General features: G+C 64.7%; 55 protein-coding genes and 1 tRNA gene (1 of these 56 cut by a window edge). 29 read left to right on the top strand and 27 right to left on the bottom strand.

From position 1 onward, the window contains the following. A protein-coding gene (locus KIT25_20660) for an MgtC/SapB family protein (protein ID UYN94419.1) crosses the window boundary here: on the top strand, positions 1 to 909 show its 3' portion. The gene continues 327 nt to the left of window position 1, outside the view; the window shows 909 of its 1,236 coding nt (coding positions 328-1,236); its start codon lies beyond the left edge, outside the window; its stop codon occupies positions 907 to 909. Positions 910 to 911: 2 nt separating this feature from the next. Here the strand turns inward: KIT25_20660 and KIT25_20655 are convergent, their stop codons facing one another. Both KIT25_20655 and KIT25_20650 read right to left on the bottom strand, forming a co-directional pair. After that, the gene (locus KIT25_20655) at positions 912 to 1,457 is read right to left on the bottom strand and encodes a DUF488 domain-containing protein (GenBank protein ID UYN94418.1); all 546 of its coding nucleotides are present in this window, start codon (positions 1,455 to 1,457) and stop codon (positions 912 to 914) included. Beyond that, on the bottom strand, positions 1,454 to 2,344 hold the full coding sequence (locus KIT25_20650) for a LysR family transcriptional regulator (protein ID UYN94417.1): 891 nt from the start codon (positions 2,342 to 2,344) through the stop codon (positions 1,454 to 1,456). Before KIT25_20650 ends, KIT25_20655 begins: the two co-directional genes overlap by 4 nt. A gap of 76 nt (positions 2,345 to 2,420) precedes the next feature. On the opposite strand from KIT25_20650, the gene KIT25_20645 reads away from it, so the two are divergent. Beyond that, positions 2,421 to 3,167 (top strand): TSUP family transporter, encoded by a 747-nt coding sequence (locus tag KIT25_20645; GenBank protein ID UYN94416.1) that lies wholly within the window; start codon positions 2,421 to 2,423, stop codon positions 3,165 to 3,167. On the opposite strand, the gene KIT25_20640 is transcribed toward KIT25_20645, so the two are convergent. The 7 genes from KIT25_20640 to KIT25_20610 form a co-directional block, all read right to left on the bottom strand. Further along, a complete protein-coding gene (locus KIT25_20640; protein UYN94415.1) occupies positions 3,168 to 5,927 on the bottom strand; it encodes an NHLP bacteriocin export ABC transporter permease/ATPase subunit in 2,760 nt (919 codons plus the stop codon). Continuing rightward, positions 5,924 to 8,119: an NHLP family bacteriocin export ABC transporter peptidase/permease/ATPase subunit gene (locus KIT25_20635; GenBank protein UYN94414.1), complete on the bottom strand. Its 2,196-nt coding sequence runs from the start codon at positions 8,117 to 8,119 to the stop codon at positions 5,924 to 5,926. The genes KIT25_20640 and KIT25_20635 overlap by 4 nt, the downstream gene beginning before the upstream one ends. Continuing rightward, on the bottom strand, positions 8,104 to 9,366 hold the full coding sequence (locus KIT25_20630) for an NHLP bacteriocin system secretion protein (protein UYN94413.1): 1,263 nt from the start codon (positions 9,364 to 9,366) through the stop codon (positions 8,104 to 8,106). Before KIT25_20630 ends, KIT25_20635 begins: the two co-directional genes overlap by 16 nt. A gap of 67 nt (positions 9,367 to 9,433) precedes the next feature. Continuing rightward, positions 9,434 to 11,404, bottom strand: coding sequence for a RiPP maturation radical SAM C-methyltransferase (locus KIT25_20625; GenBank protein ID UYN94412.1), 1,971 nt, complete (start codon positions 11,402 to 11,404; stop codon positions 9,434 to 9,436). 40 nt (positions 11,405 to 11,444) lie between these two features. After that, positions 11,445 to 12,977: a radical SAM family RiPP maturation amino acid epimerase gene (locus KIT25_20620; GenBank protein UYN94411.1), complete on the bottom strand. Its 1,533-nt coding sequence runs from the start codon at positions 12,975 to 12,977 to the stop codon at positions 11,445 to 11,447. Between the two features lie 228 nt (positions 12,978 to 13,205). Next, the gene (locus tag KIT25_20615) at positions 13,206 to 13,580 is read right to left on the bottom strand and encodes a Nif11-like leader peptide family natural product precursor (protein ID UYN94410.1); all 375 of its coding nucleotides are present in this window, start codon (positions 13,578 to 13,580) and stop codon (positions 13,206 to 13,208) included. Positions 13,581 to 13,826: 246 nt separating this feature from the next. Continuing rightward, positions 13,827 to 14,189 carry a Nif11-like leader peptide family natural product precursor gene (locus KIT25_20610; GenBank protein ID UYN94409.1) on the bottom strand — a complete coding sequence of 121 codons (363 nt, stop codon included), beginning with the start codon at positions 14,187 to 14,189 and terminating at the stop codon, positions 13,827 to 13,829. Between the two features lie 333 nt (positions 14,190 to 14,522). Between KIT25_20610 and KIT25_20605 the strand changes: the two genes are divergently transcribed. After that, positions 14,523 to 14,936, top strand: a complete 414-nt coding sequence (locus tag KIT25_20605; protein UYN94408.1) for a PaaI family thioesterase — start codon at positions 14,523 to 14,525, stop codon at positions 14,934 to 14,936. Positions 14,937 to 15,069: 133 nt separating this feature from the next. Further along, entirely contained in the window at positions 15,070 to 15,579 is a 510-nt protein-coding gene (locus tag KIT25_20600) for a PaaI family thioesterase (protein UYN94407.1), read from the top strand. Here KIT25_20600 and KIT25_20595 read toward each other — a convergent pair. The 3 genes from KIT25_20595 to KIT25_20585 all read right to left on the bottom strand — a co-directional run bounded on the left by KIT25_20595 (position 15,535) and on the right by KIT25_20585 (position 17,684). Beyond that, positions 15,535 to 16,233: a helix-turn-helix transcriptional regulator gene (locus KIT25_20595; GenBank protein UYN94406.1), complete on the bottom strand. Its 699-nt coding sequence runs from the start codon at positions 16,231 to 16,233 to the stop codon at positions 15,535 to 15,537. The two genes, KIT25_20600 and KIT25_20595, sit on opposite strands and share 45 nt — an antisense overlap. 64 nt (positions 16,234 to 16,297) lie before the next feature. Continuing rightward, positions 16,298 to 16,657, bottom strand: coding sequence for a hypothetical protein (locus tag KIT25_20590; GenBank protein ID UYN94405.1), 360 nt, complete (start codon positions 16,655 to 16,657; stop codon positions 16,298 to 16,300). A 1-nt stretch (position 16,658) separates the two neighbouring features. Beyond that, positions 16,659 to 17,684 (bottom strand): phosphotransferase family protein, encoded by a 1,026-nt coding sequence (locus KIT25_20585; GenBank protein ID UYN94404.1) that lies wholly within the window; start codon positions 17,682 to 17,684, stop codon positions 16,659 to 16,661. Between the two features lie 87 nt (positions 17,685 to 17,771). Between KIT25_20585 and KIT25_20580 the strand changes: the two genes are divergently transcribed. The 3 genes from KIT25_20580 to KIT25_20570 are packed head-to-tail and all read left to right on the top strand — an operon-like array spanning position 17,772 to position 19,576. Continuing rightward, a complete protein-coding gene (locus KIT25_20580; GenBank protein UYN98005.1) occupies positions 17,772 to 18,197 on the top strand; it encodes a MaoC family dehydratase in 426 nt (141 codons plus the stop codon). Further along, positions 18,194 to 19,120, top strand: coding sequence for a bifunctional riboflavin kinase/FAD synthetase (locus tag KIT25_20575; protein UYN94403.1), 927 nt, complete (start codon positions 18,194 to 18,196; stop codon positions 19,118 to 19,120). The genes KIT25_20580 and KIT25_20575 overlap by 4 nt, the downstream gene beginning before the upstream one ends. 3 nt (positions 19,121 to 19,123) lie before the next feature. Then, positions 19,124 to 19,576: an SRPBCC domain-containing protein gene (locus KIT25_20570; protein UYN94402.1), complete on the top strand. Its 453-nt coding sequence runs from the start codon at positions 19,124 to 19,126 to the stop codon at positions 19,574 to 19,576. On the opposite strand, the gene KIT25_20565 is transcribed toward KIT25_20570, so the two are convergent. Further along, positions 19,555 to 20,565: an alginate lyase family protein gene (locus KIT25_20565; GenBank protein ID UYN94401.1), complete on the bottom strand. Its 1,011-nt coding sequence runs from the start codon at positions 20,563 to 20,565 to the stop codon at positions 19,555 to 19,557. The two genes, KIT25_20570 and KIT25_20565, sit on opposite strands and share 22 nt — an antisense overlap. 175 nt (positions 20,566 to 20,740) lie before the next feature. On the opposite strand from KIT25_20565, the gene ileS reads away from it, so the two are divergent. The 8 genes from ileS (at position 20,741) to KIT25_20525 (ending at position 30,883) form a co-directional block, all read left to right on the top strand. Continuing rightward, positions 20,741 to 23,590, top strand: coding sequence for an isoleucine--tRNA ligase (gene ileS, locus KIT25_20560; GenBank protein ID UYN94400.1), 2,850 nt, complete (start codon positions 20,741 to 20,743; stop codon positions 23,588 to 23,590). 20 nt (positions 23,591 to 23,610) lie between these two features. Then, complete coding sequence (gene lspA / locus KIT25_20555; GenBank protein ID UYN94399.1) at positions 23,611 to 24,069, top strand: signal peptidase II; 459 nt, start codon at positions 23,611 to 23,613, stop codon at positions 24,067 to 24,069. 82 nt (positions 24,070 to 24,151) lie between these two features. After that, positions 24,152 to 24,688, top strand: a complete 537-nt coding sequence (locus tag KIT25_20550; GenBank protein UYN94398.1) for a DUF3035 domain-containing protein — start codon at positions 24,152 to 24,154, stop codon at positions 24,686 to 24,688. A gap of 80 nt (positions 24,689 to 24,768) precedes the next feature. Further along, entirely contained in the window at positions 24,769 to 26,064 is a 1,296-nt protein-coding gene (locus tag KIT25_20545; protein ID UYN94397.1) for an insulinase family protein, read from the top strand. Next, positions 26,061 to 27,389: an insulinase family protein gene (locus KIT25_20540; GenBank protein ID UYN94396.1), complete on the top strand. Its 1,329-nt coding sequence runs from the start codon at positions 26,061 to 26,063 to the stop codon at positions 27,387 to 27,389. The genes KIT25_20545 and KIT25_20540 overlap by 4 nt, the downstream gene beginning before the upstream one ends. A gap of 9 nt (positions 27,390 to 27,398) precedes the next feature. Beyond that, positions 27,399 to 28,697 (top strand): glucose-6-phosphate isomerase, encoded by a 1,299-nt coding sequence (locus KIT25_20535; protein UYN94395.1) that lies wholly within the window; start codon positions 27,399 to 27,401, stop codon positions 28,695 to 28,697. 12 nt (positions 28,698 to 28,709) lie between these two features. Then, the gene (gene mutL, locus KIT25_20530; GenBank protein ID UYN94394.1) at positions 28,710 to 30,479 is read left to right on the top strand and encodes a DNA mismatch repair endonuclease MutL; all 1,770 of its coding nucleotides are present in this window, start codon (positions 28,710 to 28,712) and stop codon (positions 30,477 to 30,479) included. After that, positions 30,476 to 30,883, top strand: a complete 408-nt coding sequence (locus tag KIT25_20525) for a hypothetical protein (GenBank protein UYN94393.1) — start codon at positions 30,476 to 30,478, stop codon at positions 30,881 to 30,883. The genes mutL and KIT25_20525 overlap by 4 nt, the downstream gene beginning before the upstream one ends. Positions 30,884 to 31,048: 165 nt before the next feature. Here the strand turns inward: KIT25_20525 and KIT25_20520 are convergent, their stop codons facing one another. The 5 genes from KIT25_20520 to KIT25_20500 form a co-directional block, all read right to left on the bottom strand. Beyond that, the gene (locus tag KIT25_20520; protein ID UYN94392.1) at positions 31,049 to 31,660 is read right to left on the bottom strand and encodes a histidine phosphatase family protein; all 612 of its coding nucleotides are present in this window, start codon (positions 31,658 to 31,660) and stop codon (positions 31,049 to 31,051) included. Then, complete coding sequence (gene rsmD / locus KIT25_20515) at positions 31,657 to 32,223, bottom strand: 16S rRNA (guanine(966)-N(2))-methyltransferase RsmD (GenBank protein ID UYN98004.1); 567 nt, start codon at positions 32,221 to 32,223, stop codon at positions 31,657 to 31,659. The genes KIT25_20520 and rsmD overlap by 4 nt, the downstream gene beginning before the upstream one ends. Next, the gene (locus KIT25_20510; protein ID UYN94391.1) at positions 32,223 to 32,984 is read right to left on the bottom strand and encodes an rRNA pseudouridine synthase; all 762 of its coding nucleotides are present in this window, start codon (positions 32,982 to 32,984) and stop codon (positions 32,223 to 32,225) included. The genes rsmD and KIT25_20510 overlap by 1 nt, the downstream gene beginning before the upstream one ends. After that, on the bottom strand, positions 32,981 to 33,697 hold the full coding sequence (locus KIT25_20505; protein ID UYN94390.1) for a gamma-glutamyl-gamma-aminobutyrate hydrolase family protein: 717 nt from the start codon (positions 33,695 to 33,697) through the stop codon (positions 32,981 to 32,983). Before KIT25_20505 ends, KIT25_20510 begins: the two co-directional genes overlap by 4 nt. Positions 33,698 to 33,844: 147 nt before the next feature. After that, positions 33,845 to 34,354: a DNA starvation/stationary phase protection protein gene (locus KIT25_20500; protein UYN94389.1), complete on the bottom strand. Its 510-nt coding sequence runs from the start codon at positions 34,352 to 34,354 to the stop codon at positions 33,845 to 33,847. A gap of 66 nt (positions 34,355 to 34,420) precedes the next feature. Here KIT25_20500 and KIT25_20495 point away from each other — a divergent pair, with 66 nt between their 5' ends. Continuing rightward, positions 34,421 to 34,852 carry a nucleoside deaminase gene (locus tag KIT25_20495; protein ID UYN98003.1) on the top strand — a complete coding sequence of 144 codons (432 nt, stop codon included), beginning with the start codon at positions 34,421 to 34,423 and terminating at the stop codon, positions 34,850 to 34,852. Here the strand turns inward: KIT25_20495 and queG are convergent. Beyond that, positions 34,836 to 35,915, bottom strand: coding sequence for a tRNA epoxyqueuosine(34) reductase QueG (gene queG / locus KIT25_20490; protein UYN94388.1), 1,080 nt, complete (start codon positions 35,913 to 35,915; stop codon positions 34,836 to 34,838). The genes KIT25_20495 and queG overlap by 17 nt on opposite strands. Beyond that, complete coding sequence (queF, locus tag KIT25_20485; GenBank protein ID UYN94387.1) at positions 35,912 to 36,373, bottom strand: preQ(1) synthase; 462 nt, start codon at positions 36,371 to 36,373, stop codon at positions 35,912 to 35,914. The genes queG and queF overlap by 4 nt, the downstream gene beginning before the upstream one ends. A 46-nt stretch (positions 36,374 to 36,419) precedes the next feature. On the opposite strand from queF, the gene KIT25_20480 reads away from it, so the two are divergent. Further along, on the top strand, positions 36,420 to 37,604 hold the full coding sequence (locus tag KIT25_20480; GenBank protein ID UYN94386.1) for an FAD-dependent oxidoreductase: 1,185 nt from the start codon (positions 36,420 to 36,422) through the stop codon (positions 37,602 to 37,604). A gap of 52 nt (positions 37,605 to 37,656) precedes the next feature. After that, positions 37,657 to 39,228 (top strand): ABC transporter substrate-binding protein, encoded by a 1,572-nt coding sequence (locus KIT25_20475; GenBank protein ID UYN94385.1) that lies wholly within the window; start codon positions 37,657 to 37,659, stop codon positions 39,226 to 39,228. A gap of 1,227 nt (positions 39,229 to 40,455) precedes the next feature. Here the strand turns inward: KIT25_20475 and KIT25_20470 are convergent. Further along, positions 40,456 to 41,271, bottom strand: coding sequence for an N-acyl homoserine lactonase family protein (locus tag KIT25_20470; protein ID UYN94384.1), 816 nt, complete (start codon positions 41,269 to 41,271; stop codon positions 40,456 to 40,458). A gap of 182 nt (positions 41,272 to 41,453) precedes the next feature. Between KIT25_20470 and KIT25_20465 the strand changes: the two genes are divergently transcribed. Then, on the top strand, positions 41,454 to 41,723 hold the full coding sequence (locus tag KIT25_20465) for a hypothetical protein (protein ID UYN94383.1): 270 nt from the start codon (positions 41,454 to 41,456) through the stop codon (positions 41,721 to 41,723). A gap of 29 nt (positions 41,724 to 41,752) precedes the next feature. Here the strand turns inward: KIT25_20465 and KIT25_20460 are convergent, their stop codons facing one another. The 3 genes from KIT25_20460 to KIT25_20450 all read right to left on the bottom strand — a co-directional run bounded on the left by KIT25_20460 (position 41,753) and on the right by KIT25_20450 (position 44,812). Further along, the gene (locus KIT25_20460) at positions 41,753 to 42,382 is read right to left on the bottom strand and encodes a glutathione S-transferase family protein (protein ID UYN94382.1); all 630 of its coding nucleotides are present in this window, start codon (positions 42,380 to 42,382) and stop codon (positions 41,753 to 41,755) included. 102 nt (positions 42,383 to 42,484) lie between these two features. Next, complete coding sequence (locus tag KIT25_20455; GenBank protein ID UYN94381.1) at positions 42,485 to 43,354, bottom strand: NAD(P)-dependent oxidoreductase; 870 nt, start codon at positions 43,352 to 43,354, stop codon at positions 42,485 to 42,487. Positions 43,355 to 43,372: 18 nt separating this feature from the next. Then, entirely contained in the window at positions 43,373 to 44,812 is a 1,440-nt protein-coding gene (locus KIT25_20450; GenBank protein UYN94380.1) for an L-lactate permease, read from the bottom strand. Between the two features lie 57 nt (positions 44,813 to 44,869). Here KIT25_20450 and KIT25_20445 point away from each other — a divergent pair. Next, positions 44,870 to 44,945: transfer RNA gene (locus tag KIT25_20445), tRNA-Thr, on the top strand. A 24-nt stretch (positions 44,946 to 44,969) separates the two neighbouring features. Here the strand turns inward: KIT25_20445 and KIT25_20440 are convergent. Next, entirely contained in the window at positions 44,970 to 46,142 is a 1,173-nt protein-coding gene (locus tag KIT25_20440) for a tyrosine-type recombinase/integrase (GenBank protein UYN94379.1), read from the bottom strand. Positions 46,143 to 46,266: 124 nt separating this feature from the next. Here KIT25_20440 and KIT25_20435 point away from each other — a divergent pair, with 124 nt between their 5' ends. The 6 genes from KIT25_20435 to KIT25_20410 all read left to right on the top strand — a co-directional run bounded on the left by KIT25_20435 (position 46,267) and on the right by KIT25_20410 (position 50,140). Beyond that, a complete protein-coding gene (locus tag KIT25_20435; GenBank protein UYN94378.1) occupies positions 46,267 to 46,803 on the top strand; it encodes a hypothetical protein in 537 nt (178 codons plus the stop codon). Then, the gene (locus KIT25_20430; GenBank protein UYN94377.1) at positions 46,770 to 47,003 is read left to right on the top strand and encodes a helix-turn-helix transcriptional regulator; all 234 of its coding nucleotides are present in this window, start codon (positions 46,770 to 46,772) and stop codon (positions 47,001 to 47,003) included. The genes KIT25_20435 and KIT25_20430 overlap by 34 nt, the downstream gene beginning before the upstream one ends. 157 nt (positions 47,004 to 47,160) lie before the next feature. After that, positions 47,161 to 48,207, top strand: a complete 1,047-nt coding sequence (locus KIT25_20425; protein UYN94376.1) for a DUF3883 domain-containing protein — start codon at positions 47,161 to 47,163, stop codon at positions 48,205 to 48,207. 12 nt (positions 48,208 to 48,219) lie between these two features. After that, positions 48,220 to 49,167: a GIY-YIG nuclease family protein gene (locus KIT25_20420; GenBank protein ID UYN94375.1), complete on the top strand. Its 948-nt coding sequence runs from the start codon at positions 48,220 to 48,222 to the stop codon at positions 49,165 to 49,167. 65 nt (positions 49,168 to 49,232) lie between these two features. Next, positions 49,233 to 49,532, top strand: a complete 300-nt coding sequence (locus tag KIT25_20415; GenBank protein UYN94374.1) for a hypothetical protein — start codon at positions 49,233 to 49,235, stop codon at positions 49,530 to 49,532. A 14-nt stretch (positions 49,533 to 49,546) separates the two neighbouring features. After that, on the top strand, positions 49,547 to 50,140 hold the full coding sequence (locus KIT25_20410) for a hypothetical protein (GenBank protein UYN94373.1): 594 nt from the start codon (positions 49,547 to 49,549) through the stop codon (positions 50,138 to 50,140). A 35-nt stretch (positions 50,141 to 50,175) separates the two neighbouring features. Here KIT25_20410 and KIT25_20405 read toward each other — a convergent pair whose 3' ends face one another. Continuing rightward, a complete protein-coding gene (locus KIT25_20405) occupies positions 50,176 to 51,021 on the bottom strand; it encodes a hypothetical protein (GenBank protein ID UYN94372.1) in 846 nt (281 codons plus the stop codon). 475 nt (positions 51,022 to 51,496) lie between these two features. Then, positions 51,497 to 52,351 (bottom strand): hypothetical protein, encoded by an 855-nt coding sequence (locus KIT25_20400; protein UYN94371.1) that lies wholly within the window; start codon positions 52,349 to 52,351, stop codon positions 51,497 to 51,499. 198 nt (positions 52,352 to 52,549) lie between these two features. Between KIT25_20400 and KIT25_20395 the strand changes: the two genes are divergently transcribed. From KIT25_20395 to KIT25_20385, 3 genes are all read left to right on the top strand, one after another. Continuing rightward, positions 52,550 to 53,323: a DUF4145 domain-containing protein gene (locus KIT25_20395; GenBank protein ID UYN94370.1), complete on the top strand. Its 774-nt coding sequence runs from the start codon at positions 52,550 to 52,552 to the stop codon at positions 53,321 to 53,323. 313 nt (positions 53,324 to 53,636) lie between these two features. Next, positions 53,637 to 54,446 (top strand): hypothetical protein, encoded by an 810-nt coding sequence (locus KIT25_20390; GenBank protein ID UYN94369.1) that lies wholly within the window; start codon positions 53,637 to 53,639, stop codon positions 54,444 to 54,446. Between the two features lie 213 nt (positions 54,447 to 54,659). Then, positions 54,660 to 55,862 carry a DUF4268 domain-containing protein gene (locus KIT25_20385; GenBank protein UYN94368.1) on the top strand — a complete coding sequence of 401 codons (1,203 nt, stop codon included), beginning with the start codon at positions 54,660 to 54,662 and terminating at the stop codon, positions 55,860 to 55,862. The last annotated feature ends 172 nt before the right edge of the window (positions 55,863 to 56,034 follow it).

Below are 56,034 nucleotides of genomic sequence, written 5' to 3'. Positions count from 1 at the left end.
GCCGCCGGGGTCGGCGTGCTCGTGGCGGGCCTGCTCCATGCGCGCGGGCCGCTGCACGGCTTCGTGCGCTCCGTGCTGTCGGAGGCCGACCTGCGCGATGCGCTGATCTTCGCCGGCGCGACGCTGATCGTGCTGCCGTTGCTGCCCGACCGCCAGATGGGACCGTTCGAGGCGATCAACCCGCATCGGCTCTGGCTGATCGTGATCCTGGTGATGACGGTCAGCACCGTGGGTTACGTCATGACCCGCATCGTCGGTGCACGCTACGGCCTGCCGCTGGCCGGCCTCGCGTCGGGTTTCGTCTCCTCGGTCGCCACCATCGCGGCGATGGGTGCGCGGGCCGAGAAGGCGCCGGAGCTGTTGCGGCCGGCGGCGGCCGGCGCCGTGCTGTCGACGGTCGCGACCATCCTGCAGATGGTCGTGGTGCTGGCGGCGACCAGCATCGCCGCTCTCGAGGCGCTGGCCCTGCCGCTGGCCTGCGCCGGCGCGGCGGCGGTGCTGTACGGCGCCGGCTTCACGCTGTGGGCACTGCGCGCGCCGCCGGCGGCGGACGAGCGGACGGGTCGCGCCTTCAGCCTGCACAGCGCGCTCGCCTTCGGCGCGCTGCTGGGCGCCATCGTGCTGGCCTCGGCCGCGTTCGGGGAATGGTTCGGCTCGGCCGGCCTGCTCGTCGCCGCGGCGGTCGGCGGGTTGGCCGACGCCCATGCCACCGCCGTGTCGGTCGCCAGCCTGGTGGCCGCCGACCGGTTGGCGCCGGAGGCCGGCGTCGTGCCGATCCTGGTGGCGCTCACCGCCAATACGCTGGCCAAGCTGCTGGTCGCGGTGCGCGGTGGCCGCCGCTTCGCGCTCGCCGTCGTGCCCGGCATCGTGCTGGTCGTCGCGATGGCGTGGCTGGGCGCGCTGCCGTGAGTTCAGCCGCGCCTCATGGCGATCTCGCGCGTGCGCCAGGCCTGTGCGAGGCGCGTCGCGCGATCGTCGAACAGATCGGCACCGCCGTTTCCCGCCAGCACCTTCTCTTCCAGCGCGGCGTGCGGCTCTATACGGCCATCGGCGAGCAGATGCTCGACGTCAATGCCGCGCTCGGCGAGCCGGCGCGCCACCAGCACCGTGCGATGGCAGGCGAGCGGCTCCTTCTCGGCACACATCAGGCAGACCGTGCGTTCCTGCGCCTGCGCGGCCAGCCGGTCGAGCGCGTCGCGGAAGTCCGGGCGCGCGGCCAGCGCGTCGTAGTCGCCGCCGTCCGTCGGCTTGCCGCCGAGTGCGGCGCCTTCGTGGACATAGTCGATGCCGGCCCCGCGCAGCGACATCGCCAGCCGCTCGCGGCCGAATTGCGGGAAGCGCCGTGAATACGGCGTCGAACGCACGTCGACCAGCAGCTCGACGCCGGCGGCCTCCAGGAGCCCGACGAAGCGATCGATCGGGTGGTTGGAATGGCCGACGGTGCGGATCGTCCTCATGGCACGAGCCCCTTGACCTGATCGATGAAGGCGAGCGTGGCGGCCGAGCGCTCGTCTGCGCGGCAGGCGAGGTTGAGCGGCACCTCGATCGCCGGGCTGCCGCGCAATGGACGGTAGACGACACCCTCGAGCGGCAGGCGGCTGAGCGAGGCCGGCACGATGGTGATGCCGAGACCGGCGGCGACCAGGTTGAGGGTCGACACGATGCGCGGCGCCTCCTGGCCGACATGCGGGCTGAAGCCCGCCTCTGCGCAGGCCGCGACGATGACGTCGTAGAGGCCGCGCCCGTCCGGCCGTCTATAGAGGATCAGGGTCTCCTCGGCGAGGTCGCGCAGGGTGAGGCGAGGGCGCCGGGCGAGGCGGTGCCGCGCCGGCAGGGCCGCCACCATCACCTCGCGCAACAGCGCGTGAACGGCGATGCCCTGGGGATCGACGAGGCCGGAGCGGATGAAGGCGATGTCGAGCCGCTCGGCGCCGAGCCCGCTCACCAGCTCCCCCGAGCTGCTCTCCTCCAGCACGAACGATACGTCCGGTCGGCGCGTGCGAAATTCCCGGATCGCGCGCGCGACGAGCGGGTGGAAGGGCGCCGACGTGGTGAAACCCACGGCGATGCGGCCAGTCTCGCCGCGCGCGGTGCGGCGCGCCCGTACCTTGGCCTGCTCGGCCTGCGCCAGCACCGCCTCGGCGTCGGCGAAGAAGGCGCGGCCGGCATCGGTCAGGCCGACGCCGCGCGCATGGCGCACCAGCAACGCGGCGCCGATCTCCTGTTCGAGCGCCTTGATCTGCTGGGAAAGCGGCGGCTGCTGGATGCGCAGCTTCTCCGCCGCGCGCGTGACATGGCCTTCGCGGGCGACGGCGACGAAGTAGCGGAGATGGCGGAGTTCCATTAGATATTTATAGAGTATTGAAATGACATTAATCATATATTTGAAGACTGGGTAAGCCACGGCCTACCGTTTCCCCATGACGGCGTTGATGGCGGCTTCCCTTTCCGTGCTGATGGTGGGCACGGCCTTCCTCTCGGGAATCTTCGGCATGGCGGGCGGCATGGTGCTGATCGGCGTGCTGCTGGTCGTGCTGCCGGTGCCGGTCGCCATGGTGCTGCACGCCGTCACCCAGATGGCGTCGAACGGCTGGCGCGCGATCCTGTGGTATCGCCACATCCAGTGGCACTGCACGCTCTTCTACTTTGCCGGCTGTGCGCTGGCGGTCGGGCTGTGGTCGCTCACGCTCTACGTGCCCGACAAGGCGGTCGCGCTCCTCATGCTCGGCCTCTCGCCCTTCGTGCTGCGTGCCGTGCCCGAGCGGCTGTTGCCGGCGACGCTGGGGCCGGCCCAGCTCGTGGGCGGCGGCTTCGCCTGCATGATGCTGATGCTGCTGACCGGCGTGACCGGACCGCTGATCGACCAGATCTTCCTGCGCTCGAAGATGGGACGGCGCGAGATCGTCGCCACCAAGGCGTCGTGCCAGGTGTTCGGTCACGGCTTCAAGCTTCTCTACTTCGGCGCGCTGATCGATCAGGCGGGAACGGTCGAGGGATGGATGCTGTTGCTGGCCGTCGCCTCGTCGATGCTGGGCGCGACGCTCGGCAAGACCATCCTCGAGAGGCTGTCCGACCAGCAGTTCCGCACCTGGGCGAACCGGCTGATCACCGTTCTGGCGACCTACTACGTCGGTTACGGCCTGGTTCTGCTTGCCGGGGTCGCCTGATCAGAGCAGCTGGCGTGCGGCGAGCTGCTTGAACAGGCCGCCCTTGGCAAGCAGTTCGGCGTACGAGCCGTGCTCGACAACGCGGCCTTCGTCGACGACGTAGATGATGTCGGCGGAGACCACCGTCGACAGGCGCTGGGCGATCACGAACTGCGTGCACTTTAGTTCGCGCAGGTTCTCCACCACCTTGCGCTGCGCCACGTTGTCCAGCGCACTGGTGGCTTCGTCGAGAATGAGCACATGCGGGTTGCGCATCACGGCGCGGGCGATCAGCAGGCGCTGACGCTGGCCGCCGGAGAACGTGACCCCGCCGTCGCCGATGTTGGTGTGCAGCCCCATGGGCAGGGCCTTCACGACGTCGTCGAGGGCGGCGATGCGCAGGGCCTCCATCACCTCGTCCTGGCTGTACGGCAGGCCGGCCGACACGTTGTCGTAGATCGATCCGGCGAGCAGGCGTCCGTTCTGCAGCACCACGCCGAGATGACGGCGCAGGTCCTGTGGGTCGATCAGGCGGATGTCGGTACCGTCAATGTAGATATCGCCCGACTCCGGCACTTCGAAGCCCAGCAGCAGCCGGACCAGCGAACTCTTGCCGGCTCCCGAGGGGCCGACGACTGCGACGAAGGAACCTGCCGGCACCCGCAGGGACAGGCCGCGCAAGACGAGCGGCATCATCGGCCCGTAGCGGAAGCGCACGTCGCGCAGCTCGATCTCGCCCGCCAGCCTGACGATGCGTCCACTGCGACCGGTCGGCTCCTCCTCGGCCTCGAGGATAGGCTGCACGCGCTTGTAGTAGGGCTGCAACATGACCAGCATCAGCGCGGCCCGTGTCATGCTCATGACGGCGGCGACGAACTGGCCGAGCGCCACGTTGAAGCTCACAAAGTCGGCCGTCGACATGAGCCGGACATGCGCCTCGGGTTTGCTGACCTGATGGAAGAAGGAGAAGAGCTCGCCGCTGTGGACGCCGAGCAGCACGAGCACGGCGCCCGTCAGCAACGGACCGAAGGCAGAGCGTAGGACGGTCAGCCGATTATTGAGCTGGCGCTGGTGCAGGCTGACTGCGACGCTGTCACGGTAGACGCCGAGCCACTGCAGAAAGGCCTGCCGTTCGGCGCCGGCGACGCGCAGCTTGGCGATCGACGCCAGGAGCTGCAGCACCGTGCCCTGCAGCTTGCCGGTGAACTCGAGCGACTGGAGATTGTAGTGCAGTACGCGCCGCCCGACGAGATAGGCGACCGCGACGAACAGGACGGAGAAGACCGACACCAGCAGCGCCAGGCGCCATTCGTAGTAGATCATCAGCGCCAGGCTGAAGAGCATGCTCATGCCGGCCGAAGCGAAGGTCGTCGACGACTGGCTGATCAGCTTGCGCATGGCGTTGATGCCGTCGGCCCGGTTGGCGAGATCGCCGGCGGTGAAGTTGCGGAAGAACGGGGCCTTGAGATTGAGCAGCTTGATCCAGACCGCCGCCTGGACGCGATTGTCGGCCAGCGTCTCCAGCCTCAGCGTGGCCAGCGACTGCACGATGAAGGACGAAGTCATGCCGATGGCGAGCAGGAACAACAGACTCATGATGACCACGGCTTGGCCGCGTTCCGCGTCGGGGACGATCGGATCCATCAGCCAACCGGTGGCGATCGGCGTCACCAGCGAGAACAGGCCGGCAAGGAACAATGTGAGGCCGACCGTGACGACATCGCCCTTTCCGCGCTGCAGGCCAAACCGGAGGATGCGCCAGGCGGTGAGCTTCTCGTCGTGAAACGGCGCATAGAAGGAAAACGCCGTCGAGTTGACCTCCGCGGCGATCGCCTTGGACAGCCGGCGCGCCCGGCCGCCGGCATGCAGGACGTAGCGCTTGCCGGCCGGCACGATGGCGCAAGGGGCGCCGTTGCTTCGCAAGGTCACGAGCAAGGGGCCTGCGTCATGCTCCCACCAGTCGCCCACCAGTTCGACAACGCGGAATTGAAGGCGGTTGTCCTGGGCGACCTGCTCCACGGCGGCAGTCAGGGTGCCGCCATACTCGCTGTCGGCGCGTAGCGAGAGCTCGCCGACACCCAGCGCGCGCATGACCCGCTCCGCCGCCGCCGCCACCGTGTCGACCTGGTCCTCGCGCTCGCTTCCGGCCTGGACGCCGATCAGGTCGATCATGCTCTCGAGGCCGTGGTCGAAGTCGCGCTCCGCGCGGCGCTCGGCGGCTGCCAGGTCGAGCGCGCGATCCGCGAGGGCCTGTCGACGCCGGGCGATGGCTGCTGCGAGCGCGGCGGCGGCCTCGCGATCGCAGGTCTCCTCGAAACTCTGCCAGCCATCGAGGCCCTTCGGCTCGACACCCCGCATCTGCGCGAGAATCTGCCGCCAGCCGAGCCACGCCTGGCCGAGCGCATCGGAGGCGTCGTCTCGCGACACAAGCCCGAGAACGGCCGACCGCGTCGTCTCCACGATCTCGGCTTCGCCGGTGGGCACGCCCAGCAAGCGTGCCGCTTCCGGCATGACGAAGGAATCGACCAGACCGCCGGCAGACACCGAGAGGATCGCCGTCCGCCCGTGCTCGTCGACGAGGAAAATGTCCACCGAACCGGACAAGACGAGCCACACGCGACCGCGGGTAGTCACGTCGAGCACGTCGTTTCCGTTGACGAGCCGTCGCGCCGCGATGAGGTCGAGCGCCTTCGCCAAGGGCAAGGCGGGTGCGGACCACCCTTTCTCGAGCACGGCATCGACCGCCTTCTCGTCGCCGGCCAGGGTTTCGATCAGACTCATGCCGCGCTCACCAGCTTGGCGTAGGCACCGTTGATCGCCATCAGCTCCTCGTGGCGGCCGCGCTCGACGATGACGCCGTTCTGCAGGACGAGGATCTGGTCGCAGTCGCGGATCGTGCTGAGACGCTGAGCCACGATCAGGCACGTCAGGCCGCGACGGCGGATGTTCTGGTCGATCTGCACTTCCGTCAAGGGATCGAGCGCCGCCGTGGCTTCGTCGAGCACCAGGATCGCTGGGTTCTGGGCGAGCGCGCGCGCGATCTCCAGACGCTGGCGCTGGCCGCCGCTGAAGTTCGCGCCGGCCTCGATCACCGGCCCGGCGTAGCCGCCCGGCCGGGCGAGAATGGTGTCGTGGATGCAGGCATCCTTGGCGGCGTTGGCAACAGCGGCCGGTCCGATCGAGCGGTTGAAAAGCGTGATGTTGTCGTGGATCGAACCCTCGAACAGGCGGATGTCCTGGTCGACCCAGGCGATCGTGGAGGTGAAGGCGCGTCGCGGCACTTCGGCGAGCGGCCGGCCATCGTACAGGACCTGGCCGGAGGTCGGCGGAAAAAGGCCGAGCATCAGGCGCACCAACGTCGATTTGCCGCTGCCGCTGCCGCCGACCAACGCGACGCGCTGGCCGGGTTCGATCCGGACATTGATATCGCGTAGCACTGGAGGATCGAACGGCGCGTAGGTGAATCTGACATCCTTGAGTTCGATGGCGCCCGTGAGTTCGGGAGAAGAATCCGGCGCCGCCGGCTGGCCATCGAGCAAGGGGTCGGTCTTGGCAGCAAGCACGTCCTGGAGTCGCGTCAGATGACCCTTGGCCTCCTGGAGCTGCGGATTGAGGCCGACAATCTGCTGCAGCGGCTCCGTGAAGTTGCCGAGCAGCATTTGGAATGCGACCAGGCCGCCGATCGTGAGCTCGCCATCCATGATGAGCAGGGCGCCATAGCCCAGTACGACAGCGCTGGTCAGATGGCCGAGGAAGGTCGGTGTCGCGCTCAGCCACTGAGAGGCACGGCCCAGCGTCTGGAACTGGTTGACATTGCGCGCCTGATAGCCCGACCAGATCCGGAAGAAGTCGGACTCCGTTCCCATGGCTTTTATGGTCTCGATCGACTGCAGGCCGGCCATCGATGCCGCTGCTATCTTGGAGTTCGTCGTGAGCAACATCAGGCTGCCGTCCTTGAGACGGCGGCGCAGCGCGGTGGTCATCACGATGTTGCCGACCGAAAGCAGAACAGCGGCGATCGTGAGCGGCAAGCAATAGAACGCCATGACGACGGCGTAGAGCACGACCATGGCCGCCTGCGCGGCGGCGCTGGGCAACGGTCCGGCCATCAACACCGCGAGCTGGTTTGCCGAGTAGACGCGGCTGACGATGTCGCCGTTCTGCCGTTGCGTGAAGAACAACATCGGCAGGTGGAGGATATGCCACAGGAACCGCGAGCCGATGATGGCGGCGAGCTTCATCTGCAGCCGCATCAGCACGCGCTGCTGCAGCCAGGTGACGAGGCCGCCCATCAGGATGGCGAACAGCAGTCCGACGACGATCGGGAAAAGCCAGGTATCGAAGCCGCGGATCAGCACCTCGTCGACGAACACCTTGACCAATGCCGGCATCATGATCGCCGGCACCGTGAGCATCAGCGTCGTCACCGCCATGACGATCAATGCCGATTGCGAACCGGCGGTCCATCCGAACAGGGTGCGCAGCAACCCTTGCGGCTGTCCGCCGGGTTTGAAGTCGGGACCGGGCTTGAACTGAAGGACGATACCCGAATAGTGCTCGGCGAACTCCTCGCGGTTGACGGTCCGTCGACCCGACACCGGATCGTTGATGCGAATGCCGCGGCCCATCGGGCCGTCGACGACGATGAAGTGGTTGTTGGACCAGAAGGCGATGAAGGGGGTTTCGATGGAATCGATGGCGTCGACGTCGACCTGCATGCCTGAGGCCTCGAGGCCGTAGCGCCGGCCGGCCTGCACGATCGAGCTCGCCCGCGCGCCGTCGCGCGACACACCGCAGGCCTGGCGCAGCTCGTCGAGCGGCACGAAGCGCCGGTAGTATCCCAGAATCATGGCGAGCGATGCCGCGCCGCACTCCGCCGCCTCCATCTGGAGCACGGTCGGCGTCGAGACTGCCCGGCGCCGCCGTTGACGCGGCGCCGACGCGGCGAACTCGTCGGTCACAGGTGAGTCCATGTCTCCGCGATAGGCAGGATCAGGCTGATGGGTCGCACCCGGTCGACGACGATGCGCGACGCTGCGGTCACGCCGGGCGTGACTGCGGTCGGCGGGCTGGTCAGCGATGTCCAGGCAAGACCATCGGCCGTGTCTGGGCTGCGGTCGAGCGAGATCAACACTTCGATCGGCGCTCCTCCAATCATCATCATCGCAACCAGCGCGGGATCGCCCAGGACGGCCTGCAGGCCTTCACGCGACATCGGCAGCGCGCTCACCTTGGCGACCTGACCCCGGATCGAGCCGTAGATGCGCTCGTCGATCGATGACGGGCTCACCTGGACGGGCATGCCGACCTCGACGCGCTTTCCTTGATCGATCGGCAAATAGGCGTGCACGATCAACGGGGCCTGTCCGGAGCCCGACTCGATGACGAGCAGTTTCATACCGCTCGCCACCGTTTGGTTCATTTGCACCGTGAGTTCACTTACCGTTCCGTTGACCGGACTGCGGATCTGGGAGCCGACGTCAAACTGGACCTGCAGATCCTTGAGGCGGGACTCGGCGTCGATCACCTGCATGCGCATCTGGGCAAGGCTGCGTGCGACTTGGTCCTCGAATTCGATTTGCTGCGTCTTCTGGGTCGATATCCTGTCGGTCATTTCGCGAATCGACTGCCTCATGCTGTTCAGTCGATCGAAGGCCTGCTGCACCTGCTCGCGGGTGGCGAGGCCGCGCTGAAGCTGCGTGACGTAATCGTTATAGAGCTTCTCCAGCATGGTCCGACTCTTGTCGGATTCGGCGAGGCTGGCATTGAGCGAGCGGATCTCCTGGTCGAGATCCTGCTGGCGCCGTTTGACATCGCTGGCGGAGGTCGCCTGATAGCGGGTCCACTCGTCCTGCTGCGCCTTGAGGGCAATGGCCGCCTGATCGCGTCGCTCCTCGATCTCGTCGAGCTTGACGCTCACCAATACCTGGCCGAGCTCCACGACTTGGCCGGTCTTGACGTGAATTTTGGTCACGGTGCCGCCGGCACGGGCGACGACGTTGGCCACCGCGCTTTCGTCGAGGAGGATGACGCCGGGCCCCTTGGCGTGGAAATCGAGCCGCCCGAGAAAGCCCCAGATGATGACGCCGAGCATGCAAAGCGAAAGGCCGCCCAGCAGGATCCAGGTCGACCGCGAAGTCAGCCGGATGGCGTCATTCAAATGCTCCGGATCGCGAATTGTCCGTCCGTCGGTCGGACTCTTGGTCTCGACATTCGCCATGGCACCCCCAAGATGCTCGAGCATGCGCGGCCAAAGCAATCAAGTGAGAGCCTAGCATGCGAGTATTCTATGCCGCCGCCAACAAGGGTTCGTTCCGCCGGTCGAAGTATCCACCCGGGAAGGCGGTTGGCGCCGGCATCGGAACATGAGGATACCACAGCGCCAAGCCAACCAAACGCTGGTCCATGCGCAACAGCAACTTGGCGTCGAGCAGATCGCCGATGGCCGTGTCGATCTCTTTGGCGCCGAAGCCTGCCTTCGAAATGCTGGCGCAGATGCGCGCTTCCGGCATGCCTTCGTCGGCGGCAAGCATGACCTCTCGATGCGCGCCGGCGAGTTGATGGTGAGGGGCGATCGCAAGCGCCCGGGTGTCGTTAACCAATAGCGAACTGCCTGCATGCCGCATCGAGAGCATCGGCAGATGAGGCGCATACCAGGCCTTCAGCCAGCCATCGAGCCCCTTGGCCACCGCATGCAAGCCGGGTCGCCGCGTGGGGTCGCGTCCGGCGAGGTGGCCGCCCGCGTCGGTCTGCGGAGAATCCTCGAAATAGTAGACTTGGTCGTCCAGCTCCGACTCGCTCAGCGGATAGACATAGCGGTAGGGCTGCGCGGCACGAAGTTTCAGCCCGTATTTCTGCGGGTTCTGATGATAGGGGCTGTATCTTTGGTATCGCAATCGGACCGCGCGGCCAGGCTGCAGGTGATGCAGGTGCCCGAGCCACGGAGCCATCTCGGCGTACCATTCGTCGCTCTCGCCCGGGAATCCCCACAGCACGCTCCAGCTCACCCTGACGCCGTTCTGGCGGCACCACTTGAGAAGCTGGACATTGTGTGCCGCCGTGACGCCCTTGCCCATCAATTTGAGCACTCGCGTATCCAGGCTCTCGATGCCGGGTTGGATCCACCGTACTCCCGCAGCCGCGAGCTTCTCGACCTCGTGGCGCTTGAGGTTCGCCTTCACTTCGAAGAAGACGTTGAGCTTGTCAGTCATCGCGGCGAGCTCGGGCAGAGTCTTGTCGACGTAGTCGAGCGCCAGGATGTTGTCGACGGCCTCGATTCGCCGCGAGCCATAGCGTCGCGACATCTCGATCATCTCGCCCGCAGCCTTCTCCGCCGGCTTCTGGCGAAAGCTCATTTGGCCGCCGTTGAGGCCGCAGAAAGTGCAGTGACTGCGCTCGCCCCACCAGCAGCCCCGCGAAAACTCCATGGGCAGACCCGGCCAGATACGGTCGGCAAACAGCGACTCTCGCAGCTCGGCAAAGTAATCCGAAAAATCCGGCAGCGGCAGATCCCGCATGTCCTCCATGACGGCACGAGGCACGAAGTCGCCCGTCGTGGTCGACGGATAGCCGGCAGCGCGGTGCGGCGGCCCGAAGACGCCGAACGGCAACGCATCGAGGGGAATGTCGCGGCCGCGCGCCAGAATGTCCCGTACCAGGGTCGTGACCAGCCCGTCGGCCTCGCCGGACACGACGTAGTCGACCCAGGGAAAACGCGCGTGCGTGGCACGTCCCATGACGGTCTCGCAGTTGGCTCCTCCCATCATCGTGACTACATGCGGAGCGCGTTCGCGCAGGCGCCGCAGGAGCGCCAGTGAAGGCACGTGCTGGCTGAAAGTCGAGCTGCAGCCGACGACGCGCGGTCGATGCACCAGGATCTTGTCGATCGTCCAGTCGACGAACTCGATCATGCGCGCGCGCAGCTTCTTGAAAGTCGCGCGCAGTTCGTCCGCGCGGTCGCTGTACATCGGATTGCGCCGAAAGTACTCGTTCAGGAACAGATCCGCGTCTGGCCTGAAGTCGGGAAAAGCCACGGCGCCGAACAACCAGTCGACGACGCCCTCCTCGGGCAGAGCGCTCTCCAGCACGTGATAGTCGGCAATACCGACATACTCGAGGAACCACATATTGGAGTGAATGACTCTCGACTGCAGTCCGTCGCGAGTGAGCAGCGCCTTCAGCAGCCCGAGCGCGAGGGATGGCCGTTCGACCGCGGTAAGCGGCATGTTGACCAGCACGACGGGAGTTGCGACCGGCACCCCGTCCGTCCGCGGTGGAGCTTCGTCTCGTCCCGTCGCCTCAGGCTGGTTGGACATGCGGGATGCTCATGCGCTCGACCGCCTGCCGCTGGGCTTCGGCGCGCATCTCGAGCCCCTCGTTGCGCTGGCCGGCGAAGCGATCATCGAGATCCTCCTCGATCACGCCGGCTTCGAAGAGTTGGTCGAGCAGGTCCGCAACGGCGAGAACCTCGCTGCCGTCGGTCGCCGCCCGAGCGATCAATTCGGGCGCCGTCAGCGAACCACCAGCGATCAACTCGCCCACCGACTGTCGCGCCGCGAGGTCGCGGATACGGTGCTCGACGCGCCGCGACCGAAGCTTGAACTGGCCTTCGCCGGGCTCGTAGACGAGGTCGGCGCGGAAGCGAACTGGCTGGTCGGCCGGCAGGCACGGTTGCATGTGCTCGTCGATGATGCTTTCAACGCCGGCGCGGAACTCCTCGATGGTCTTGAAGGAACGCTCGGCAACAATGCGGTACCCGAGCGGCCATCGCTTGCTGCCGGGCACCGGCGTGACCAGCTGGATGCGTCCGCGCATCATGCTGACCAGGAATCCCGAGACGCAGGCGATCGTCGTGTGGTCGACCTCGAGCAAGGAGATCTTGTCGTCCTTGCCCGACGCTCGCAGCGTTGCCTTGCGGTCGCGCGCCCGGCCGGCGTCGGCCTTCGCCGTGAAGGAGTCCTTGCTCTGCATCACCAACTCGACGCCCATCAGCTCTTCGGGCGAGAAGGTGGCGTGAATCTGGTTGAGTTGCCTGGTGGTCAGGACCGAGAAACGGTTGGTCACCGTACGGTACTTGTCGAACAGCGCCAGAACACGGCGAGTCAAGTCGAGGTTCTTGAGTGGCGCCGCGGTGGTGGTCTGCGGCAACGCCCCGGTGACCTGGTAGTAGTCGACGAGAAAGCGGTCGTAGTCGGGATTGTCGCACGGATCGGTCGCCCAGTAGCAGAACCCCGTGCGTGCCGCCTGGCCGAACAATTCATGGGCAACGCCCACGACGCCGCGCCACAACTCGGCGTGTTCTTGGCTGTATGCGTAGTGGCCCTTGAAACGGTCGGCCGACAGCCCGCAGAACCAGCAGCCGACCGTGCAGCCTTCGCTCAGCTCGAACGCGATCACAGGATGGGTGACCGATCCGGCAGAACCACCCAACTCACTGTTGCAGCGCAGGATCTGGCGCTGGCGCCAGGCGTGGAAGCGCGGGTTGACGGTCGACATGTCGCCTTCATCGCGCAGCAGGTCGCGATGCTTGATCATCTCGGCCATGTATTCGTCCCACGCCGTCGCCAGCGGCCATGGCGCGCTTTCCGGGGAATTGCGGTACTTGAGATGCGTCCCGCGCCACAGCGGCAGGCCTTGCATCGGGTCGATCTCGATGCCATAGCGCTCGGCGACGATTTGGGGATCGTCGCGATGCTCGGCGAGCGCGGCGCGGAAATCCTTGTCGGCTACCAGCCGCTCCATGAAACGCTTGATGTGCGCCAGAGTGCGCATTTGCTCTGGCGTGCGCCGGTCGAAGATGTTGCGATAGTGCTCAGTCGCCTTGGAAACCATGGTCTCACCTGAACGACGCTCGTGACCCTGCTCGGGATACGACAACTACGGGGTGTAGGCTGTTGGAGTATCGATCAGCGCGCAACAGAAACGGTGCGCCCGGCATTTGCCGCCGAGCGCTCCCGACTCTGTCCCGACGACGTACCGGCAGCCCGAAGCATACCTCTCCGTTGAGCACCATGCCGTCGGCGCGGTGCCCATCGGAGTCTCAGAACCGTGGGACAACTCTCAGATCAGGACGGCTGCGACCACGACGACCGCTTCGGCGGCAGCGGCGACATCGGCTGCAGCCTCGGCGACCTGCACCGCGGTCGTCGCGACTTCGGCTGCTTCGACGGCCGTGGTGGCGACCGCAGTCGTCTGCACCGTGGTCGTGCTGGTGGCGCCGCCGCCAGCGATTGCGTCGAGCTGCTTGTCGCTCAGCGGCTTCGGGCTCTTCGATTGCGCGAACGCCTTGGCTTCGTCGAGGGTGAAACTGTATCCCATCTGGCCCGCCAGAGCGACCACAGCCGCAAGGCCGGTAGCCTTGGGCTGAACCTTTGCGCGGAGATCGGGCTTGGACGCGAGGTCCTTGGAGAAACGAGCGACTTCGGCCATAGACATTGGGTGCCCCCTTCTGACTACTCCCCGTGAGTTCGCTATGTTGCAGAGTCACGCGTGGTCGTCAATCCATCTCACGACGACTGCATCGAGATATGCATGAAGGCAGCCTGCCTGCGCCAAACGACGGACCACGGCGCTGATCGCGTCAGTGACAACGGCGTCATCACGCACCGTGAGTGCCACACCTGACGCTCAACTCGTCGATTCGACATCGCGATGCTCGTGATGCGGCGTCGCCACGCCCGGTCAGGCGACCATCGTAACGACAGCGCTGTTCGCCTGACTCACCACCTGTGTTTGCGTGTAGTCCAGCACCGTAATGACGACCGTCTGGTTGCTGGTGCCGCCGGTCACCGCGGAAACGACCGCTTGCGAGGAGGCTTGGTTGCCTTGACCGCCGGCAATCACCTCGAGCTGATCGTCCGTCAGCTCCCGCTTGGCGGCGCCGCGAATGACTTGCTTCAGCTCGTCCATCGAGAAGCTGTAACCATTGGCTTTTCCGAGTTCCACGAGGGACGCCAATCCAGCGGCGCTCGTCTTGACCTTCTCGGCAAGCTCCTTGTTGCTTGTGAGATCCTTGGCGAAACGTTGTGCATCAACCACCGACATGATGATGTCTCCCGTTGCAGAAGCCCCCCGGCACGAATTCTTGAGAAGTGCGCTGATGGCTGTCAAACGAAGTCGAACACCGTCCAGTCTGCTGTGCACAAATGCACAGTCGAACGAGGGCGACGGTCGCCATCGCTGCGGACGCGCTGAGAACTGACACCGTTCGTCAATGGTGAATTTATAGCGGAATGTCCGGGCCTGGTGTCTGCGCGGCTGAAGTCGCAGCGACGCTGAGACTTTCCGTGCGCCGCGCAGGGTCGTTGCGCGGGTCATTCGCGGGCCGACGCATCCTACCGTTGGCTCAGAGGCGGGCGTCGGTGAATATGGGTTGAAATGGCGACAACGGTACCCGAAGGATTTCGCGAGCTCACCGAAGTGAGCGGCTTCACTGCAAGCAACGGGCCGTGGTTCGAGAAGGTCGACGGAAATCGTGTCATTCGCGGCTTTCGACCGGGCGCGCAGCATGCGAACACGCTCGGCATCGTCCATGGCGGCATGCTCGCGGCCTTCCTCGATTCGGCGATGGGCACCGCGGTGTTTCACGCGCTCCGGCGGCGAGCCGTGACGTTGAGGTTGACGCTCGACTATCTCGGCTCAGGCCGCATCGGTGACTGGCTGCAGGCTGAGGGTTGGGTCGTTGGTCACGATGAGCACGTGGTGCAAGTGCGTGGTCGACTCTACGGACGGCGCCACGAGGTGCTGGCCGGATTGGGCACCTTCGCCCTGCTCAGCCGCCAGCGCGGTTAGGCGACCAGCGCGACCGCGCTCGCCACCGCTTGCGCCCGCCCGGTTCTTCTCGGCCATCTCCTCGTCCACGCTCTCGACAAAGCCGAGATTGATCGTGTGGCGCTCTCGGATGTGCGGCCTTAGGCTCTACATCATGCTCGACGACGATCCACCAGAAGGCTTCCAGCGCATCGACTTCGACCGCGGCCGACCCGATGCGACTTTCAACTCCCATGTCGGCAATCTCTACGCCCGGCGCGGCGAAAAGGGCTCGCGCGACGAATTCGTCATGGGCTTTCGCGTGCGGAGCCACATGTGCAACCCGGCAGGGGGATTGCACGGCGGCATGATGATGACGGTGGCCGACCTCGTCGGCACGATGGGCGGCGGCACGCTCGTCGGCTTGCGGAAGTTCCTGCCCACGGTGAGCATGACCTTCGATTTCGTCGCGCCGGCGCGGGTCGGCGACTGGGTCGAGGGCCGCGCCGAGGTGGTGCGGCAGACGCGCTCGCTACTTTTCACCAACATATATCTGAGCGTTGATGACAAAAAGATCCTGCGCGCCTCGTCGATCGCCAAGATTCCGTCGGGCGACGGGCCGCCGTTCGGCAAGGCTCGCCTAGACAGAGGTGCGAAAGTGGCTGGCGAGGGCGCGTCGTCCTGAATCGGTGAGGCGTACGGTGCGGCCGCGACGCATGCGCTCCGCCCAGCCGCGCTTGAAGAAGGTGTCGGCGAGGGCCGAACCGAGCGCGCCCGAAATGTGCGGTCGCCGCTCGCTCCAATCGAGACACTGACGTGCGAAGTGACGCGTGCCGGCGCGCTTGGCGCCGGCAAGGTCGACGCCCAATCGCTCGCAGAACAACTCTCCGGAAGTCGTGAGCTCCCAATCGCGCGTCCCTCTCGGCTCGAGATGGCCGTGCTGGGTGAGAGAATCGGTAACAGCGATGCCGACCTGGCCAGCGAGATGGTCGTAGCATGTGCGACAGAAGCGCAGGTCGGGATCGCGCCGCCACGCGGCTGACTTGGAAGCGGGTGGCGTGCGCGTTCCCGCCAGCGCCATCAGCGCTTCGATGGCATGTGCGACGTCGCCTGACGCCAGACGATAAAAGCGATTGCGGCCCTCTGCCCGTGCCGCCAGCAGATTGGCGTCAACCATGCGGGCGAGATGCCCGCTCGCGGTCTGCGCGGTGACGCCGGCGGTGTGGGCGAGGTCGGACGCGGTATGGGCGCGGCCGTCCATCAGGAGTTGCAGCATGGCGGCACGCGCCGGGTCGCCCATCAAGGCGGCGACTTGCGACAGAGCGTTCACGGTGATCATCTTTACAATCTAGGTCGCGGCCGCAGTACTCGCCACGGCCAATAGTTCGGCTTAAGCCGAAGGATCATCGCCACTTCGGGTTGGCGATGGCGATCTTGTCGGCGATCGTGGCGTCGAGATGGGACATGAGCGCGGCGTCGCGTTCGTCGCGCTTGCCGGTGCGCAGCTGGCGGGCGAGCTCGCGATTGAGTTCGTCGAGCGTACCCTCGCGGTCGAACAGCGCGACGAGTCGCGCATGCTCGCGGCGGTCGGCTTCAGGAGCGAGCCGCCATTCGCGCTCGAGAATGGCGAGCGAGTTGACGGCGACCCGCATTTGGAAGCCCAGCCGCGGTTCGGCCTTTTCGAGGGCGGGCGTGGCCTCCTCGCGCAGGAAGTCGGCGACGGCGACGAGAAGCTCCGCAGCGGTCGGGCGATCCTGCGCCATCTCAGCCTCCTCCCTTCAGGAGTTGCAGCAGGTCGACCTCGGTCTCGACGGCACGTCGTCCAATGGAGGCGAGTTCCATCGACTTCACGGCGCCACCGAGATGACGCCAAGCCTGATTATGGCAGATCACGCCCCAGCGCACCGTGCCCAGTACTTCCCACCAATGAGCGCGAACCGGATCGACCTTGGCGCCACCCGCACGCTCGTAAGCTGCCCAAAGTTCCTCGCGGCTGCCGAACCCGCCAGCTGGCCGGTCGACCGCGCCGAAACGCCAACTCTTTACGCACAGCCATCCCAGATCCTCGACGGGATCGCCGAGATGTGCGCCCTCCCAATCGAGGATCGCCGTCACGCCCGTCGCGTCGGCGAGATAGTTGCCGGTCCGATAGTCGCCATGGACAAGCACCGGCACGGCCGCGGGCGAGGGCTTGCGGCGGTCGAGCCAAGTGAGAGCAAGCTCGAATACGGGCTGGGGATGGTCGAGCAGGTCGAGCGAGCGGCGCATGCTGGCGATGTGATCGGTGGCTTCCCGACGCGGCAGTTCGGGCAAGGTACGCACGTCCGTCGCATGGATGCGGGCCAGGATCTCTCCAAGCTGCCCCGTGATCCGGCCGCGTGCCGTTGCGTATGGCCGGTCGCGCAACAGCTTGCGCGCGATGGCGGTGCCGCCGACGCGACGCATGACATAGGCGTCGCCCAGGCCGTCGTCCGGCGTGAGTTCGAACAGCACTTCGGGTGCGCGCACTCCCGCCTGGAAGGCCGCCTGAAGGACGCGAAACTCCGTCGCACGATCAATGGCCGTCGAGCGGTCGATGTCGGGCGTTCGCGCCGTCGGCGGATCACGCCTTAGAATCAGCTCGTAACGGCGGCCGTCTGCGACGGCGTCGAAGCTCCAAGTCTGGCGCGACGCTCCTCCCGACTCGCGGTGCAGACCCTCGACCGCCGCCGGCTTGCCCACGTAACGGCCGACGGCGCGTGCCAGAACCTGGGAAATCGTGCCGGCCTCGGACGCAGTGTGAACGGTCATTCACACGACTGTGGCACAGGCCCTTGCGCATGGTAAGAGGGCGACCCCGTCCCGTGGGAGACCCCAGTGTCGCAAGATTTCGCCGCCATGAACGGCCTTTATCTCGAAGACCTCAAGGTTGGCCAATCGGCCATGTTCGGCCGCACGGTGACTGACGCCGACATCGCCGCCTTCGCCGGGGTTTCAGGCGACACCAACCCGATCCACCTGCATGACGGCTTCGCGCGCGGCACCCGCTTCGGCCAGCGCATCGCGCACGGCATGCTTTGCAGCAGCTACATCTCGACTGTCATCGGCACCAGGCTACCGGGCCCTGGCGCCGTTTACATCTCCCAGACGCTGAGCTTTCTCGCGCCGGTCATCGTCGGCGACACCGTCACCGCCGTCTGCACCATCACCGCCATCGACGACAAGCGCCGGCGCGTCACTCTGAAGACACAGTGCCTCAACGGTGTGAAGGTGGTGATCGACGGCGAGGCCACGGTGCTGGTGCCGCGGCGCGACGCTGCATGATCCCGACCTTCGACGACTGGCGGCAGGTGCCGGCACAGTGGCGCGGCGGCGTGGTGGCGCTCGGCAATTTCGACGGCGTGCACAAGGGTCATCAGGCGCTGCTCGCCCGAGCGGCCGAGACGGCGCGAGCGCTCGCGGCGCCGCTCGCCGCGCTCACCTTCGAGCCGCATCCGCGGCGTTTCTTCGTGCCCGACACCGGACCGTTCCGGCTCACCCTGCTGCCAGCCAAGGTGCGGCTCCTCGGCGAGCAGAGCGTGCAGGCCGTGTTGGCCCAGCGCTTCGATGCGGCCTTCGCCGCCATTCCACCTGACTCCTTCGTCGACGACGTGCTCTCGCGCGGGCTTGGAGCGCGCCACGTCGTGTGCGGCTACGACTTCACCTTCGGTGCCCGGCGTGGCGGCAATGTCGAAATGCTGCGCGAGCGCGGCGCGGCGCAAGGCTTCGGTGTCACAGTTCTCGATCCCGTGATGCGCGAAGGCGAAATCTACTCCTCGACGCGCATCCGGGAGGCGTTGCGCGCCGGCTGGGCAAGCGAGGCGTCGGGGTTGCTCGGTCATCCCTGGGAGATCGAGGGCGTCGTCGAGGAAGGTGACAAGCGCGGTCGCACGATCGGCTTTCCCACCGCCAACGTGGCGCTAGGCGAGTACTTACGCCCGCGCTTCGGTGTCTACGCGGTGCGTGCCCTGGCCGGCGGCGCATGGCACGACGGCGTCGCCAATCTCGGCCGCCGGCCGACCTTCGGCAAGCTGCAGGAGAATTTCGAGGTTCACCTGTTCGATTTCGAGGGCGATCTTTACGGCGAGATCCTGCGTGTCGCCCTGATCGACTTCATCCGACCCGAGATGAAGTTCTCGGGTCTCGAACAGCTCAAGGCCCAGATCGCTGCCGATGGCCAGGCGGCGCGTGTCGCGCTGGCCGGTTGAGCGATGTTCGACGTCGTCACCCAGATCGAGATCGATGCGCCTCCGGAGACGGCCTGGTCCGTTCTGACGGATTTCGCCGCGGTGCCGACATGGAACGACTTCATCCGACAGATCAGAGGCGAAGTGCGCGAAGGCGCCTGGCTGGAAGTGACGGCCCGGCTGAAAGGCGCCCCGCCGATGAACTTCCGTCCCAAGGTGCGCGTGGTTCGTCCGTCGCAGGAGTTCCGCTGGCGCGGTCATTTGGTCGTGCCGACCCTGTTCAGCGGCGAACACTACTTCCTGTTCGAGCGCAACGGCAGCGGCGGGACGCTCCTCACGCACGGCGAGCATTTCGAGGGTCTGTTGGCGCGCCTGCTCAGGCCTCGCCTCGTGCCGCGCGTGGAGGCATCTTTCGACGCCTTCAACCGAGACTTCAAGGCACGCGTCGAATCTGCTCAGCGTGCCGGCGCGACATAAACAGTGGCGCCGCCGCCCAGCCGACGGTTGAACTGCGGTGCGGTCAACAGCTCTCGGGCTGGAGACTCGGGGAAGCGGCGTACGTAGAACTCCGCCCAGGCGAGATCACCGGCGCCCGGCTTGAAGGTTTCACGAGCGCGGGAATCCTCGACGACCGTACGCACTGCATCGTGAATCGAGCGCCCATTCACTTGAACGGAGTAGAGATCGACATCCTGTCGCGCGGCCAGTTCGGCAATCAGGATGAGTGGCTGCAGGCCAAGATTGTGTTCGTACAGGGAGGCCCCTTCGGCGAAGGGCCAGGTGTTGCGGGCATCGAGTCCGGCGATCGCGCCGGAGAAAGTGCGCAGGCCGAGCCGGAACAATTCGCCGTTGCGGGCGATGACGCCGATGCTCGCGGCCATGAGGCCACGCCAATATGCATTGTGGTCCTTGATCCAGCGTGCAGCAACTTCCCGCTCGTCCGGCAGCTGGGAGAGCTGATGTTCTGCGACCTGCACCAGCCATTCCGTCATGGCCAGGAGTCTGGCGTCATCACGCGCCGGGCTCGAGCGGACGACGGAGAGCGACAGCGCCGCGCTCGTTGCTGCCCACTGAACGTTGAACCACGTCTGAAGACTGTCTCGGCGCGAATAACCGAGCAACGCACCGGCCGTGGCCCAGGAATCGAGGACGTCGAGCACACACCGGGCTTCCCCGATATCGCCCGTGGCGACATATCGGGTCGCAGCCGCCGAGACCGTCTCCTCCATGGCGACGTAGGAATGGGGTGCCGCACCATTGCTTCTCGTAGGCGGCGCCGGCGTCTGGCCGGGGCAGGGTTGCAGCGCGGCAAGAGCGGCTTTCACTCTGGGACTGACCGCGTCCCTGAGTTCCGCGCGCCGTGTCGCGACGTCGATGAAGGAGGCGTTGGCGTCGCGCACGGTCTGCGCTGCTGCTTCGGTTCCGAGCACCAGCAGAACCATGAGCAGCGACAAGAATGCCTGCACATTTCGGCTCCTTGACCCCCTGCACCCCCGCCCATAGATTGCCGGCGCCATGCCTGCTGGGGGCTTCCAGGAGCGAATTACCCGCCCGGTCCGCTGATCGCGGCCGGGGTCGTCTCGTTGCTTGCGCTGTCCTCCGGGATGGCTGCTCATTCGCTCCCTTACCATCGAGTTGCTCGTGACAACCGATTACAAATCAAGCGTATTTCTACCCAAGACCAACTTTCCCATGCGTGCCGGCCTGGCCAAGAAGGAGCCGGAGCTGCTGCGGCGCTGGGCAGACATGAAGCTCTTCGACCGATTGCGCAAGGAGAGCAAGGGGCGGCCCAAATTCATCCTTCATGACGGACCGCCTTACGCCAATGGGCACCTTCATATCGGTCACGCCCTCAACAAGATTCTGAAGGATCTCGTCGCGCGCACCCAGCAGATGCTGGGCAAGGACAGCCACTATGTTCCCGGATGGGACTGCCATGGTCTCCCCATCGAGTGGAAGATCGAAGAGGAGTACCGCGCCAAGAAGCAGGACAAGGATCAGGTGCCGGTTGGTGAGTTCCGTCGCCAGTGCCGCGCCTTCGCCGATCACTGGATCGAGGTGCAACGCGAGGAGTTCAAGCGACTCGGCGTCGAGGGCGACTGGGACAACTACTATTCGACGATGGCCTACGAGTCCGAGGCCGTGATCGTCGCCGAGCTCGGCAAGTTCCTGATGAACGGCGGGCTCTACAAAGGCTCGAAGGCCGTGCTGTGGAGCGTGGTCGAGAAGACGGCACTCGCCGAGGCCGAGATCGAATATCACGATCACACCTCCGACACGGTCCATGTGCGCTTCCCGGTGCTCAGGTCCAGGGACGGCAAACTTGATGGCGCGTCGATCTTGATCTGGACCACGACTCCCTGGACCATGCCGGGCAACCGCGCCCTCGCCTTTGGGCTCGAGATCGACTACGTGCTGGTTGAGGTGGTTGAGGCAGGCGACGGCAGCCTCGCGCGCGTCGGCGAGAGAATGGTGCTTGCCAAGACGTTGATGGATAGCGTCGCGGCTGAGGCGAAGTTCACCGCCAGGATCGTCGCCGACCTCACCGCGTCCGACTTCGAAGGCCTGATCGCCGCCCATCCGTTGCGTGGCAAGGGCTACGAATTCGACGTGCGCCTGCTGTCGGCCGATTTCGTCACCGCCGATGCCGGCACTGGCTTCGTGCATATCGCGCCCGGCCACGGTGCCGACGACTTCGACCTCGGCACCGCCAATGGCGTCGAGGTGCCGGAAACCGTTGCCGAAGACGGCAGCTACTATCCGCATGTACCGCTGTTCGCCGGTCTGCAGGTCTACACTTCGGTCGGCAAGAAAGGTCCGGCCAACAAGGCCGTGACCGAGGCCCTGAAAGGCGCCGGCAAGCTGCTGGGAGCAGGCCGTATTACCCATTCATACCCCCACTCGTGGCGCTCCAAGGCGCCGGTGATCTTTCGCAATGCGCCGCAATGGTTCATCGCCATGGACAAGCCGATCCCGGAGATCGGCGGCACTCTGCGGGAGAAAGCACTCGCCGCGATCGATGCGACCCGCTTCGTGCCGCGCGCCGGCTACAATCGCCTGCGGTCGATGATCGAGGCGCGCCCCGACTGGTGCGTGTCGCGCCAGCGGGCCTGGGGCGTGCCGATCGCGGTGTTCGTCGATAATCGTACCGGCGAGCCGTTGCGCGATCCGGAGGTGATGAATCGCGTCGTCGAGGCCTTCCGACAGGAAGGCGCCGACGTCTGGTTCGAGAGTCCGCCCGAACGCTTTCTTGGCAACAAGTACAAGGCCGAGGACTTCGAGCAGGTGAAGGACATCCTCGACGTCTGGTTCGACTCGGGCTCCACGCACGCCTTCACGCTCGAGGACCGCGGCGACCTCAAGTGGCCGGCGGACCTCTATCTTGAGGGCTCGGATCAGCATCGCGGCTGGTTTCATTCGTCCCTGTTGGAGAGCTGCGGCACGCGCGGCCGCGCTCCTTACGATGCAGTCCTGACCCATGGCTTCACGCTCGACGAGCAGGGCCGCAAGATGTCCAAGTCCCTGGGCAACATCACCGCGCCTCAGGAAGTCTGCGACCAGTATGGCGCTGACATCCTGCGGCTCTGGGTGGTTGGGACCGACTACACTGAAGATCAGCGTATCGGGCCCGAGATCCTCAAGCATCAGGCGGAAGCCTATCGTCGCCTTCGCAACACGCTGCGTTATTTGCTGGGGAGCCTCGAAGGCTTCTCGGCGACGGAACGCCTGCCGCACGCCGAGATGCCCGAGCTCGAGCGCTGGGTGCTGCATCGCCTGGCCGAGCTCGACGGGATCCTTCGGCCGGCGGTCGACGATTTCGACTTCCATCGCATCGCAACCGAACTGCACAACTTCTGCACGGTGGACCTTTCGGCCTTCTATTTCGATGTCCGCAAGGACTCGATCTATTGCGATGCGCCGCCAGCGCCGCGCCGGCGGGCCGCGCGTACGGTGATGGCGGAGCTGTTCTCGTTCCTCACCGCTTGGTTGGCGCCAATCACTTGTTTCACGGCGGAAGAGGCATGGTTGGCGCGACCAAAGGACGTGCCCGACGGGACAGTGGAGAGCGTGCACCTTCGCCTGTATCCCGCGGTCGCGGCGGGTTGGCTCGATCCGGCTCTCGGCGAGAAGTGGAAGACCGTGCGTGCGTTGCGGCGCGTGGTCACCGGCGCACTCGAGCTCGAGCGTGCCGAGAAGCGCATCGGCTCGAGTTTGCAGGCGGCGCCCCGCGTCCATGCCGACAGGGAGTACATCGCCGCAATGCAAGGCCTCGACCTGGCGGAAATCTGCATTACGTCCGGTGGAGGGCTGTCGGAAGGGCCCGCTCCCGCGGGTGCTTTCAGCCTGGCCGACGTCGACGGCGTCGCGGTCGTTCCGGCGCTCGCCGAAGGCAACAAGTGCGCGCGTTGCTGGCAGGTGTTGCCGGAGGTCGGCAAGTCGGCCCGGCATCCGCTGCTCTGTCGGCGCTGCGAATCCGCGGTGGACGCGTGAGGCGAATCGACCGGCACGCCATGATCCTGGTCGCCCTGACGGTAGCGGTCGACCAGGTGTCGAAGGAATTGCTGTTGCGCTATCTCCTGAAGGCCGGCGCCATCGTGCCGGTGATCGATGACTTCTTTCGCTTGGTCATCGTCTGGAATCGGGGCGTCAGTTTCGGGATTCTGGGCGGCGATCGGGCCTTGCCGCCTTGGGTCCTGTCGGGCGTGGCGATCGGGGTTTGCCTGGGCCTGTTCATATGGCTGCGGCGAACTGATCGCCTCCTCGGGGGATGGGGTATCGGCCTTGTCATGGGCGGCGCCATCGGCAATGTTATCGATCGCGCCCGCTGGGGAGCGGTGTTCGATTTTGCCGATTTCTACGTGGGTCAATGGCACTGGCCGGCGTTCAACATCGCCGATTCGGCGATCGTCGTGGGTGTCGGCCTGATGTTGATCGACTCCCTGCTTGGCGAGAAAGAGCGCGCGCCCTGATAAGGCCATCTTCGGCGGACAGAAGCGGATTGGCATGCAACGGATACTGTTGAAATCGACGAGTGCAATCGCCTTGGCGGCTGTGGCGCTGGGCGGCTGCAGTGCCTTCGAGAATCTCGGCGGTGCAAAGAAGATATCTCCGGACGAGTTTCGGATCGTCTCGCACTCGCCCCTCACCATGCCGCCCAACGCCGAATTGAGACCCCCGCGGCCTGGCGAGCCCAGGCCGCAAGAGACGTCTCCGGCCGATCAGGCCAAGGAGGCGCTCTCGCCGACCTTGGCGGGACGCGTCCAGCAACGCACGGGAGCGGCGGCAACTGGAGCAACGCGGGTGGGCGATGCATCGGAACAGGCGCTGATTGCACGGGCCAGCGCAGGCGGTGTCGATCCCAATATTCGAGCGCAGGTCAATCGCGATTCGCGCACCATCGCCGAAGGCGACAAGTCGTTCATCGACAATCTGATCTTCTGGCAGGACCCGCCGCCGCCCGGTGTCGTTCTCGACCCCGGCAGGGAGCAGCAGCGGCTGCGTGAAGCGCAGGCGACCGGGCAGCCGGCTGCCGGTCCGACGCCGACCATCCAGCGGCGCAAGCGGGGTCTGCTGGAGGGAATCTTCTGAGAACGCCGCCGAAGCTCGACCGCCGCGCCTTCATTGGCGGTTTGCTGGCGGGCGCTGCGGCCCTTTCGCCGCGGTCGACGATGGCCGGACTGCTCACCGTACGGCGTCGACCGGCCGAGAGCTTCGTTCTCGGAAACGGCCTGCAGGTGGTGGTCCTGTCGTCGTCCCGGGCCCCGATCGTCAATCAGCTCGTGGTCTACAAGGTCGGCAGCGCCGACGAGACGCTCGGCAGGACGGGCATCGCGCACTTTCTCGAACACATGATGTTCAAGGGAACCGCCGCGGTCGGACCGAACGAATTCTCGCGCCTCGTTTCCCGCCACGGTGGACGGAGCAACGCCTATACCAGCTTCGATTCGACAGGCTACCACCAGACGATCGCCGCCGATCGACTTGAACTGATCATGCGTATGGAAGCGGACCGCATGACCAACCTGCGCATTCTCGAAAAGGAAGTGACGCCGGAGCGCCAGGTCGTGCTCGAGGAGCGCCGTACACGCGTCGACAACGTGCCTGGGGCACTGCTCGGCGAGGCGGTTCGCGAGCAACTGTTCGGTCACGGGCGACCATACGGCATGCCGGTGATCGGGTATGTCGACGACATACGCCGCCTTGGGGTCAATGAACTCATGGCGTTTTATCGCCGGCACTATTCGCCGAACAATGCCGTGTTGATCGTCGCCGGCGATGCTACCGTCGAGTCGGTTCGGAAACTCGCCGAACAATTCTATGGCCCCATTGGGGCGAGGCGGGTCGAGCCTCGACGTCGCCCGAGCACAGGAGGCACCGGCCTGCCGCACCGTGTGGTGCGCGCGGACGCGCGTGTCGCCGAGCCGCGATGGATGCGTGATTACCTCGCGCCTTCCCTTCGAGTTGGGGAGAGCCGGTACACGCATGCGCTTCAGGTGCTGGCCTACCTGTTCGGCGGCAGCGAGACCAGCCGGCTGTCGCGAGCGCTGGTCGCCCGTGACAGAATCGCATTGTCGGCATGGGCGAGCTACAGCCCGTTCAGCCTCGGCATCACGACGTTCGGCCTGTCGATCCATCCGGCACCACAAGCGAAGGTGGCGCAGATCGAGGAGGCCGTCCGCGATCAGCTGTCGCGCCTGCTCGACGAGGGCGTCGCGCCTGACGAGGTGGAGCGCGCTCAGAACCAGCTTCTCGCTGGAGCGATCTATTCCCAGGACTCTCTTTCGAGCGGGCCGCGCCTCTACGGCACCATGTTGAGTACAGGCGGTACAATCGCCGACATCGATGAGTGGCCTCAGCGGATCGCCGCGGTCGGCCCTGCCGATGTACTCGCCGCCGCCCGCAGCGTCTGGCGGGACGATGGAAGTATCACCTCGTTGCTGACTCCGGCGGAGGGCGGCCGATGAACCTCGGTCGGCTGGCGATCGTGCTGCTGTGGGCGAGTGCCGCGATCCTGGTCACGGGGCGTGCATGGGCCATCGACATCAAGGAGGTAACGACCCCGCTCGGCATCAAGGCCTGGCTCGTAGAGGACAGGAACGTACCGATCGTCACGCTGTCTTTTTCATTTGCCGACGGTACGGCGCTGGAGCCCCGGCAGCAGAAGGGCGTGACGAGCTTGATGGCGTCGCTGCTTACGGACGGTGCCGGAGCCCTCGATGCGCAGGCATTCCGCCGCCGCCAGGAAGAGGCATCGGCTTCTCTGAGTTTCGGCGCCTCGCTCGATCGGACGACCGGCAGCCTGCGCACGCTTTCCGCCAAGCGCGATGAAGGGTTCGAACTCTTGCGGTTGGCGCTCGATGCACCGCGCTTCGATGAGGACATGCTGGAGCGCCGCCGCGCCCAGTTTATCGCCGGGCTCAATCAGGCGGAACAGCGGCCGGCCTCGGTCGCCGAGCGGACGCTGTCGGAGATCGTATTCGCGGGCCACCCCTATGCCACCGACAGCAGCGGCATGCGCGAGGCTCTGCGCACTCTGACGCGCGACGATGTCAAGTCCCGCGCCACCGCTGTCCTAGATCGCACCGGGATGGTCGTCGCGGCGGTTGGCGATATCGACGAGGCGGATCTGAGCCGTCTGCTGGATCGGACGTTCGGCATGTTGCCCGCCGGCGCTGCCAAGCCGTCTCCGCCGGGTTGGGCACCTCCGATGCGCCCTCGGACAGTGGTTGTCGAACGACCAGTGCCACAGAGCGCGGTTCGGATCGCCGTGCCGGCCGTGACGCGCAACCATCCGGATTGGTTTCCCGCCTCCGTCATGACCCACATCCTCGGGGGAGGAGGGCAGCAGTCGAGACTGTTCGACGAAGTACGCGAGAAACGCGGCCTTGCCTACGGCGTGTCGGCCGGACTGCGTCCTAACACGAAGGCCTCTCTGCTGGTGGTCTCCACAGCGAGCGCCAACGAGCGCGTGGCGGAAGCGATCCGTGTCATTCGTGGCGAGATGGCTCGACTTCGCGACGACGGGGTTGTGCCGCAGGAACTGGCCGACGCCAAGACCTACCTGAGCGGCTCCCTGCCCGTTTCGCTCGATTCCTCGGCGTCCGTTGCGGGCCTCCTGCACAGCATGCAGGTCGATGGCCTGGCCCGCGACTATCTGCAGAAGCGTTCGTCGCTCATCGAGGCCGTGACGCTCCAGGACGTCCGGCGAATGGCCCGGCAGCTTTTGCGCGACGACGTCGTTACCTCGGTCGTAGTCGGTAAACCCATTGGCCTTCGCGCCGAACCCTAGAGGTCGCGTATGCACTATCGACACAGCATCGACGACGCGTTGGAAGAGTCGATCGGTCGGCACGGGTTGTCGCGGGCCAGTCTCGAGCGCGCCATGAGCGAGCTTGGGCCTGCGCTCGACAAGCTTCGCCATTGGCACGACAGCAACGAACTGCCTCTGCTCAGGCTGCCGGCGCGGCGTGACGATCTCGCGGCGCTGAAGCCCCATGCCGATCGCTTCGCGGAGTTCGAGCATGTCGTTGTGATGGGCATGGGCGGCTCCAGCTTGAGCGGCAAGACGCTGGTGGCGTTGAAGGACCGGGGCTTTGGCCCCGCGCCGGGCCGCCCCAAGCTGTGGTTCATGGACAACGTCGATCCGGCGACCTACGCGGAACTGTTGTCCCGGCTGCCCTTGGACCGTACCGGATTCATCCCGATCTCCAAATCCGGTGGTACGCCGGAAACATTGGCGCAGCTCTTCGCGATCCTCGGGGCCCTCGAAGCCAGGGTTGGCAAGGCCGCCATAGGCCGCCACATGATCGCCATCACCGAGGCGACCGACAATCCGCTGCGGCGCCTAGCCGAGCGGCTCGGCGCCACCGTACTCGAGCACGACCCGAAGGTCGGCGGCCGGTTCTCGGCCCTGTCACTGGTCGGCATGCTGCCCGCCATGATCGCGGGCGTCGATGCCGCGGCCGTGCGCGAGGGCGCGGCGAGCGTGCTCGATCCGGTGCTGGCGGCCAACGACGTCGCCGGCATCGCGCCGGCATCGGGGGCGGCGCTCAATGTCGGTCTGGCGCGCGAGAAGGGCATCAACATCAGCGTGCTGATGCCTTACGTCGATCGGCTGAATACTTTCGCCTCCTGGTACCGTCAGATCTGGGCCGAGAGTCTGGGCAAGGACGGCTTGGGGACGACACCGGCCGTCGCCCTGGGCACGGTCGACCAGCACAGCCAGGTCCAGCTCTATCTCGGCGGGCCGGCCGACAAGCTCTTCACCTTCCTGATCCAGGACACGGCGGGGCAGGGACATCGGATGTCGGTGGGCGGTGACAAGGCGCTCGAGTATCTCGCGGGCAACACGATGGGCGACCTGTTGCTGGCCGAGGCCGACGCCACAGCGGGTACGACCGTCGCGGCCGGTCGGCCGACGCGCACGATCCGGGTCAGAGAAGTCGACGAACGCACGATGGGTGCGCTGATGATGCATTTCATGCTGGAGACGATCTTCGCTGCCCATCTGTGGAAGATCGACGCCTTCGACCAGCCTCGCGTCGAGGACGCCAAGGTGCTCACCCGCCAGTATCTTTCCCAGAGGCGAAAGCCGTAGACTGCGCTCCCGATGAGCGCGCTGCGACGCCTTCCCTCCACCCTGGTCAACCAAATCGCTGCCGGCGAGGTCGTCGAGCGGCCGGCGAGTGCCGTAAAGGAACTGGTCGAGAACGCCATCGACGCCGGCGCCAGGCGCATCGCCGTCGTGTTGAAGGAAGGTGGGCGCACCTTCCTCTCGGTGGTCGACGACGGTGTCGGCATGTCACCCGAGGAGCTCAAGCTCGCCGTTGAGCGGCACTGCACGTCCAAGCTGCCCGATGATGATCTCGCCCACATCCGCACGCTCGGTTTCCGCGGCGAGGCATTGCCGTCGATCGCCTCGGTCAGCCGCTTCACCATCACTTCGCGCCCGGTGGTCGCCGACAGCGCCTTCAGCTTGGCCATAGACGGCGGTCGAAAAGGCGAGCCAAGGCCCGTCGCCCACCCACCGGGGACGCGCGTCGAGGTGCGCGATCTCTTCTTCGCGACGCCCGCTCGGCTGAAGTTCCTCAAGGAGCCGCGCACCGAGTCGAGTCACGTCGCCGATGCCTTGCGACGACTCGCCATGGCGCATCCCGATATCTCCTTCCGGTTGGAGAGCGAGGAGCGCACCTTGCTCGACTTGCCGATGGCGGTCTCGCAGCTCGAGCGTCTGGCCGCGATCATGGGACGCGACTTCTCGAGCAACGCGGTGGAGATCGATGCCAACCGCGAGGGCTTCAGGCTGACGGGCTTCGCCGGCCTGCCGACTCTCAATCGGCCGACGGCGCAGCACCAGTACCTTTTCGTCAACGGAAGGCCAGTACGCGACAAACTGCTGGCCGGCGCCGTACGCGGTGCCTACCAGGATCTGCTGGCGCGCGACCGCCATCCCATGGTCGCGCTGTTCCTCGAAGCTCCGACCGAACTGGTCGACGTCAACGTCCACCCGGCGAAGACGGAGGTGAGGTTCCGGGACGCCGGCATCGTGCGTGGTCTGATCGTCGGCGCCCTGCGCACCGCCTTGTCGGCGGCCGGTCATCGCGCCAGCACGACGGTGGCCGATGCAGCCCTCGGTGCCTTTCGGCCGCACACGGGCTTTTCCTCGCCGCTGCCGCTCAGCAATGGCCGTACAGCCTCGATGCCGCGCGGGCTCGCGGACGCGGCGGCGCCGTTCATGGCGCCGCTTGCCGAGCCCTCGGCGCGAGCCGAAGAGCCGGCCGCCAATGGCGAGACGCAAGCCTATCCGCTGGGCGTGGCGCGGGCGCAGCTCCATGAGACCTACATCGTCGCCCAGACCGACCAGGGTGTGGTGATCGTCGACCAGCACGCCGCGCACGAACGCCTGCTGCACGAGAAGCTCAAGCACCAGCTCGAGGCCGAGGGGGTCAAGCGTCAGGCGCTGCTGCTGCCCGAGGTAGTCGAAGTCGGCGAGGATGGTGCGCGTCGCCTGACGCAGCGTGCCGCTGAGCTCGCCGAGATGGGGCTGGTTCTGGAACCTTTCGGCCTTGGCGCGATCGTGGTGCGCGAGACGCCGGCGCTGCTCGGCGAGGCCGACATACAGGGGCTGGTGCGCGATCTCGCCGACGAGCTCGCGGAGATGGGCGATCATCTGTCGCTGAAGGAGAAGGTCGAGGAGGTGTGCGGAACGCTCGCCTGCCACACCTCGGTGCGTGCCGGCCGGCGCCTGACCGTCGAGGAGATGAATGCGCTCCTGCGCCAGATGGAAGCGACGCCCCGTTCCGGTCAATGCAATCATGGCCGCCCGACCTACGTCGAACTCAAGCTGGCCGACATCGAGCGGCTGTTCGGAAGACGATGATGAAGATCCTGGCGCTGTTCCTGCTTCTCGCGACGCCACTGGCGGCGCAGACGGCCCCGCTCGACGGTGAATGGCGCGGCACCAGCGATGGCGGCTCGTGCAATGCGCCGCTCGACTATGTGCTGACCATCGAATCCAACATCGTCGACGGCAGCGCCTTCGACACCACGGCGCGCGGCCCCGTGCCCAATCCGAAGAAGAGCGCGCCGCCGCCGCCCACGCCGGGTCTGTGGCAGATCCACGGCATGGCGAAGACCAGCGGCCCGTTCTCGCTGTTGGCCGTCGCCTCGGTGCGCGGCACCGACCGTCGCGAGGGGAGGCTGGCCGTGACCGTTCAGGGCGGCGTCCTGACCGTCAAGGAGACCAGCGGCTGCGGCCGCACTGCGCGACTGGCGCGGGGTTAGGCTGAAGTCGTTCCGACGGGAGTGGAGGCCCGTCGGCGTCTTCGGTGAGTCCTCACCCCCGAGGACAGGTCGGATCGCGGTGGCATCGGCGTCCGAGGCGATTCGTCCTCGAATCCTCGCAGTCCCCTGGAGTCCTCGCCGTCCACTCCTCCACAGGCCGGTGTCTCACCATTCGCAGCTGATGCGCTCCTCGGCACCCGCGGTGAGGCGGAAGAAGGCGTCCTGCGGCTTCTCCAGCACGAACATCGCCTGGGCGTCGAGGCCGAGATTGAGGCCGCGCACGACGGCGCCGCTCACGCCATGGCCGACGACGACCGCGCGCACGCCCATGGTGGCGACCTCAGCGAGGAACGAGGCCGACCGGCGGCGCAGTTCGAAGTGGGTCTCGCCGCCGGGCGGGCAGAAGCCGTGGGGGTCGGCCTTCCAGTCGGCGAGCGCGTTGGGCGTGTGGGCCTCGATCTCCTTCCAGTTGAAGCCTTCCCATTCGCCGTAGCAGAGCTCGACCAGGCGCTCGTCGTCGCGCCAGTCCTGCGGCGGCAGGTCGAGTTCGCGGCCGATGATGTCGGCCGTTTCGCGCGTGCGGCCGAGTGGGCTGCGCCAGAACACCGTCGGGCCGGGCTTGAGCGCCAGCTCGGCCTTGAGCGCCCGCGCCACCGCCAGGGCCTGGGAGCGGCCGCGCTCGGTCAGGGGCGAGTCCTTGGTGCCCTGCATGCGCCGCTCGGTATTCCAGGCAGTTTCGCCATGGCGCAGCATGTAGAGGGGAGCGACGAGGGTCATGGCGTCATTTTCAGGACGACAATCTTGGCCGCACCGTAGCGACGTTCGTCAATCGCCTCGAAACCGGAAGGCGGAACCAGGTCCTCGTTGGAAGCCAGTTCGACGGTCACAATCGCGTCAGCGGCGATCCAGCCCGCGTCGGCGAGCGCCATTGCCGCCTGGGCGGCGAGACCCGTCCGGTAGGGTGGGTCGAGGAAGACGAGGTCGCAGGGCTCGCGGCCGGGCGGCGGCCGGGTGGCGTCGGCGCGCACCACCTTGGCGCGGGCGGTTTCGCCGAGCTTGCGCAGATTCTCGCCGATCAGCTTGATCGCTGCAGGATCGGTGTCGAAGAAGGTGGCATGCGCTGCGCCGCGCGACAGCGCCTCGAGCCCCAGCGCACCGGAGCCGGCGAAGGCGTCGAGGACGCGCGCCTCGATCAGCGGCGAGGTCCCGTCACTGCGCCAGTTGGCGTGAGCCAGGATGTTGAACAGGGCCTCGCGGGCACGACTCGAGGTCGGCCGCGTCGCAAGCCCCTCGGGCGAGGCGAGGGCACGACCGCGATGCTTGCCCGCGACGATCCTGATCATCGCCGGCGTCGCGGCTTCGCCCAGCCTTGCTTGCGCGGGGACTTGAGTCCCAGCAGCTTGTCGAGCGCCTGCGCCGGCATCTCCTCGATCTGGCCGCGCTCCAGCTCGCCGAGCTGGAAAGGGCCGAAGGCGACGCGGATCAGACGCACCACCGGCAGGTCGAGATGCGCGAGGACCTTGCGCACCTCGCGGTTCTTGCCTTCGGCCAGCGCGATGTCGAGCCAGGCGTTTGAGCGCTGCTGGCGGTCGAGTTGTGCCTTGATTGGGCCATAGCGCACGCCATCGACGGTGAGGCCGTTCTCGAGGCCGGCTAGCCGCTCCGGATCGACCTCGCCATGCACGCGGGCACGGTAGCGGCGCACCCAGCCGTTGGCCGGCAATTCGAGGCGGCGCGCCAGCCCGCCGTCGTTGGTGAGCAGCAACAGGCCTTCCGAATTGTAGTCGAGCCGACCGACCGCGATGGTGCGCGGCATCGACTTGGGCAGGGCGTCGAACACCGTCTTGCGTCCTTGCGGATCGCGCGCCGTGACGAGTTCGCCTGGCGGCTTATGGTAGCGCCACAGCCGCGGCCGGTCGGCGTCGGGCAGCGGCTTGCCGTCGACTTCGATACGGCTCTTGTCGGTGACGACGAAGGCCGGCGTGTCGAGCACCTTGCCGTCGACGGCGACGCGGCCGGCGGCGATCCAGCGCTCGGCGTCGCGGCGCGAGCACAGGCCCGCGCGCGCCAGCCGCTTGGCGATGCGCTCCGACTGGCTCATTTGGCGGAAGCGGCGCCCAGGAAGGCCTTGAAGAGGCGGGTGTCGCCCTCGGAGATCAGGAACTCGGGATGCCACTGCACGCCGATGCAGAAGCGATAGCGCGGTGCCTCGATGCCCTCGATCACGCCGTCGGCGGCCGTGGCGTTGACGATCACGCCGTCGGGCTCGTCGGCCGCAGCCTGGTGGTGGGCGCTGTTCACGGGCAGTTCGTCGGCGCCGACGATGCGATGGAGCTGCGTGCCCTTGGCGATCGCCACCGTGTGGCCGGGCTGGTCGCGCGGGTTGGACTGCTCGTGGGCCAGCGCGTCGGCCACCGCGTCGGGGATGTGCTGGATCAGCCTGCCGCCCAGCACGACATGCAGCAGCTGCTGGCCGCCGCAGATGCCGAGCACCGGCAGGTCGCGCTCGAGCGCACCGCGCGTGACGGCGAACTCGAAGGCGGTGCGGCGATCCTTGGTGACCACGGTGGCGTGTCGCGCACCGCCGTCGTAGTAGGACGGGTCGACGTCGAAGGCGCCGCCGGTCACGACCAGCGCGTCGATGCGCTCGAGATAGTCGCCGACGCGGTCGGGCTCGTGCGGCAGGGCGACCGCGAGCCCGCCCGCCCGGTCGATGGCGTCGAGATAGTTCTGGCGCAGCGCGTACCAGGGAAACTTCGAGTAGCCGCCGGGCTTCTCCACATCCAGCGTCACTCCGATCAGGGGGCGGGGCATGAGCGCAGGATACGCGCTTGTACCACAAAGGGCCACATGGCCGCCGACCAGCCCGACATCCGCAAGCAGGCCGGAGCCGCCTGCCCGCCGCTCGCCGCCCGGGCGCGCGCCCTGCGCCGCAAATGGCGGATGGAGTGAAACGGAGGACTATTCGAGCAGTGCGCGCAGCATCCAGGCGGTCTTCTCGTGCACGTTCATGCGCTGGGTGAGCAGATCCGTGGTTGCCTCGTCGCCGGCCTTCTCGGCGGTGGGGAACACCTTGCGGGCGGTGCGCACGACGGCTTCCTGGCCCTTCACCAGGTCGGCGATCATGTCCTCGGCCGCCGGCACGCCGTCGGTCTCCTCGATGACCGAGAGCTTCGAATACTGGCCATAGCTGCCCGGCGCCGGATAGCCCAGCGCGCGAATGCGCTCGGCGATCAGGTCCACGGCGGTGGCGAGCTCGGTGTACTGGGTCTCGAACATCAGGTGCAGCGTATTGAACATCGGCCCCGTGACGTTCCAGTGGTAGTTGTGCGTCTTGAGGTAGAGCGTGTAGGTGTCGGCCAGCAGGTGGGAGAGACCCGCGGCGATATCCTTGCGACGCTTGGCGTCGATGCCGATGTCGATGGCATAGGGCTGGCTCTTCGCCGCCGTTCTCGCAGCTTTCACGGTCATACCTCTCGGTTGCTCAACTATCGACAGATATGGGAGGAGTCGCGGGCGATGGCAACAGCGTCCCCCATGGAACGGGCACTCGAGCAGGCGCGTGAGGCGGCGCGGCGCGGCGAGGTGCCGATCGGCGCCGTGATCGTCGGTCCCGACGGCGCGGTGCTGGCCGAGGCCGGCAACCGCACCGAGGCCGACCGCGATCCGACCGCCCATGCCGAGCTGCTGGCGATCCGCGCGGCAGCGACGAAGCTCGGCGCGCCGCGGCTGGTCGACTGCGACCTCCATGTCACGCTCGAACCCTGCCCGATGTGCGCCGCCGCCATTTCCTTCGCCCGCCTGCGCCGCGTCTACTACGGCGCATCCGACCCCAAGGGCGGCGGCGTCGAGCACGGCCCGCGCCTCTTCGACCAGCCGACCTGCCATCACCGGCCGGAGGTCTATCCCGGCATCGGCGAACGCGAGGCGGCCGAACTGCTGCGCGCCTTCTTCAAGGAACGGCGCTGAGCGCCCATTCGGCGGCGTCGCGCACCAGTGCCGAGGGATCCGTGGCGAGCTTGCGCAGGGCCGGCACGGCATCGCGGCTGCCGCTGTTGCCCAGCGCATAGGCGACGTTGCGCACGAAGCGGTCGCGGCCGATGCGTTTGACGGCGCTGCCGGCGAAGCGCCTTCTGAAGCCTGCGCCGTCGAGCATGGCGAGCTCGGCGAGGGCGGGGGCGTCGGGGGCCGGCTGCGGCACCAGCCTCGTGTCGCGCGCCTGTCGCGCGAACTTGTTCCACGGGCAGACGGCGAGGCAGTCGTCGCAGCCATAGATGCGGTTGCCGATCAGCGGCCGGAGCTCAGGATCGACCGGGCCCTCGTGCTCGATCGTCAGGTAGGAGATGCAGCGCCGCGCCTCGAGCCGATAGGGCGCGGGGAAGGCCTGTGTCGGGCAGACATCGAGGCAGGCCCGGCACTGGCCGCAATGATCGTCCTCCGGCGTGTCGGACGGCAGCTCGACCGAGAGCAGGATCTCGCCCAGGAACAGCCACGAGCCGAACTGCCGCGACACCAGGTTGGTGTGCTTGCCCTGCCAGCCGAGGCCGGCGGCTCGCGCCAGCGGCTTCTCCATCAGCGGCGCGGTGTCGACGAAGACCTTGAGCTGATGGCGGTAGGTGTCCCAGATGAAGCGGCCCAGCGCCTTCAGGCGGGTCTTCATGACGTCGTGGTAGTCGCGGCCCTGGGCGTAGACCGAGATGGCGGCGCGGTCGCGTTGCGCCAAAACCGCCAGGGGATCGTGCGCCGGCGCATAGTTGAGCGCCAGCGACACCACCGTCCTGGCGTCGCGCCACAGATGCCGCGGATCGGCCCGCCGCTCGTCCTGCTCGGCGAGCCAGCCCATGTCGCCGTGCCAACCCGCGTCGAGGAACTCGCGCAAGCGCCTGAGCCGCTCCTCGCCGGCGACGCCGGCGGCCGCGAAGCCGACGGCGTCGAAGCCGAGCCGCAGCGCCTCGTCGCGGATCGCCTCGCGCAATTCGGCCGGGGTCGCCGGACGCGGCGGCCGCTTGGGAACGGGCGGCTTGCGGCTCATCCGCGGCCACGATAGGCAGCGACACCCTGGTCAGGCAGCCACAGCCCCCGCGGCGGCGCGCCGGTCTGCCAGAACACGTCGATCGGCATGCCGCCGCGCGGATACCAGTAGCCGCCGACGCGCAGCCACCTCGGCGACAGCTCCCTCGCCAGTCGCTGGCCGATCCCGAGCGTCGTCTCCTCGTGAAAGCCCGCGGCGTTGCGGAAGCTGCCGAGATAGAGCTTCAGCGACTTGCTCTCGACCAGCTTCGCGCGCGGTACGTAGTCGACGACGAGATGGGCGAAGTCGGGTTGACCGGTCATCGGGCAGAGCGTGGTGAATTCGGGGGCCGTGAAGCGCACCAGGTACAACGCGCGAGGATCGGGATTGGGTACCGTCTCCAGTCGTGCCTTCTCGGGCGATTCGGGCAGCGCCGCCGGCCGTCCCAGTTGCGTCAGATGTCCGTACTTCTTCGCCATCGCTCGCACCTTCAAATCGCCGGCCATCATATGCTAAGCGGCCACCATGACGTACCGGGTCGCCATCGTGGGAGCCGGCCCCTCCGGCTTCTACGCCGCCGATGGGCTTCTACGCGCAAGACCGGACTTGCGCATCGACCTTGTCGACCGCCTGCCGACTCCCTTCGGCCTCGTCCGCGCCGGCGTGGCGCCCGATCACCAGGGAACCAAGGCGGTCGTGCGGCAGTTCGAGAAACTGCTCGGCCAGCCCGACGTGCGCTTCGCTGGCAATGTCGAGATCGGCCGCGACCTCTCCTGGGACGCGCTGCGCGAGGGCTACGACGCGGTGATCGTCGCCACCGGCATGACGGTCGACCGCAGGCTCGGCGTTCCGGGCGAGGATCTGCCGCATGTCTGGGGCTCGTGGCGCTTCGTCGGGTGGTTCAACGGCCATCCCGATTGCCGCGAAGGACCCGACCTGTCGCGGGTGAAATCCGTGGCCGTGATCGGCAACGGCAACGTGGCGATCGACGTCACCCGTGTGCTGGCCAAGAGCGTCGACGAGATGGCCAGAAGCGACATCGTGCCTGAAGCCGGCGAAGCGATCGCCAAGGCGCCGCTCAAGGACATCTACGTGATCGGCCGACGCGGTCCCGAGCATGCGTCTTTCACCAACAACGAGCTGGCTGAGATGGGTCGGCTCGCCCGCGCCGTCGCGGTGAGCGATGCCAAGGCGCTCGAGGTGCAGGCGCCCGCCGGCGATCCGACGCCCGAGCGGCTGCGCAAGACCAAGAACATCGAGATCCTGAAGGGCTTCTCGACCAACGAGGCCGGAGCCAAGCCGGTCACGGTGCATTTCGTGTTCAACGCCACGCCCAAGGTGATCAAGACCGGGGAAATCGAACTCAGCGGCGGCAAACTGCCCGCCGATCTGGTGATCACCTGCATCGGCTATGCGGGCGAACCCTATCCTCGGGGCGACAACGTCTTTGCCGTCGGCTGGGCGCGACGCGGACCGACCGGCACCATCCCGACCAACCGCGGTGAGGCGCACGCCGTGGCCAGGGAAGTGCTGGCCTGGCTCGAGCAGCGCGATCCCAAGAGCGGGCCCGATCCGATGCCGCCCTCGGTCGACCTCGCCGGCTGGCACAGGATCGACAAGGCCGAGATCGCCGCTGGTCAGGAATTGGGCCGGCCTCGGGTGAAGTTGACCGACTGGAAGGCACTCCTGGGCGTCGCACAAGGGGACTGACGGGGGCGATCGAGCGCCCTAAGCTGGCCACAGAAAAGAGAAGGAGTTTTCCATGCTGACGATCGGTCGTCGTCTGGCGTGTGCGATGGGCCTCGCCGTGGCCTTCGCTGCACCCGCATACGCGCAGAACGTGCTCAAGGTGGCGCTGCATTCCGACCTCAAGATCATCGACCCGGTGTGGACCACGGCGCTGATCTCCACCCACCACGGCTACATGGTCTACGACACGCTGTTCGCCTGGGACGAGAAGCTCGAGGTCAAGCCGCAGATGGTCGACAAGTACGACCTCTCCGCCGACAAGCTCACCTGGACCTTCACCCTGCGCGACGGTCTGGAATGGCACGACGGCAAGCCCGTCACCGCCGAGGATTGCGTCGCCTCGCTGAAGCGCTGGGGCGCCAAGGACTCGGTCGGCCAGAAGCTGATGTCGGTGGTCGCCGAGCTCAGCGCGCCCGACGCCAAGACCATCAAGATGGTGCTGAAGCAGCCCTACGGCCTGGTGCTGATGTCGCTCGCCAAGTCGGGCTCGAACGCGCCCTTCATGATGCCCAAGGCCGTCGCCGAGACCAGCCCCAACAGCCAGATCACCGACGCCACCGGCTCTGGCCCCTTCATTTTCAAGAAGGACGAATGGCGGGCCGGCGAGAAGGCGGTCTATCTCAGGAACCCCAGGTACAAGCCGCGTTCCGAGCCCGCCTCGGGCCTGAGCGGCGGCAAGGTCGCCAAGGTCGATCGCGTCGAATGGCTGGTGATGCCCGACATCCAGACCCAGGTGAACGCGCTGATCAACGGCGAGATCGACATGGTCGAGATCGTGCCGCCCGACCTGCTGCCGCTGATCGCCAAGGACAAGAACCTCAAGACCTTCGTCACCAACCTCGCCGGCCGGCAGTACGCCATGCGCTTCAACGTGCTGCACAAGCCGTTCGACAACGTGAAGGTCCGGCAGGCGGTGCTCTACGCGCTGTCGCAGAAGGAATTCCTCGAGGCCAATATCGGCAACCCGCAGTACTACAAGGAATGCAAGTCGCTGTTCCCCTGCGGTTCGCCGCTCGAATCGACCAAGGGCTGGGAGGACAAGATCGCCGGCAACGTCGCCAAGGCCAAGGCGCTGCTCGCCGAGGCGGGCTACGACGGCACGCCGGTGGTGTTCCTGCACCAGACCGACACGGCGAACCACAACAACCTCGCCACCGTCGGCAAGGCGCAGCTCGAGCGCGCCGGGCTCAAGATCGACCTGCAGGCGATGGACTGGCAGACCCTGGTGTCGCGCCGCGCCAAGAAGGACCCGCCCAATGCCGGCGGCTGGGGCGCCTATTTCACCTCGTGGGGCGCCACCGACGTGCTCAATCCGGTGACGGCCGCCTTCCTCAATGCCTCGTGCGACAAGGGGACGTTCGGCTGGCCGTGCGATGCCGAGCTCGAGAAGCTGCGCGACGCCTTCGCCAACGAGACCGACCTCGCCAAGCAGAAGGCGATCGCCGAGCAGGTGCAGTTGCGCGTGCTCGACTATCCCACGCACGTGCCGCTCGGCCAGTTCACCACGGCGACCGCGCTGCGCACCAACATCACGGGCATCCTGCACACGCCGTCGCTGGCGCTGTGGAACATCGAGAAGAAATAGCAGCTCGACAGCGGCCTCTTCTGCCGGACGGGAGAGGCCATCGGAGCGTTCCGGGAACCCGGCGCCCTGTCCGAGTCCTCTCTCGAAGTGCCGACGATCGTGATTCCGACACCGGGATCCGGTTCGCCGATCAGGCTCCCGCGGCCAGATCGACCTACAAGACTCGCGCAACATCGTTACAACCTGACGGTGGTTGACGGAGACAGGTGACGGTCGACAAGGTCGTGGCTCCAGATGTTGTGTGAGCGGATGCTGGTGCGTCTGGCGGTTCGAGCGCGCCCGAATGCGGCGCCATCCCACTGCGGAAACTGCGGGAACTGCGGAAACAGAAACACCTCACCCTGAGGAGCGGCCCCCTCGAGTTCCCTCGGGGTAAACTCCGGCCGCGTCTCGATCAGCGCGGAGTAAGCTCCGCGCCTTTGGTGGGAACGAGCACCGTGTCTGTTGCCATCCTTCGAGACGCACGCCTTCGGCGCGCTCCTCAGGATGAGGCAGGGACTCGAAGGGCTCATGATGTTGTGGCCTCCGAATAGAATAACGAGAAGAAAACATCCGCGATTCCAGATCTTGTGGTCGGGTGAATTCGTTGCCGGGAGGCACCGTGGGACTCTCAGCGTCAGGCTTTCCTCCCCTTCGCGGAGTCCGCGAAGTCGGTGCCCGCCAGGTGTCACGTGCCTCATGAGCCCTCCGTCGGCGCCTGCCCTGAGCGCAGCGAAGGGTCTGATCCGGATCCCTCGGCTGCGCCTCGGGACAAGCACCTCCCCCGCAGACGGGGGAGGAAGGCGGATAACAAATGAACTTCCGTCTCGTTTTCCGCTTTCGCGATGTTTCACGAAAACGGCGGATAACGGCAGTGACTCCGGCCTTACGTAAAGGGAAGTCAGGATCGAAAACAGGCGCACACATGGACCCAAGCCTACGTGCGTCGCACGCGCCGTTCCAATCTGGTCAACGATTCGCGAATCGCCCTTTGATTCTCCACGACAAATTTTGCGCTGCTTGACCATGCGGATGACGCGAATCAGACGGGCTTTTGACGGTGGGCCCTTTGGGCGAGCGATGTGGAACGCGATCGACATGCGCGCACGCTACGCCAGGTGCGATCGCGGAATCGAATCTGGTCTACCGGGTCGATTTGCGGCCTTGATTCTCCACGCGAATTTCCAGGGCGGTGAACCAACCGCGAGGTGTTCGATAGGTCCGTGGCGACGCCAGCTGCCGTTCGTCTCAATCCAGCCGCACGCAGATCCCCTCCAGCCCCTTCCTCGACGGCGGGTAGCGCTTGGTGACCTCGGCGTCGTGGCCGGGGATCACCATCTCGACCCGGCCCTCCGCGAGCTTCTTCAGCTTGTCATAGCCCGCCAGCATGTCGGCCACCGAGAAGACGATCGAGAACAGCTTGTCGTTGTTGATGCCCCAGAAATAGTGCGAGGCGTCCGACGCCAGCACCAGCCAGCCGTTGCGGGTCATCACGCGCACCGACTGGATGCCCATGGTGTGGCCGCCGATGAGATGCACCGAGAGGCCGGGCGCGATTTCCTCGTCGCCGTCGTGGAACACGACCCGGTTGCCGTAGAGCGCGCGCACCATGCCGACGATGTCCTCGCACTCGTAGGCGTGGCGGAACGGCGCCTTGCACATGTGCCGGCCCGTCGCGAACTGCATCTCCTTGTCCTGCAGGTGGAAGCGCGCCTTGGGGAAGCGGTCCCAGTTGCCGATATGGTCGTAGTGCAGGTGGGTGACGATGACGTCCTCGACCTCCCGGGCGTCGATGTCGAGATGCTTCAGGAGGTCGGCCGGGTTGGTCTTGACCTCGCGGCCGCGGCCCTTGCCGACCTCGGCATTGAAGCCGGTGTCGATCACGATCGGCTTGCCGCCGATCGCCCGCTTGCCGCTCTCGTCGAGCGGGATCGCCACCCAGACGAAATAGTCCATCGGGAAGTCGGCGTCGTGCGGGTCGGGATTGATCTGAACTTCCCATCCCTTGCGCGGCAGATGGGCGTATTTGACGGCATGCACCTCGTAGATGGGCGTCGAACGCATCTTTGTTTCCTTCCCGTGGACGTCGTGGGCCGGAGCCTAGCAAGCGCCGGCGCTCTGGCGCTATAGTTCAGGCATGGCCCGCAAGGACCTCCCCGTGGCGCGGATTGCGACGCGAATTAGCACCCCGGTTTGCCCTGCAAACCGGCGCGTTGCCGTTCGTTCGTCACAAGGGGAGTCCGTCCATGTCCGCCGTGAATTCTTCCGCCGTCCTCGCTCTCAGGCGTAATTCCTCCACCGTCCGCTACTGTTTCGAAGCCGATTCCGAGCCGGGCATCCTGCTGCGCGCGCTCGAGCTGATCGCCAAGCGTGGCCTCGTGCCGGCGCGCGTCATCGCCCAGGCCGATGCCGACCTGCTCTCGGTCGAGATCGAGGTCGAAGGCCTCGCGCCCGACACCGCCGACCATGTCGGCCAATGCCTCGGGCAATTGGTGGGTGTCAGGCACGTGTTCTGAGCCGGGGGTGCGCCCCCAGCCCACCGCGCTCAGGCCGGGAAGTTCTTCTTCCACACTGCCTGGAGCTCGGGCACCTGGTCGGCCTTGCGCGCGATGGCGAACAGCTTGGGCGTCTCGCTCTCGAACCAGCCGCGCTTGGGCCGCCAGCGCGTCATGACACCGATGTAGATGTCGAGCGCCGAGAAGCGCTCGCCGAGGAACCACGGGCTGCCGGCCTCGCCCTCGACCTGCTTCCACAGGCGCTGGGCGTAGCCGTCGACGGCGGCGCGGAAGGAATCGCGCGCGCCAGCGACCGACACGAAGCGCGCGGGATCGTCGGCATAGGTGAAGGTCGGATAGATGTTGGCGACCATGAACACCAGCCAGCGCAGGAACGTCGCCCGCTCCCTGCTGTTCGGTCCCGGCACCAGCGAGTCCTGGCCGGTGAGGTCGGCGAGCAGCAAGGTGATCGCCGCACTCTCGCTCATCACCGCACCGTCGGGCAGGACCAGGGTCGGCACCTGGGCGAGCGGGTTCACTTTCCCGAGCCTGGCGCGTGCGTCGGGTTCCTTGAAGAGATCGCCGACCGCCTCGAAGGCGAAGGGCAGGCCGTACCAGGCAAGCTGCGCCTCGACGAGCGCCGAACCCCAGCCGTTGCGGCCATAGAGCGTGTAGGTCATCCGAACTCTCCACTGTCATCCTGAGCGCAGCGAAGGATCTCACGCCTGCACCAGAATCGTTGGTCGTTTCGCCAGGTCCTTCGCCTCCGGCTCAGGACGACATCACGGCTTCTGCAGCGGCTGGATCAGGCTCGACGTATCCCAGCGGCCGCCGCCGCGCTCCTGGACGCGCTGGTAGAACTGGTCGACCAGGGCGACGACCGGCATCTGCGCCTTCCAGCGCTTGCCCTCGGCCATGGCGATGCCGAGATCCTTGCGCATCCAGTCGACGGCGAAGCCGTAGTCGAACTTGCCGGCGATCATGTTCTGCCAGCGGTTGTCCATCTGCCAGCTCTGCGCCGCGCCCTTGGAGATGGCGGCCATCACCTTCTCCATGTCGAGCCCGGCGCGCTGGCCGAGATTGAGCGCTTCGGCGAGGCCCTGCACGAGCCCCGCGATGCACATCTGGTTCATCATCTTGGTGATCTGGCCCGAGCCCGGCGGGCCGATCAGGGTGATCGCCTTGGCGTAGGACATGGCGACGGGATGGGCCTTGTCGAACGGCGCCTGCTCGCCGCCGCACATCACGGTGAGCTGGCCGTTCTCCGCGCCGGCCTGGCCGCCCGACACGGGCGCGTCGATGAAGTCGATGCCGAGCTTCCTGGCCGTGGCGTGCAGTTCGCGCGCGACGTCGGCCGAGGCCGTGGTGTTGTCGTAGAAGATCGAGCCCTTGCTCATGCCGGCGAAGGCGCCGTCGTCGCCCAGCGCGACCGCGCGCAGGTCCTTGTCCTCGCCGACGCAGCAGAACACGATCTCCTTGCCGGCCGCCGCCTCCTTCGGCGTCCTCGCCGCCTTGCCCTTGTGCTCGCCGGCCCACGCCTCGGCCTTGGCAAAGGTGCGGTTGTAGACCGTCACGTCGTGACCCTTGGCGGCGAGATGCCCCGCCATCGGGAAGCCCATCACGCCGAGACCGAGAAATGCCACCTTGGCCATCGCCTTTTCCTCCGATTTTCACGCCGGCGGAGCATAGAGCAGCACGACGATGGCTGCGACTCCCGTCAGGATCGATGGCAGCGCCAGCGGCCAGGCGCGGCGGTAGAGCGCCGACTCCATGCCGGAGAGACCGAGGATGGCGACGCCCATCGAGACGCGGACCGGCGACAGCATGGTGAGGTTGGCGCAGACCGAGTTCTGCACCGCCGCGATCCACGCCGGGTCGAGTGCCAGCGCGCGGGCGAGCGCGGTCACCATCGGCATCAGCATGGCGTTGGCGGTGGCGCCGCCGCCGGTCAGGAAGCCGCCGACCGCGGCGAAGGCGGGCACGGCGAGGCCGGCGGTGCGGCCCGCCGCGGCGCGCAGGCCCTCGGCGATGTCCTGCGCCATGCCGGTGCCGACATAGAGCTCGGCCATGACGACGAAGGCGACGGTGACGGCGCAGGCGCGCCAGGCGCCGCGCGCGGTCTCGGCGACGACGCGGCCGAGCGGCGCGCGCGCCGACAGCGCCACGACGAGGCCGATCGCCACCAGCCAGAAGCCCGGCGCGTAGAACGGCGGGAAGGCCGGCAGGGTGTCGTAGGGCCGCAGCGCCGCCAGCGGCTTCAGCAGGTCGCGCAGCGGCGGCACCAGGCGGGTGGCGCAGAGCACCAGGGTGAGCGCGACATAGGGCGCGGTGGCGCGCAGGGTCGCGCGCGCACTCGCGGCGTCGGGACGTTCGTCGCGCCAGAAGCGCAGCGCCAGCAGCAGCGCGGTCGAGGCGGCGCCGGCGATCTCGAGGTCGCTGTGCAGGTTGGCGAGCCAGACCAGCGCCAGCAGCAGCGCCGTCCACAGCAGATCGTCGAGCCTCTGCGCCGCCGGCACCGCGACGCCCGCCTCGCGCGCGAAGCGCCAGTAGAGCAGCAGGTAGAAGAGATGGATCGGCACCTGCAGCAGCGCCGAGGCGACGCCGAGCGCGTTGGGCGTCATGCCGGCCAGCGCGGCGCCCAGGGTCGAGCCGATGGCGAGCGCGCCCCACGGCACCAGCGACTGCGAATAGAGGCCGAGCAGCAGCGCCGGCAGGCCGCCGATGCCGAGGCGGGCGAGGGCGGCCAGCGCGATGATGTAGCCGACGCCGAAGCCCGTGACCGATTCGGCGAAGGGCGCCAGCAGGAAGCAGACCGCGAACAGGCGGCGCGGCGTCGCCCCGCCGCCGGCGCCGGCCGCGCCGCCGCCGCGGGCCTGCAGCACGCGATGGAAGAACATGCCGGCGACGATGATCGCCACGACGTGCCAGGAGAGCCACAGGCCGGCCGGGATCTCGCGCGCCAGCAGGTCGAGCGGCGCGCCCAGCACCGCGCCCGCCACGACGATCGTCGCCGAGAGGCCAGCCGTTCCGGCCGTCAGCGCGCCGGCGCGGCCCGACGCCAGCAGCGCGATCACGAGCAGGAGGGGCAGAAGCGCCAGCGCCGTCGACATGGGGCGCTTCTATAGCGCCTTGCGCGGCCGCGGGCTTTCCCCTAAACCCGCCGCCGTGCCCCGATAGCTCAGCTGGTAGAGCACGTCATTCGTAATGATGGGGTCGGCGGTTCGATTCCGTCTCGGGGCACCACTACCCAGCCTAAGCTTTTGATAGTTAATGCTTGTCGTTCCGGTGGGACCCATTCCCCCGCGCGCGGTGGGACACTTTTCGTCCCGGTCCGTTCTCTTCAGGCACGAGAAGGTGCATAGCGTCGGCCGCCAAGCGAGTGCGGTTCGCTTTCTTCGTGTAGGTCGCCGCTTGGCGCGCGCTTGCCCATCCGAAGATTGCCATAAGCTGATGCTCGGTCGCCCCGTTCTCTGCGGCAATTGTGGCTCCGGCTTTGCGCAGCCCATGGGCAGTACATTCGTCGGAAAGCCCCGCCTCGCGGCACCACTTCTTCATCCGATTGCCGAAGCCGTTGGACGTAAATGGCTTACCGAAGCTCGTTACGAGATAGGTGAAGAGGCCCGAGGGCGTGGCGTCAATGCTTGACTGGAGATTGGGGAGGATCGGAAGTTCTCGGTGCTTCGGGCCTTCACCGCGTCCGCGTCGCTTCACCCTCGTACGCGACCCTTTCCATTCGGTGAAGTGTAGCCAGCCGTCGCGGTTCATCGGCGGCCCTACGCGCACTGCATCGGAGCGCCGCACTCCGGTAAAAAGCATGAGATCGATAGCTAGCCGAGCCATGGTGCCGACAGGATGCCGGTTCCAATATTTGCGGACCTCGTTGACCGTCCACGTATGGTGGCCGTCGCCATCGCTGCCGACGTACTCAACTTCCGCCGCAGGATTGGTGCGCAGCCGCTTGGTCTTCACCGCCCATTTGAAGAGCTGCCGCAATGCCTTCACCCGTCCATCGGCAGCAGCCGGAAAGGCAATCTTCTCGTCTCGGATTTGCTCGATGTGCATTGGCTCCATGCGGGCGTACGGGAGGCGACCCCGCTCCACGCCGTTCGTGAGCTTACTTTGGCAGATGTTTTCGAGAATGCCCCGACGAACCACTTGAGTAGTGTCAGCATCCAGTATCTTGAATGCGGGGGAGCCAAAGTAATCGATACAGAGCCGCCGTAACGTCCCCGGTGCGCCGTCCTCATCGTTGACGGGCTGAGCTTGCTCGGCGGCATGCTTCGCGTTTTGAAGCTCCGTTGCGAATTCAGCGCTACCGGGCGTCTCCCAAAGGCGCATTTTTGGTTTGCCCTTGCGGCGATAGTAAATGCGCACATTTCCGTGCCGGTCGGTGTCCGAGACGACGTGCGGATAACTGACCTTCAACTGCGTTCCAATCACGACGTTCCCCCGTCCCACGGGTTTGCGTCGCCCTCTGAGGGGAGATCGGTGAAGGCTAAATCAAGTGCGCGGATATGCGATGACGCAGCCTATGAGATAGAGCGCGACTGTGCACAGTCGCGCGATGAATGGTGCGCCGCCCGGCAAGAGCAGAATTACTATCACTATAAGCAGTGCAACAATCATGGCGCCGCCACTATATGGATTGGCACATCGTGATAAGGGTACGTTGGCTGCGAAGGTCCACGTTGATCATTTGCTGTCGGAGGAGTTGGCAAGACGTGGGGCCGACAGACATGCACTGGGCACCTACAGGCAACGATGGACTGTTGAGGAGAGCGTAACGCTGGGCTTCGCTTTGGCATCGCCCGGCGCTGATCGGCTGCACATTCCATTTGGGACCCATCGCGACCACGAGAAAGGTATCGACTGGCCCCGAAGGCACCTGAGCGGTTGGCGCTGGCTGATGATCTTCGACACAGGCGGACAGCGCTACAGCGGCAGCAAGCAATACAACCTTGGAGTTCATGACGTTGCCCCTTTTGGATGGGGCAATTCTGCCTGCTGTGATTTCTTTGTTCAATATATCGAGGTGTCATATATTGAACAGGCGACCACGTTGCCCGCATGGACTTGCGGGAGGTATTCGCTGGCAATTTGAGGCGCCTACGCAATGCGAAGGGCGTGTCGCAGGATGATCTGGCTTTTGAGGCGAACGTGAGCCGGAGCTACCTCAGTCAACTTGAGAAAGGTGTGTTCTACGCGAGCCTCAATGTTGTCGGACGGCTTGCAGAGGCACTTCGCGTCGAGCCCGCCGAACTGTTGAAGATGCCAGCCAAGCGGCACTTGCGCGGACGGTAGTTGCCGAGAACAAGCGATGGCGGCGGAGCGCGCTGCGATTTGCAAACGCGTGCAAAGTCCGTGTCCAGATTGCCAATGGCGGCGGTAGCACCATAGACTGAGAAAGCGATTGGAGGGACAACCGCGCTCGTCCCTTTGAACAGTTGGGGAGCGGAGTATGGCAAAAGCGAGCCAGCGGGCAACCCGCGCGCAGCGGGTGTTGTTTGCCCGGATTGGATGGATGCACTTCTACAACGGTCCGGTTCCTGGAGATGAGAAGCCAATTGGCGGCGGCCAATACAACAAGACAGAAATCGGGCATGAGGTTTACAACTTCCGCACTACGGATGGCCGTCTCTACGGCTACTTTCAACCGACTATGACGGCCCACTCGATTGCATTGGAACGCATCGATCCGGATGCGGCCGATGAAGATAGCCTCGACGGTGTTCTCGTCGTATTCGTCGCGCGCCGGCCCGAGGGCGGACAGGTGATAGTGGGATGGTATCGCGATGCTGAGGTCGAGCGCGACGAAATAAAGCGTTCGCCTGGAAAGCCACGCACATTTGGGCACTTCGTTTCAGCCGACCGCCGCAATTGCGTTTTGTTGCCGGAGGATCGACGCCAATTTGAAATTCCCCGAGACGGTGGAATTGGACGCGCGAACGTCTGCTACGCCCTCGAGGCGGATGGCTCTCATAAAGCGGGAGCTAAGCATAAGTGGATTGATGACGCATTGGAATTTGTAGCTGAGTACGATGGCAGCAACATCCTCGACACTCCTGAAGCCGATGCGGAAGCAGAAAGCGCGAACGCAGCGGAAACTTCTCTGGCTCGCTCGCAGGGCCAAGGCTTTGCTCGTTCGGCCGAAGAGCGGCGAGCGATTGAGAAGCAGGCAATGAAAGTGGCTACTGCCCACTTTCGAGACCAAGGTTACGCGGTCGAAGATGTGTCCGCGCGAAGGTCTTATGATTTGCTCTGTGAGCGAAACGGACGAGAGCTTCACGTGGAAGTTAAAGGCACAACGACGAACGGAAGCGCAGTTGTGTTGACTTACAATGAGGTGAAGCATGCACGCGATCCTGCAAGTTCTTGCGCGCTGTTCGTGCTCCATTCAATCAAGCTTGATAGGAAGAAGGCGACGGGCGGACAGAGCCGTGTCCTTCTTCCATGGGAGTTGGAGCAGCATCAGTTGACGCCAATTTGTTATACGTACCGGCTATGACGTACTGGGGAAGTGCCGTTGGATAGCGATCCCTTCACAATCCGGATTTTCGTAGTAGATGGTGACCCTGAGGGCATCCGTCTCGTTGATAGGATGAACTGGACTGGCGTCGGCGTGGTGTTTCCGCGCGACAGATGGACATCGGCTCGCAGCCGCCCTGAGCTAGGGCGGACTGGCATCTACATTCTCGTCGGCTACGAAGAAGGCGATGGCGAAGATGAGGATCTGCCAACTCTCTACATCGGGGAGGGCGACGCGGTTCGAGATCGCATTGATAGCCACGTCCAAACAAAGGAATTTTGGGAGCACTGCTACGCGTTCACTACCTCCAACAGCGGTCTGAACAAAGCACATGTCCGTTGGCTGGAGCGTGAGCTTATCCAGCAGGCGAAGAAAGCGGCGCGAAGCAAACTCGACAATGGTACGGCACCGCCCGAACCGCCGCTGAGTGAAGCGGAACGCGCCGATAGCCGTGCTTTTCTTGGCGAAATCCTTCGCGTTCTTCCAATTATGGGCCTACGCGCTTTTGAAGAGCCTAAACCCGTTGCCACGCCGAGCGCACCGGCGAATACGCAACCAGTTCCGGCAACGACTTCAAGCCTCAGCTCGGCAAACGATGTCGTCATTGTCGTGCCAGCCCACGAGGAAGGGTTTAAGGCCGTCTTCCTAGGCGAGAATCGGTGGAGGGCGATACGAATTTCTGGCGGTAAGCTGCAGCAAATTCGTTACGTCGCCGCCTATCAAACCAAGCCGGTCTCCGCCATCACCCACTATGCTCCCGTTGCAACTATCGAACCGTACGGCGAGGAGGAGAAGTATCAACTCGTCTTCTCAGGTTCACCGGTAGAGATCGGACCGATCCCCTTTGCCGATGCGTCTCAAGGTCTAATGCAGGGGCCGAAGTACACTACGTTGGGTAAGCTGTTAGGCGCTAAGAAGCTGATGGACTTGTTCAGCTAAGAGCTATCGCGCTAGTTACCGTGACTGAAGGCCAACGAGGAAAGACAGCGCCGAAGGTATTCCCTATGACTGTGGACAGTCGAGATGCAATCTCGATCTCTCTGGATGAGGCATTTGACTACGGCGTAGCCTTGCACTTCATTGCCGCGAGCATGCGCCGGCGAGCCAGCAAGTTGAGCGGCGTGGAGGCGGAAAGAACGGCAACAGAAGGTTCAGCCTGGCTAGAGAAGGCGAGGCGGTTGGAACGCACCCGCTATGAGCGGGCAATTGCAGCTATCGAAAGAGGAGACATAGCCGACGCCAAGAGATTGACGAAGTATCGACAGATCGTGGAAGGCGCCAAGTCTACGCGCATCGCTCGATAGCGACGAAGGCCTGCTTGAACGCTATGTCACTCAAGCCTTTTGAAATTCCTAAGCAAGCGTACCAGAACTCCGAGCAAGACTGCGACCTAGCTTTTGGCCTCTATATGCGAGGCTGGGGGCAGGTCGAGATGTCGATTGGTCGGTTATTTGAAAGGCTGAGTGGGACGGATGTTGTAACGGCCAGCATCATAGTCTCCGCCGGTATTGACCAGCGCACGATGCGCGATATTTGTGCCGCTCTTGGACAGCAACGATTAGATGCGAAGAGCTACAGGCAACTTCAAAAGTTACTGGAACGGGTCAAGAGCGCCGCAACAACCCGCAACCGGCTGGTGCATGGAGTGTGGTTCTTGGAGTTAGTAATTGACGATGGAACGAAGGTTGCAAACAAAGCCGAATGGGTGCGCCTCTACATGCCGACTGATATGGAAACAATGAAGCGAATACATGACAAGAGGCCAGATCAAAAGCTGCGAAGTCGCCACCGCTTTACGCTCGACCGTATCGCTGCTCTTGGCGCGGAAGCTCACAAACTTGGCAGGGAGATCATGGGCTGGAGCGATGCGGCCCAGCTACTGCCGATAAGGCCGCCACAGCCTGCGTTTTGAGCTGCTGCCATGGCAGCACCGAGGGCTCCAGTTCTCTAGTGATACTTCCTAGCCGATTGGGCCTTGGATCGAATTATAACCATCGCAAATGGATCAGTCGCAGCCACTTGCAGAAATTGCTTCGGGATTGGTACGTAGCCGCTCGTCGGACCGCCCCGCATTTCACCGTCCTCCACCCACCCTGCATATAGGACGAACGACCCTCGGTCGGGCCGAGGGTTTTCGATAATTGTATGCGGAACCCTATCGCGTTCCATCCTGGGCAGTGCAATCACGGCCCATCGAAATCGCTCTGTGGGTGGAAGGTTCTCGCTCCGCATCGCTTCTTCAACGCGGTCACGCACTACCGCCAGCGCTGGATGGCGAACCCCATCTTCTGCCAGTGTCCGATGGCAGTCTGTGACGAGCAAATAGAACGGAGCAAGATTGGGTGAATACGCGACGTACGCCGACTTACGCTTCGCGAAAGCTCTAGCCACTTCCTCTATGCTGGAGGACGGTGCACCGATAGGAGCGGGATTGAAACGGTCGAATGGGCATACAGGTAAACCGAGGCCAGAAAATAAGATCGCAGCATCCATCCCGGCCGTTGGCTCGAAGGCATCAGCGGGAGGCCCATCGCTTTTGAGCCGTCGTAGTGCTTGTAGAAATTGCGGGTTATCCAACGATTGCAATGTCTGCCGAAGAGCATCTGCATTGGCTAGCGGATTCTCGGTAAGTACCGTTTGAAGAATTGCTTGTTGTCGTACGTTCGTCATCACATCGTGTGGCAGTTCGCTGAGGTGTTGGACACCGTGCTCTTGAAGTAACTCGTGCAATCGAGGCGTTGCACGTTCCAGCAGTGATGCAAAGACTGCGTTCATGAACTCGCGGTCGGACATGCGTCGTCTCCGGGGCAGGACCGAAGGCGATAATTGCAGACAAGGCGCTGCTGTTGAACCGAAGAACGAAAGTTATTCGCATCGATCATCCGACGTGGGGCCAGCAATGGTGAAGTTGGTAGAGATGGGACTATCCTGAATTAGATTACGACCATGGGGCCAACCCCGTTGGGAAACGCCCGCACGACATTGTCTACGCGTTCCTAGTTGACCCGTCGCGGGCTGTGGAGCTTGGTCTGGTTCTGAACGAGAACGACAAGGCGGTGCTAAGGTTCATGCGGGATACCGATGCAGTGCTGCGAGCCCGCTACATCAAGGTCGGCGCTACTCAGCGCGTGGCACATCTGGTGTTACTTCGCGCTTCCTGCAGTCTCAGGCAGTCGGTTGGCGAGGCGCTACTAGAAGCAGGTGAGCCCGTTCGGGGGATTACTCCTCGTTCTCGTCAGTGACTGTGGCCGATAAGGAGCCGGTGATATCACTCGCAAAGTACGCGGAACGCGTTCTTGAGACGCTGCCCCAGCGATGCGCGATGCCCGGCGACGGGTGGCACCGGCAACCATTCTTTGAAGTCTTCGGAGTTGGGCATCAAGCCGTCCCGCTCCGCTTTGGAGAAATTAACGACGGCGTATCGCCCTCGCAAACGCTTCGGGAGCTTCGCCGCTAGGCGTTCGCCGTGTTCTACGAGATCGTCCCCAAGGAGCTTGCTGAACATGATGCAATCGTCAGTGCCAGAATAGAGCGCTCGCATGGTCGTCGGATAGCGGTCGTCAATGCGCGTCCCCATACGCAGGCCGAAGAGGCGGGCAGCCAACTCTTCCGATTGGGGACGGTCCTTCTCAAACTGCGCAACAAGCCTGTTGAGTTCAGCGATAACGAGGGCGTGCTGGTCAACGCAGCGGTCGAGCGCGGTCATGAGGCTGACGGCGCGCGGATCAAGTGTGATGTTGCCGAACATGAGCGTACGGAGCTGGTCCACGGATGCCTTGACCGGCGTGAGCGTACGAAAGTCCGCATCGAACTCGAACATGGGCGGAGTGCCAGGCGGCGCTTTCCTGGCGACCTCCTCCCGGCGGCGGCGGTCTTCGTCCCAATGCTCGAACATCGGCTTGACGTTGCTCTTCTTCACGCCAATGAAAGCGTCGGTGATGCCGTAGGCGATAGCGGTGGTCACGCCGATATATCTAAGCTCTTTGAGTTGTTCATCGCGGACCTTGTTGCGCGCCGCGATGCCCTGCGCGGCAAGTGCACCGGCCAGCGCGCCCGCGAGCGCCGGGATCAACGCTTTTCCGATTTCAAAGTACGTGAAGTCCTGAGGAAGCCAGTCAGGCATAGTCCCTCATACGCGCACCGCCGTGCCGGGACAACTTGGGTCTCCTCGATACAAGAGGAAGCACCAGGCCTTTGAGGTTGTTCCGTGTATGGGTTAAGCCGTAGCGGTTTGAGGGCCGCGTCAACGAAGGTCCTTGGACTTGCGATCCCTCAAAAGACTACGTTGTGCTAAGAACACGTAATTCAATGCGAGCTTCTAATGGCTACTAAGAAAACAGTAATCGTGGCGCATTGTCCCAAATGCAACGGGGATCGCGCGGCCGATATCGTCGGAGAACATTCGGAAAGCTACAACTCTGACAACTATGATGAGAACACCCTTCATCGCATCCTCAAATGTCGCGGGTGCTCTCACATTCAATTTCAAACCGCAACGACCAGTTCCGAAGATGTTGACTATAGCTATGACGACGCGGGTGAAACCGTCATGGAATACCCTGAAACGATCCACTATTTCCCGCCGATCGCTAGGCGTTCTCGACCGGATTACACGCGATCCCATCCGTCCTACAGCCCTGCGATGAAGCATCTTCTTGACGAAGCTTACGATGCTTTGAAAGCGGACCTTCCCGTGGTCGCTTCTATCGCACTGCGTACAGTGTTCGATGCGGCGACCGAAGTTCTCGGCATCGACCCAAGTCTCTCTTTCAAGAAAAAGCTTGATCAGCTGGTCGCGGACAGCAAGATCGACAAGCTGCAACGAGAAACACTGAATGCCTTGACCGACGCTGGGAGCGCAGCTGCTCATCGAGGGTGGAAACCGACCAATCAAGAGCTCGACATCATGTTCACGATAATGGAGAGCTTTCTCCATCGGGCCTTCGTAACGAGCATGGAGCAGAAGGAACTGGCCAAGCGTGCCGCCGCACTGCGTAAGCGTACCCCAAAGCGTCCGACCACAAAATCAACGGCCACAGGAACCGGTACAGTCCCGGTTTCTGGGTCAGGAACCTCGAACGCGCCGAAAAGCTAATCCTCACGTTTTTGCGAACGCGTGCAAACTAGAACTATCCTCTACCGATGGCACCGCCCGATGCGGAAGTGGGACCTCGCCGTTTAGAAAGCTATGGTAAGCTACGGCAACCCCGCGGGTCCCACTTGGCTCTAAGCGCTTGATGGCCGCTGCTTAGTTGGCTCCGTCTCGGGGCACCACTCTCTTCTCTCACCTTTTCAAGCCTCTGAACTGGAAAGGTTATTTTTGCTCAATGTCCCACTTTCGAACTGGTGGGACACTTCACCGACTTTTTTGTTCTCATCTGGAGGCACGCTCTCTCCGGAGGCCCCGAATGAGCATCGATCAAGACGGCTTCTTGTCGTCCAACGAAATTGAGCAAGTCCGCCAGCAGTTCAGGAACGAGTTCCCGGAGATATTCGGGCATGTGACGGCGATGAATCAACTAGCGCAGTCCATCATGCCGTCTATCGGCGCGCTTCCCCGGACGCCCAAGAACCTGTTTGCAAGTGCCTACTACATTCGCGGTCCCCAGGACTTGCAGGCTGCTGTGTTAATGGCCGAACGGGGGATGTTTACGGAGGCTTATACGCTGACACGGTCGGGACTGGAGACGGTCTTCTATCTGGGAGCCGCCACGCGCGGGAAGGACTTCGCCCGGGAGGTTGGACAGGACCACGTGCAACGAAGCCGAGTCATGGGAAGGGATCACATCGCGGGACTGAAAGCGATGGACCCAAATGCGGACATTGGTGAACTGGAGGAAGCCGTCGAGAAAATGATGATGCAGGGAGTCGATCCCGCGTCGCTCCAAATCTTAGCCGTCGCGAGAAAGGCAGAACTCGAACCCCTGTATCAGACTCTCTATCGGCAATTTTCGAATGGATACGCTCAACCGACGCTGACCAGTCTTGGCATGGTCTGGGACCCAGATGAGGAGGGAGTTCCGAAGGGTGTTCTATGGGGACCGCATCGGGGGAGGCACGATGAGATTGTCGCCACACTGGTGATGGTGGTGGCGATCTACAAACAACTGATCTTCGAATGGCTCCGCGAGTACAAGACGTCGGGTGGCCTCGAACAACTGCATGAGATCAGCGAACGGTACACGGTGTTCCTCAACAAATGGCAGGAAGCCAAATAGCGGGTCGAGATGATCAGGCGCTCCGATTCGTTCTTGTGTAGTCTCTAGGAGACTTTTTTGTCCGAATCTGACGCCGCAACCCCTGACGTTGGGAGCGCTAGGCCGCGCATTGGCGCTGGTTGTGAAGGCGGCGCTTCGACGTCCCAGATTGCCAGCTACTATTAATGCACTGCTATACGGTGCTACGTGTGTTGGGTCGCACTTTGAGGTCCTATGCACGCCTTTCTAGTTGACGCAGCCGCGGATAGACCTGTCCGTGAGCTAACCAACACGCGCCTCGCGTCTGATGCAGCAATTGATGAGAAGTGGCTGCAGAATTTTCTGTTCAGCCATCCCACTATTGTACCGATCGACCAAGTCGATCCTGGAGGGAGGGAGTTCATTCCGGTCTGCCGTGAACTCTCTCTTCCGAAGGACGGCGGCTCCGTCTTCCTCGATGTTTTCGGTTTCACATCTAGTGGTCGGCCAGTCCTTATTGAGTGCAAGCTCTGGCGCAATCCTCAGGCACGCCGCGAGGTCGTCGCACAAATTCTCGAATATGCAGCGCTGCTCCAGCAATGGTCCTATTCCGACCTTACTGCGCGTGTTCTTGCAAGATTAGGCCAGGGCGAAACCACCGTACTCTTCGACATTGTGCGCGCTGCATATCCGGAGACTGATGAGGCCCAATTCGTGGATACTGTATCGAGATGCCTTACCCTCGGCGATTTTGATCTGATAATTGCAGGAGATGGCATCCGCAGCGATCTGCATGTTGTTGCCGACTACTTAAAGCTCCGAAGTGGGCTTGCTGCACGACTGGCGCTCGTTGAGTTCCAGGTTTGGTCAGATCCTGCAGGAACGAAGGTAGTCCTGCCGTCAGTCGCATTGCGTACTGAAGTCATCACACATACCGTTCTAGTGAGTGAGCGCGGCACTCCTCTGCCAATAATGGATCTCACCGAAGCAGCATCGGAAGTGGAGACGCGTGAGCAGCCGCAACTCAGCGGCAAGCGACGAGCGATTCGCGCTTTCTGGGACGACGTAATAGCTCGTGCACGCTTTGACCATCCAGATCAGCCAGCGCCGCGGCATGGCGGCTTAAATTGGATTAGGTTGGATGTGCCGCCTGATCGGCTGACAGCCTACAGAACGAAGGATACCGCAGGCATCTTCCTTACCCTTTTTGGTGAAGGAGCATCAGGACGGTTTGACGTTCTCCTCGCCGAGAAGCCAAATTTGGAACGAGAACTCGGCTTTTCGCTTACGATGAAGAAAGATGAAGACGACGCGTCCAAATATACAATCGCAGTTCAAAAGCCATTTGATACCAATAATGAGGCCACGTACGAGGCGCAAAAGCAGTGGCTTTTGGATGTAATGAACAGATTTGTCAGTGCTTTCCGACCTCGACTCGCCCAATTGTCGCAAGGCTAGCCTGATCATTGGCAGCTGAGAAACCATCTCGCGCGCTCTCTCCCGTGTGTCTGAAGCCTGGAAGCCCAGCTTTTTGTGCGCATGCGACGAGTGATAACGTAAAGAATCTTTCGCAGATTTGGGCATCAACGACAACGCCATTGCAGATGAAACTGCTCGAATGTGGCAGGCC

The organism is Enhydrobacter sp. (assembly GCA_025808875.1).
Classification (GTDB): Bacteria; Pseudomonadota; Alphaproteobacteria; order Reyranellales; family Reyranellaceae; genus Reyranella.
This window is presented reverse-complemented; position numbering and strand designations above follow the sequence as displayed.

Bases quoted from the DNA above. Each gene is read 5' to 3' on its own strand.
- KIT25_20425 (UYN94376.1), top strand. From the start codon at position 47,161: ATGGCAAAAGCGAGCCAGCGGGCAACCCGCGCGCAGCGGGTGTTGTTT.
- KIT25_20430 (UYN94377.1), top strand. From the start codon at position 46,770: ATGGACTTGCGGGAGGTATTCGCTGGCAATTTGAGGCGCCTACGCAAT.
- KIT25_20615 (UYN94410.1), bottom strand. From the start codon at position 13,580: ATGTCTATGGCCGAAGTCGCTCGTTTCTCCAAGGACCTCGCGTCCAAG.
- KIT25_20640 (UYN94415.1), bottom strand. From the start codon at position 5,927: ATGAGTCTGATCGAAACCCTGGCCGGCGACGAGAAGGCGGTCGATGCC.
- KIT25_20650 (UYN94417.1), bottom strand. From the start codon at position 2,344: ATGGAACTCCGCCATCTCCGCTACTTCGTCGCCGTCGCCCGCGAAGGC.
- KIT25_20630 (UYN94413.1), bottom strand. From the start codon at position 9,366: ATGGCGAATGTCGAGACCAAGAGTCCGACCGACGGACGGACAATTCGC.
- mutL (UYN94394.1), top strand. From the start codon at position 28,710: ATGAGCGCGCTGCGACGCCTTCCCTCCACCCTGGTCAACCAAATCGCT.
- KIT25_20540 (UYN94396.1), top strand. From the start codon at position 26,061: ATGAACCTCGGTCGGCTGGCGATCGTGCTGCTGTGGGCGAGTGCCGCG.
- KIT25_20605 (UYN94408.1), top strand. From the start codon at position 14,523: ATGGCGACAACGGTACCCGAAGGATTTCGCGAGCTCACCGAAGTGAGC.
- KIT25_20465 (UYN94383.1), top strand. From the start codon at position 41,454: ATGTCCGCCGTGAATTCTTCCGCCGTCCTCGCTCTCAGGCGTAATTCC.
- KIT25_20520 (UYN94392.1), bottom strand. From the start codon at position 31,660: ATGACCCTCGTCGCTCCCCTCTACATGCTGCGCCATGGCGAAACTGCC.
- KIT25_20600 (UYN94407.1), top strand. From the start codon at position 15,070: ATGCTCGACGACGATCCACCAGAAGGCTTCCAGCGCATCGACTTCGAC.
- KIT25_20635 (UYN94414.1), bottom strand. From the start codon at position 8,119: ATGGACTCACCTGTGACCGACGAGTTCGCCGCGTCGGCGCCGCGTCAA.
- KIT25_20610 (UYN94409.1), bottom strand. From the start codon at position 14,189: ATGTCGGTGGTTGATGCACAACGTTTCGCCAAGGATCTCACAAGCAAC.
- KIT25_20570 (UYN94402.1), top strand. From the start codon at position 19,124: ATGTTCGACGTCGTCACCCAGATCGAGATCGATGCGCCTCCGGAGACG.
- KIT25_20545 (UYN94397.1), top strand. From the start codon at position 24,769: ATGGCCGGACTGCTCACCGTACGGCGTCGACCGGCCGAGAGCTTCGTT.
- KIT25_20595 (UYN94406.1), bottom strand. From the start codon at position 16,233: ATGATCACCGTGAACGCTCTGTCGCAAGTCGCCGCCTTGATGGGCGAC.
- KIT25_20585 (UYN94404.1), bottom strand. From the start codon at position 17,684: ATGACCGTTCACACTGCGTCCGAGGCCGGCACGATTTCCCAGGTTCTG.
- KIT25_20460 (UYN94382.1), bottom strand. From the start codon at position 42,382: ATGACCTACACGCTCTATGGCCGCAACGGCTGGGGTTCGGCGCTCGTC.
- queF (UYN94387.1), bottom strand. From the start codon at position 36,373: ATGGCGAAGAAGTACGGACATCTGACGCAACTGGGACGGCCGGCGGCG.
- KIT25_20385 (UYN94368.1), top strand. From the start codon at position 54,660: ATGCACGCCTTTCTAGTTGACGCAGCCGCGGATAGACCTGTCCGTGAG.
- KIT25_20400 (UYN94371.1), bottom strand. From the start codon at position 52,351: ATGCCTGACTGGCTTCCTCAGGACTTCACGTACTTTGAAATCGGAAAA.
- KIT25_20495 (UYN98003.1), top strand. From the start codon at position 34,421: ATGGAACGGGCACTCGAGCAGGCGCGTGAGGCGGCGCGGCGCGGCGAG.
- KIT25_20455 (UYN94381.1), bottom strand. From the start codon at position 43,354: ATGGCCAAGGTGGCATTTCTCGGTCTCGGCGTGATGGGCTTCCCGATG.
- KIT25_20525 (UYN94393.1), top strand. From the start codon at position 30,476: ATGATGAAGATCCTGGCGCTGTTCCTGCTTCTCGCGACGCCACTGGCG.
- KIT25_20645 (UYN94416.1), top strand. From the start codon at position 2,421: ATGACGGCGTTGATGGCGGCTTCCCTTTCCGTGCTGATGGTGGGCACG.
- KIT25_20475 (UYN94385.1), top strand. From the start codon at position 37,657: ATGCTGACGATCGGTCGTCGTCTGGCGTGTGCGATGGGCCTCGCCGTG.
- queG (UYN94388.1), bottom strand. From the start codon at position 35,915: ATGAGCCGCAAGCCGCCCGTTCCCAAGCGGCCGCCGCGTCCGGCGACC.
- KIT25_20575 (UYN94403.1), top strand. From the start codon at position 18,194: ATGATCCCGACCTTCGACGACTGGCGGCAGGTGCCGGCACAGTGGCGC.
- KIT25_20505 (UYN94390.1), bottom strand. From the start codon at position 33,697: ATGCCCCGCCCCCTGATCGGAGTGACGCTGGATGTGGAGAAGCCCGGC.
- KIT25_20435 (UYN94378.1), top strand. From the start codon at position 46,267: ATGAATGGTGCGCCGCCCGGCAAGAGCAGAATTACTATCACTATAAGC.
- KIT25_20470 (UYN94384.1), bottom strand. From the start codon at position 41,271: ATGCGTTCGACGCCCATCTACGAGGTGCATGCCGTCAAATACGCCCAT.
- KIT25_20620 (UYN94411.1), bottom strand. From the start codon at position 12,977: ATGGTTTCCAAGGCGACTGAGCACTATCGCAACATCTTCGACCGGCGC.
- KIT25_20655 (UYN94418.1), bottom strand. From the start codon at position 1,457: ATGAGGACGATCCGCACCGTCGGCCATTCCAACCACCCGATCGATCGC.
- KIT25_20390 (UYN94369.1), top strand. From the start codon at position 53,637: ATGAGCATCGATCAAGACGGCTTCTTGTCGTCCAACGAAATTGAGCAA.
- KIT25_20500 (UYN94389.1), bottom strand. From the start codon at position 34,354: ATGACCGTGAAAGCTGCGAGAACGGCGGCGAAGAGCCAGCCCTATGCC.
- KIT25_20535 (UYN94395.1), top strand. From the start codon at position 27,399: ATGCACTATCGACACAGCATCGACGACGCGTTGGAAGAGTCGATCGGT.
- lspA (UYN94399.1), top strand. From the start codon at position 23,611: ATGATCCTGGTCGCCCTGACGGTAGCGGTCGACCAGGTGTCGAAGGAA.
- KIT25_20580 (UYN98005.1), top strand. From the start codon at position 17,772: ATGAACGGCCTTTATCTCGAAGACCTCAAGGTTGGCCAATCGGCCATG.
- KIT25_20480 (UYN94386.1), top strand. From the start codon at position 36,420: ATGACGTACCGGGTCGCCATCGTGGGAGCCGGCCCCTCCGGCTTCTAC.
- KIT25_20415 (UYN94374.1), top strand. From the start codon at position 49,233: ATGACTGTGGACAGTCGAGATGCAATCTCGATCTCTCTGGATGAGGCA.
- KIT25_20510 (UYN94391.1), bottom strand. From the start codon at position 32,984: ATGAGCCAGTCGGAGCGCATCGCCAAGCGGCTGGCGCGCGCGGGCCTG.
- KIT25_20590 (UYN94405.1), bottom strand. From the start codon at position 16,657: ATGGCGCAGGATCGCCCGACCGCTGCGGAGCTTCTCGTCGCCGTCGCC.
- KIT25_20450 (UYN94380.1), bottom strand. From the start codon at position 44,812: ATGTCGACGGCGCTGGCGCTTCTGCCCCTCCTGCTCGTGATCGCGCTG.
- KIT25_20395 (UYN94370.1), top strand. From the start codon at position 52,550: ATGGCTACTAAGAAAACAGTAATCGTGGCGCATTGTCCCAAATGCAAC.
- KIT25_20405 (UYN94372.1), bottom strand. From the start codon at position 51,021: ATGTCCGACCGCGAGTTCATGAACGCAGTCTTTGCATCACTGCTGGAA.